Origin of the sequence: Pontibacter sp. SGAir0037, assembly GCF_005491705.1 — a bacterium.
GTDB lineage: Bacteria > Bacteroidota > Bacteroidia > Cytophagales > Hymenobacteraceae > Pontibacter.
This window is the reverse complement of sequence record NZ_CP028092.1, coordinates 1,960,832-2,018,502: the sequence shown is the minus strand read 5'-3', so window position 1 is coordinate 2,018,502 and position 57,671 is coordinate 1,960,832. Positions and strand designations below refer to the sequence as shown.

At 45.8% G+C, this 57,671-nt stretch carries 55 protein-coding genes and 5 pseudogenes (2 of these 60 running past the window's edge); 50 read left to right on the top strand and 10 right to left on the bottom strand.

Annotation, left to right across the window (positions count from 1 at the left end; genetic code table 11):
• The 3 genes in view from C1N53_RS08240 to C1N53_RS08230 are tightly spaced (each overlapping or abutting the next) and all read left to right on the top strand, a layout consistent with a single transcriptional unit that may run on beyond the window.
• Window positions 1-4,431: the 3' portion of a DEAD/DEAH box helicase gene (locus tag C1N53_RS08240; RefSeq protein WP_137758846.1), read on the top strand. It extends 1,617 nt beyond the left edge of the window; the window shows 4,431 of its 6,048 coding nt (coding positions 1,618-6,048); its start codon lies off the left edge, out of view; its stop codon occupies window positions 4,429-4,431.
• Entirely contained in the window at window positions 4,428-5,501 is a 1,074-nt protein-coding gene (locus tag C1N53_RS08235) for a PD-(D/E)XK nuclease family protein (protein ID WP_137758845.1), read from the top strand. The genes C1N53_RS08240 and C1N53_RS08235 overlap by 4 nt, the downstream gene beginning before the upstream one ends.
• Window positions 5,494-6,621, top strand: coding sequence for a DNA cytosine methyltransferase (locus C1N53_RS08230; protein ID WP_137758844.1), 1,128 nt, complete (start codon window positions 5,494-5,496; stop codon window positions 6,619-6,621). Before C1N53_RS08235 ends, C1N53_RS08230 begins: the two co-directional genes overlap by 8 nt.
• Here the strand turns inward: C1N53_RS08230 and C1N53_RS22990 are convergent.
• Window positions 6,614-6,790, bottom strand: a complete 177-nt coding sequence (locus C1N53_RS22990; RefSeq protein ID WP_137758843.1) for an HNH endonuclease — start codon at window positions 6,788-6,790, stop codon at window positions 6,614-6,616. The genes C1N53_RS08230 and C1N53_RS22990 overlap by 8 nt on opposite strands.
• 313 nt (window positions 6,791-7,103) lie before the next feature.
• On the opposite strand from C1N53_RS22990, the gene C1N53_RS08220 reads away from it, so the two are divergent.
• Window positions 7,104-8,144 (top strand): Fic family protein, encoded by a 1,041-nt coding sequence (locus C1N53_RS08220; protein WP_240773432.1) that lies wholly within the window; start codon window positions 7,104-7,106, stop codon window positions 8,142-8,144.
• A 43-nt stretch (window positions 8,145-8,187) separates the two neighbouring features.
• Here the strand turns inward: C1N53_RS08220 and C1N53_RS08215 are convergent, their stop codons facing one another.
• Window positions 8,188-9,189 (bottom strand): phospholipase D-like domain-containing protein, encoded by a 1,002-nt coding sequence (locus tag C1N53_RS08215; RefSeq protein WP_137758841.1) that lies wholly within the window; start codon window positions 9,187-9,189, stop codon window positions 8,188-8,190.
• A gap of 131 nt (window positions 9,190-9,320) precedes the next feature.
• Here C1N53_RS08215 and C1N53_RS08210 point away from each other — a divergent pair, with 131 nt between their 5' ends.
• Genes C1N53_RS08210 through C1N53_RS08200 form a run of 3 tightly spaced genes read left to right on the top strand, consistent with a single transcriptional unit; the run spans window position 9,321 to window position 11,463 of the window.
• Window positions 9,321-9,596 carry an IS66 family insertion sequence element accessory protein TnpB gene (locus C1N53_RS08210; RefSeq protein WP_137758840.1) on the top strand — a complete coding sequence of 92 codons (276 nt, stop codon included), beginning with the start codon at window positions 9,321-9,323 and terminating at the stop codon, window positions 9,594-9,596.
• On the top strand, window positions 9,597-9,941 hold the full coding sequence (tnpB, locus tag C1N53_RS08205; protein ID WP_137758839.1) for an IS66 family insertion sequence element accessory protein TnpB: 345 nt from the start codon (window positions 9,597-9,599) through the stop codon (window positions 9,939-9,941). It begins immediately after the preceding gene.
• Window positions 9,942-9,987: 46 nt separating this feature from the next.
• The gene (locus tag C1N53_RS08200; protein ID WP_137758838.1) at window positions 9,988-11,463 is read left to right on the top strand and encodes an IS66 family transposase; all 1,476 of its coding nucleotides are present in this window, start codon (window positions 9,988-9,990) and stop codon (window positions 11,461-11,463) included.
• Here C1N53_RS08200 and C1N53_RS08195 read toward each other — a convergent pair.
• Both C1N53_RS08195 and C1N53_RS08190 read right to left on the bottom strand, forming a co-directional pair.
• On the bottom strand, window positions 11,361-12,425 hold the full coding sequence (locus C1N53_RS08195) for an HNH endonuclease (RefSeq protein ID WP_137758837.1): 1,065 nt from the start codon (window positions 12,423-12,425) through the stop codon (window positions 11,361-11,363). The two genes, C1N53_RS08200 and C1N53_RS08195, sit on opposite strands and share 103 nt — an antisense overlap.
• A 57-nt stretch (window positions 12,426-12,482) precedes the next feature.
• A complete protein-coding gene (locus C1N53_RS08190; RefSeq protein WP_137758836.1) occupies window positions 12,483-12,731 on the bottom strand; it encodes a hypothetical protein in 249 nt (82 codons plus the stop codon).
• A 633-nt stretch (window positions 12,732-13,364) separates the two neighbouring features.
• Between C1N53_RS08190 and C1N53_RS08185 the strand changes: the two genes are divergently transcribed.
• The 4 genes and pseudogenes from C1N53_RS08185 to C1N53_RS08175 all read left to right on the top strand — a co-directional run bounded on the left by C1N53_RS08185 (window position 13,365) and on the right by C1N53_RS08175 (window position 18,948).
• Window positions 13,365-15,005 carry a hypothetical protein gene (locus C1N53_RS08185; protein WP_137758835.1) on the top strand — a complete coding sequence of 547 codons (1,641 nt, stop codon included), beginning with the start codon at window positions 13,365-13,367 and terminating at the stop codon, window positions 15,003-15,005.
• A 179-nt stretch (window positions 15,006-15,184) separates the two neighbouring features.
• Window positions 15,185-15,265, top strand: a pseudogene (locus C1N53_RS08180) (IS3 family transposase); the annotation flags it as partial.
• A gap of 359 nt (window positions 15,266-15,624) precedes the next feature.
• Window positions 15,625-15,771: a hypothetical protein gene (locus C1N53_RS22510; RefSeq protein WP_168193993.1), complete on the top strand. Its 147-nt coding sequence runs from the start codon at window positions 15,625-15,627 to the stop codon at window positions 15,769-15,771.
• A 96-nt stretch (window positions 15,772-15,867) separates the two neighbouring features.
• Window positions 15,868-18,948 carry a lantibiotic dehydratase gene (locus C1N53_RS08175; protein ID WP_137758834.1) on the top strand — a complete coding sequence of 1,027 codons (3,081 nt, stop codon included), beginning with the start codon at window positions 15,868-15,870 and terminating at the stop codon, window positions 18,946-18,948.
• Here C1N53_RS08175 and C1N53_RS08170 read toward each other — a convergent pair.
• Entirely contained in the window at window positions 18,945-19,682 is a 738-nt protein-coding gene (locus C1N53_RS08170; RefSeq protein WP_137758833.1) for a LytTR family DNA-binding domain-containing protein, read from the bottom strand. The two genes, C1N53_RS08175 and C1N53_RS08170, sit on opposite strands and share 4 nt — an antisense overlap.
• Window positions 19,679-20,746: a sensor histidine kinase gene (locus tag C1N53_RS08165; RefSeq protein ID WP_137758832.1), complete on the bottom strand. Its 1,068-nt coding sequence runs from the start codon at window positions 20,744-20,746 to the stop codon at window positions 19,679-19,681. Before C1N53_RS08165 ends, C1N53_RS08170 begins: the two co-directional genes overlap by 4 nt.
• Window positions 20,747-20,871: 125 nt before the next feature.
• On the opposite strand from C1N53_RS08165, the gene C1N53_RS22505 reads away from it, so the two are divergent.
• From C1N53_RS22505 to C1N53_RS08115, 12 genes and pseudogenes are all read left to right on the top strand, one after another.
• Entirely contained in the window at window positions 20,872-21,027 is a 156-nt protein-coding gene (locus tag C1N53_RS22505; protein WP_168193992.1) for a hypothetical protein, read from the top strand.
• A 63-nt stretch (window positions 21,028-21,090) separates the two neighbouring features.
• Window positions 21,091-22,689 carry a vitamin K epoxide reductase family protein gene (locus tag C1N53_RS08160; protein WP_168193991.1) on the top strand — a complete coding sequence of 533 codons (1,599 nt, stop codon included), beginning with the start codon at window positions 21,091-21,093 and terminating at the stop codon, window positions 22,687-22,689.
• A gap of 430 nt (window positions 22,690-23,119) precedes the next feature.
• Window positions 23,120-24,319, top strand: a complete 1,200-nt coding sequence (locus C1N53_RS08155; protein WP_137758830.1) for a TlpA disulfide reductase family protein — start codon at window positions 23,120-23,122, stop codon at window positions 24,317-24,319.
• A gap of 20 nt (window positions 24,320-24,339) precedes the next feature.
• Window positions 24,340-26,526: a peptidase domain-containing ABC transporter gene (locus tag C1N53_RS08150; RefSeq protein ID WP_137758829.1), complete on the top strand. Its 2,187-nt coding sequence runs from the start codon at window positions 24,340-24,342 to the stop codon at window positions 26,524-26,526.
• A gap of 76 nt (window positions 26,527-26,602) precedes the next feature.
• Window positions 26,603-27,895, top strand: a complete 1,293-nt coding sequence (locus C1N53_RS08145; RefSeq protein ID WP_137758828.1) for an HlyD family efflux transporter periplasmic adaptor subunit — start codon at window positions 26,603-26,605, stop codon at window positions 27,893-27,895.
• A gap of 142 nt (window positions 27,896-28,037) precedes the next feature.
• A pseudogene (locus C1N53_RS08140) lies at window positions 28,038-28,115 on the top strand (IS3 family transposase); the annotation flags it as partial.
• A 203-nt stretch (window positions 28,116-28,318) separates the two neighbouring features.
• Window positions 28,319-28,672 (top strand): DUF1016 N-terminal domain-containing protein, encoded by a 354-nt coding sequence (locus C1N53_RS22985; protein ID WP_206077630.1) that lies wholly within the window; start codon window positions 28,319-28,321, stop codon window positions 28,670-28,672.
• 61 nt (window positions 28,673-28,733) lie between these two features.
• A complete protein-coding gene (gene eat / locus C1N53_RS08130; RefSeq protein ID WP_137758827.1) occupies window positions 28,734-30,065 on the top strand; it encodes an ethanolamine permease in 1,332 nt (443 codons plus the stop codon).
• 280 nt (window positions 30,066-30,345) lie between these two features.
• A pseudogene (eutB, locus tag C1N53_RS22695) lies at window positions 30,346-30,510 on the top strand (ethanolamine ammonia-lyase subunit EutB); the annotation flags it as partial.
• 12 nt (window positions 30,511-30,522) lie between these two features.
• A pseudogene (gene eutB, locus C1N53_RS22690) lies at window positions 30,523-30,729 on the top strand (ethanolamine ammonia-lyase subunit EutB); the annotation flags it as partial.
• A 69-nt stretch (window positions 30,730-30,798) separates the two neighbouring features.
• Entirely contained in the window at window positions 30,799-31,548 is a 750-nt protein-coding gene (eutC, locus tag C1N53_RS08120) for an ethanolamine ammonia-lyase subunit EutC (protein WP_137758825.1), read from the top strand.
• Between the two features lie 266 nt (window positions 31,549-31,814).
• The gene (locus C1N53_RS08115; RefSeq protein WP_137758824.1) at window positions 31,815-32,624 is read left to right on the top strand and encodes a DUF5694 domain-containing protein; all 810 of its coding nucleotides are present in this window, start codon (window positions 31,815-31,817) and stop codon (window positions 32,622-32,624) included.
• A gap of 247 nt (window positions 32,625-32,871) precedes the next feature.
• On the opposite strand, the gene C1N53_RS08110 is transcribed toward C1N53_RS08115, so the two are convergent.
• On the bottom strand, window positions 32,872-33,435 hold the full coding sequence (locus C1N53_RS08110; protein ID WP_137758823.1) for a Crp/Fnr family transcriptional regulator: 564 nt from the start codon (window positions 33,433-33,435) through the stop codon (window positions 32,872-32,874).
• Window positions 33,436-33,514: 79 nt separating this feature from the next.
• On the opposite strand from C1N53_RS08110, the gene C1N53_RS08105 reads away from it, so the two are divergent.
• From C1N53_RS08105 to C1N53_RS08020, 17 genes and pseudogenes are all read left to right on the top strand, one after another.
• Window positions 33,515-34,207 carry an HAD family hydrolase gene (locus tag C1N53_RS08105; RefSeq protein WP_137758822.1) on the top strand — a complete coding sequence of 231 codons (693 nt, stop codon included), beginning with the start codon at window positions 33,515-33,517 and terminating at the stop codon, window positions 34,205-34,207.
• A complete protein-coding gene (locus C1N53_RS08100; protein WP_137758821.1) occupies window positions 34,207-34,833 on the top strand; it encodes a chloramphenicol acetyltransferase in 627 nt (208 codons plus the stop codon). Before C1N53_RS08105 ends, C1N53_RS08100 begins: the two co-directional genes overlap by 1 nt.
• A gap of 404 nt (window positions 34,834-35,237) precedes the next feature.
• Window positions 35,238-35,753, top strand: coding sequence for a hypothetical protein (locus C1N53_RS08090; RefSeq protein ID WP_137758820.1), 516 nt, complete (start codon window positions 35,238-35,240; stop codon window positions 35,751-35,753).
• Window positions 35,754-36,033: 280 nt separating this feature from the next.
• On the top strand, window positions 36,034-36,879 hold the full coding sequence (locus C1N53_RS08085) for an SDR family NAD(P)-dependent oxidoreductase (protein WP_137758819.1): 846 nt from the start codon (window positions 36,034-36,036) through the stop codon (window positions 36,877-36,879).
• A gap of 67 nt (window positions 36,880-36,946) precedes the next feature.
• Window positions 36,947-37,867, top strand: coding sequence for an AraC family transcriptional regulator (locus C1N53_RS08080; protein WP_137758818.1), 921 nt, complete (start codon window positions 36,947-36,949; stop codon window positions 37,865-37,867).
• 649 nt (window positions 37,868-38,516) lie between these two features.
• Window positions 38,517-38,726 carry a DUF4269 domain-containing protein gene (locus tag C1N53_RS22980; RefSeq protein ID WP_137758817.1) on the top strand — a complete coding sequence of 70 codons (210 nt, stop codon included), beginning with the start codon at window positions 38,517-38,519 and terminating at the stop codon, window positions 38,724-38,726.
• A 53-nt stretch (window positions 38,727-38,779) separates the two neighbouring features.
• Window positions 38,780-39,049 (top strand): annotated as a pseudogene (locus C1N53_RS22875) (DUF4269 domain-containing protein); the annotation flags it as partial.
• 131 nt (window positions 39,050-39,180) lie between these two features.
• Window positions 39,181-39,813, top strand: a complete 633-nt coding sequence (locus C1N53_RS08065; protein WP_137758815.1) for a hypothetical protein — start codon at window positions 39,181-39,183, stop codon at window positions 39,811-39,813.
• 102 nt (window positions 39,814-39,915) lie between these two features.
• Window positions 39,916-41,637: a hypothetical protein gene (locus C1N53_RS08060; protein ID WP_137758814.1), complete on the top strand. Its 1,722-nt coding sequence runs from the start codon at window positions 39,916-39,918 to the stop codon at window positions 41,635-41,637.
• Between the two features lie 171 nt (window positions 41,638-41,808).
• Window positions 41,809-42,387, top strand: coding sequence for a Crp/Fnr family transcriptional regulator (locus C1N53_RS08055; RefSeq protein WP_137758813.1), 579 nt, complete (start codon window positions 41,809-41,811; stop codon window positions 42,385-42,387).
• Between the two features lie 78 nt (window positions 42,388-42,465).
• Complete coding sequence (locus C1N53_RS08050) at window positions 42,466-43,431, top strand: NAD-dependent epimerase/dehydratase family protein (RefSeq protein WP_137758812.1); 966 nt, start codon at window positions 42,466-42,468, stop codon at window positions 43,429-43,431.
• Between the two features lie 71 nt (window positions 43,432-43,502).
• On the top strand, window positions 43,503-43,859 hold the full coding sequence (locus tag C1N53_RS08045) for a VOC family protein (protein ID WP_137758811.1): 357 nt from the start codon (window positions 43,503-43,505) through the stop codon (window positions 43,857-43,859).
• A 189-nt stretch (window positions 43,860-44,048) separates the two neighbouring features.
• A complete protein-coding gene (locus tag C1N53_RS08040) occupies window positions 44,049-44,486 on the top strand; it encodes a VOC family protein (protein WP_137758810.1) in 438 nt (145 codons plus the stop codon).
• 81 nt (window positions 44,487-44,567) lie between these two features.
• Window positions 44,568-45,260, top strand: coding sequence for a YafY family protein (locus C1N53_RS08035; RefSeq protein ID WP_137758809.1), 693 nt, complete (start codon window positions 44,568-44,570; stop codon window positions 45,258-45,260).
• 76 nt (window positions 45,261-45,336) lie between these two features.
• Window positions 45,337-45,729, top strand: a complete 393-nt coding sequence (locus C1N53_RS08030; protein WP_137758808.1) for a RidA family protein — start codon at window positions 45,337-45,339, stop codon at window positions 45,727-45,729.
• Window positions 45,730-46,311 carry a YdeI family protein gene (locus tag C1N53_RS08025; RefSeq protein WP_137758807.1) on the top strand — a complete coding sequence of 194 codons (582 nt, stop codon included), beginning with the start codon at window positions 45,730-45,732 and terminating at the stop codon, window positions 46,309-46,311.
• Window positions 46,312-46,351: 40 nt separating this feature from the next.
• Window positions 46,352-46,804: an OsmC family protein gene (locus tag C1N53_RS08020; RefSeq protein WP_240773431.1), complete on the top strand. Its 453-nt coding sequence runs from the start codon at window positions 46,352-46,354 to the stop codon at window positions 46,802-46,804.
• A gap of 44 nt (window positions 46,805-46,848) precedes the next feature.
• Here the strand turns inward: C1N53_RS08020 and C1N53_RS08015 are convergent, their stop codons facing one another.
• Entirely contained in the window at window positions 46,849-47,187 is a 339-nt protein-coding gene (locus C1N53_RS08015) for a helix-turn-helix domain-containing protein (protein ID WP_137758806.1), read from the bottom strand.
• A 120-nt stretch (window positions 47,188-47,307) separates the two neighbouring features.
• On the opposite strand from C1N53_RS08015, the gene C1N53_RS08010 reads away from it, so the two are divergent.
• The 3 genes from C1N53_RS08010 to C1N53_RS08000 all read left to right on the top strand — a co-directional run bounded on the left by C1N53_RS08010 (window position 47,308) and on the right by C1N53_RS08000 (window position 48,618).
• Window positions 47,308-47,703, top strand: coding sequence for a DoxX family protein (locus C1N53_RS08010; RefSeq protein ID WP_137758805.1), 396 nt, complete (start codon window positions 47,308-47,310; stop codon window positions 47,701-47,703).
• Window positions 47,704-47,917: 214 nt separating this feature from the next.
• Entirely contained in the window at window positions 47,918-48,256 is a 339-nt protein-coding gene (locus tag C1N53_RS08005) for an iron chaperone (RefSeq protein WP_137758804.1), read from the top strand.
• A complete protein-coding gene (locus tag C1N53_RS08000; protein ID WP_137758803.1) occupies window positions 48,253-48,618 on the top strand; it encodes a DUF2200 domain-containing protein in 366 nt (121 codons plus the stop codon). The genes C1N53_RS08005 and C1N53_RS08000 overlap by 4 nt, the downstream gene beginning before the upstream one ends.
• A gap of 246 nt (window positions 48,619-48,864) precedes the next feature.
• On the opposite strand, the gene C1N53_RS07995 is transcribed toward C1N53_RS08000, so the two are convergent.
• The gene (locus tag C1N53_RS07995; RefSeq protein WP_137758802.1) at window positions 48,865-49,371 is read right to left on the bottom strand and encodes a hypothetical protein; all 507 of its coding nucleotides are present in this window, start codon (window positions 49,369-49,371) and stop codon (window positions 48,865-48,867) included.
• Between the two features lie 593 nt (window positions 49,372-49,964).
• Between C1N53_RS07995 and C1N53_RS07990 the strand changes: the two genes are divergently transcribed.
• The 5 genes from C1N53_RS07990 to C1N53_RS07975 all read left to right on the top strand — a co-directional run bounded on the left by C1N53_RS07990 (window position 49,965) and on the right by C1N53_RS07975 (window position 53,746).
• Entirely contained in the window at window positions 49,965-50,891 is a 927-nt protein-coding gene (locus C1N53_RS07990; RefSeq protein WP_137758801.1) for an AraC family transcriptional regulator, read from the top strand.
• Window positions 50,892-51,183: 292 nt separating this feature from the next.
• A complete protein-coding gene (locus tag C1N53_RS07985) occupies window positions 51,184-52,305 on the top strand; it encodes a T9SS type A sorting domain-containing protein (RefSeq protein ID WP_137758800.1) in 1,122 nt (373 codons plus the stop codon).
• A gap of 14 nt (window positions 52,306-52,319) precedes the next feature.
• The gene (locus C1N53_RS22495) at window positions 52,320-52,460 is read left to right on the top strand and encodes a hypothetical protein (RefSeq protein ID WP_168193990.1); all 141 of its coding nucleotides are present in this window, start codon (window positions 52,320-52,322) and stop codon (window positions 52,458-52,460) included.
• Window positions 52,461-52,486: 26 nt separating this feature from the next.
• On the top strand, window positions 52,487-53,314 hold the full coding sequence (locus C1N53_RS07980) for an alpha/beta hydrolase (protein WP_137758799.1): 828 nt from the start codon (window positions 52,487-52,489) through the stop codon (window positions 53,312-53,314).
• A gap of 153 nt (window positions 53,315-53,467) precedes the next feature.
• Window positions 53,468-53,746: a hypothetical protein gene (locus C1N53_RS07975; protein WP_137758798.1), complete on the top strand. Its 279-nt coding sequence runs from the start codon at window positions 53,468-53,470 to the stop codon at window positions 53,744-53,746.
• On the opposite strand, the gene C1N53_RS07970 is transcribed toward C1N53_RS07975, so the two are convergent.
• Window positions 53,739-54,626: an AraC family transcriptional regulator gene (locus C1N53_RS07970; protein WP_137758797.1), complete on the bottom strand. Its 888-nt coding sequence runs from the start codon at window positions 54,624-54,626 to the stop codon at window positions 53,739-53,741. The genes C1N53_RS07975 and C1N53_RS07970 overlap by 8 nt on opposite strands.
• 218 nt (window positions 54,627-54,844) lie before the next feature.
• Here C1N53_RS07970 and C1N53_RS07965 point away from each other — a divergent pair, with 218 nt between their 5' ends.
• Together C1N53_RS07965 and C1N53_RS07960 are read left to right on the top strand one after the other, a co-directional pair.
• Window positions 54,845-57,250, top strand: coding sequence for a glycoside hydrolase family 127 protein (locus tag C1N53_RS07965; RefSeq protein WP_137758796.1), 2,406 nt, complete (start codon window positions 54,845-54,847; stop codon window positions 57,248-57,250).
• Between the two features lie 81 nt (window positions 57,251-57,331).
• Window positions 57,332-57,671 carry the 5' end (the start) of an aminopeptidase P family protein gene (locus tag C1N53_RS07960; RefSeq protein ID WP_137758795.1) on the top strand. It continues 1,046 nt past the right edge of the window, so only the first 340 of its 1,386 coding nucleotides appear in the window; the start codon lies at window positions 57,332-57,334; its stop codon lies off the right edge, out of view.

Here is a 57,671-nt window from a genome sequence, read left to right as displayed (position 1 = left end):
AGGAAATATTTTGCTGAAACAATTTTTGAAGCTACCGAAAACAAAGAAAATTTAGAAAATGCCTTGCGTGGTTTGTTGATTGCTAGAGCAATCTTAGACGAATCAGAATTTAAAACTATTGCAGATAAAATTCCTGATGATAGAAAATTACCACGTTTTAGATTTCATTATTTCTTTAGAAACATTGAAGGAATTTGGGCTTCTGTTAAACAAGAGGAAATTGATGAAAAATATTCAGATGGAGAAAGAACTGTTGGTACACTTTATTCAACTACGCGAATAAATTCAGGAGAAGGAAACCGGGTTTTAGAATTGCTCTATTGTGATAATTGCGGCACTACATTATTTGGCGGAAGCCGCTTAGTTACAAAGAATGAATCCGGAAACAATTCCTTTGAAATGCTCCCGATTAGTCCTAACATTGAGGGAATCCCGGAGAAAACACCAGCTAAATTAGTAGAAAGAAGAAGTTACCAAGAATATGCTGTATTTTGGCCATGTGGCAATCAGCAATTTACGCCACACGATGCAGCTCAAGGAATTCCTCAAAATTACTGGCGACAACCTACATTGAATGGAGCTAATCAAAATGACTTTGAAGCAAATTGGATCCCGGCATCCCTAAATTCTATTTCAGGTGATATTGATTTTTCACATACTAAATCAAATAATATACCTTCCCAATGGGTAAGAGGCTATTATTTCACAATTACAAATTCTACTAACAGAGATATTGCTTTTGATATTTTCAATTCGGATATTATTGTTGAAACACATAAAGCATTACCAAGTGTTTGTCCAAGCTGTGGTATAAATCATCAAAAAAGGCAACAACGTTTTGATAAAATTAAAACTTCTTCCATTCGTGGTTTTAGAACCGGTTTTGCTAAAACAACACAAATATTTGCCAAAGAATTGATGTATCAACTTCCTAGCAATGACGATGAAAGAAAATTAATAGTGTTTTCTGATAGCCGTGAAGATGCTGCACAAATTGCAAACGGAATTGAACGCAATCACTTTACAGATTTAATGCGTGAAATTCTAGTCAATGAATTACATTCAAATTTGATGTTTCGTTACCAAATTGTAAATGCTCTTGATAATGGAGATTCAACAAGGCAAGAAGAATTAAAAAAGCAGTCTCAAGCAATTTTTGATGAAGTTGAATACTTGGTTGAAAATTCAAATTATGCAGGATCTAACACAAATCGATTAAAAGAAAAAGAAATAGCAATTTCAAAACTGAGTGAAATTCGTTCCCTTACATTAAATGTGAGAAGTTTAGTTCACATTACCAACACATTAGACCTTGCACCACTTATTAAACACTTTATAAGGTTAGGTATAAATCCGGGTGGCAACGATATTTCACTTCAAACAAAATTATTAAATGGAAATTTTGTTCCCTGGTTTGAGCTTATTGATTTTTCAAATTTCCAATGGGCAGATGGGGCAAACCAAGAATATATTGATGAATTGAAAGAAGGTTCATTTAGCGGTCTAGCTTTAATATTTTTTGGATCTCTGTTTTATTCATTTGAATCTTCTGCGTTAGGTTATGTTTGTATAAATCCAGAATTGCAAATTATCTCAGACCAAGCTAGATCGATTGCTTTAGCAAAAGATGTTTTTTTACAAATCTTAAATTCAACAATTCGGATTTTAGGTGACAAGTATAAATACAACAAAGTCGATAATGACAATATTCCTTTTAATCCTCCCATAATTGCATACAGCAATTTTCCTGAACAAGTCAAAAAATATATCCGGGCTGTTGCAAATAGATTTTCAAAACAAGAAAATGAGATTGGAGAAGCAGTTTATAACACGCTTACAACAAGTAGTTTGTTAAGAGGCGATTCAGGTATTCAAATTGAAAATCTTTTCATCAAAGTTGCACGACCAACTGATTCAATTTGGACAAGTCAACGAGGCAGAAGATCACACTTGCATTTTAGCGGTGGAATTTGCACACATTCTGTTACAGCATTACAACAACAAGCGGATAGAATTTGTGATGATGTTTGGAAAAAGAATTATCTTTCTTATAACGCTATCAAGCAACAACGTCCACCAATTCGTTTGCATTGTGAAGAACTCACCGGACAAACAGACGACCAATTTGAAAGACAAAGACATTTTAGAAATATCATTTTACCCGATGAAGGCAACAGACAAGTCAAAACAATTGACTTGTTAAGCGTAACAACAACCCTTGAAGTTGGTGTCGATATTGGTTCTTTGCAAGCTGTAATGTTAGGTAATATGCCTCCACAACGATTCAACTATCAACAAAGGGTTGGTCGTGCCGGACGAAGAGGACAAGCTTATTCAGTTATTTTGACCTTTTGCAGAGGTAGAAGTCATGACGAATTTTACTTTGCTAATCCACAAAGAATAACTGGCGATGCACCACCAACACCTTTCTTGACAATGGGACAAGAAAGAATTTTCAAACGGTTACTTGCAAAAGAGATTTTACGTAGAGCTTACGTTGAAAGAGAAATTGATATTACTTCTGATGAAAAATCAAGCGTACACGGTGAATTTGGTTCTGTTGATAGTTGGACCGTTTACAAACCTGAAATTTCAAATTGGATAACTGAAAACAGAACAGCAATTGAAATGACAGTTGATGCTTTGCTTACACCACAATTAAAGGCAAAAAGAGATGAATATGTAAATTGGGTTGCAGACACAACAACGCCAAACGGATTAGTTGAAAGGACACAAAGCATAATTACTAACGAAGAGATTGCTTCTAATGACATTTCTGAAAAATTTGCTGAAGGCGGAATTTTGCCAATGTTTGGAATGCCGACCACTGTTAGAAATTTATATCATGGCATAAATAAAAGACTTGAACCCCTTTCAATAGACAGGGCACAAGCAATGGCAATTTATGAGTTTGCACCGGGAGCACAGAAAACAAAAGACAAGGCAATTCATCAAGTAATTGGTTTTACAAGTGATTTTATCAATAAACGCAGAAATGGTTCTCAAATTGTAACGAATGTTGAAACCAATAATCAACTTCCATTTTCATTAAATCGTTGGTTTGTACGATGCAGATCTTGTGGATTTTTTGAAACTTATTCAGAAGCAGACAAAACAAATTTAGAAAGTGAAAGTCATTTTGATACTTGCCCTAATTGTGGTGAAGATAATTCTAACAAATATCAGCGTCCTTTTATGCTCAAATCACCAAGAGCATACAGAACAAACCTTTCCGGAGGTAGCGATACAAAAGACGATTCTGAATTTCTACTTTCACGTCCACCAATTTTTGCGGAAAAAGTAGATTTTACAACTCCAAATGTTGTAAACAACGCATCAATAACTATTTCTGATAATGATGTTACTTGGCGTATAAATACAAATTCTGATAGATTTTTTATAGGGAAACTTTACAATACTAACAACAAATTTCCTTTCAATCAAAGCGGGTTTTGGTTTAATACTCAATGGTTATTGAATGATTTTTCAGGTAATACAAATGACAGCAATGGACATTCTATGTTTGTTCAACAAAATGCAACAAGTATAGACGAGCAAATTGCATTAGCAAGCCACAAAAACACAGAGATATTCAGAATTAGTCCGTCAACTGTTCCTTTGGAACTTGACTTAAATATGTTTTTTTGTGAAGCAGATTTACCACACGTCAAAGCACAAAGTAACGGAGTGCGTTCGGGTTATTATTCCGCAGCATTTTTACTTCAAAGAATTTTAGCAGATAAACTTGACGTTGACCCGACTGAAATTGAAATTGCAGACATTTCAATGAAAGTTCTTGATGATGGAACAAACAGAAGAATTGCAGAAATTATTTTGACAGATGAATTGCAAAACGGTTCGGGCTTTGTAAGATATTTATACAACAATCTTGAAAACATTCTTTCAGAATCGATCAATCCAAGTAATGCAAATAGTTATTTAGGAAAAATTCATTCTCAAACTCATCAAGAAAAATGCGATGACGCTTGTTACGATTGTTTGAAAGTGTTTCGAAATATGAACTATCACAGTTTACTTGATTGGCGTTTAGGGTTTTCAATGCTTCGCTTGATGAAAGATTCAACTTTTGTTTGTGGTGCTGACGGAAATTTCAATTTTGTTGAATTACAGAATTGGCTTGCATTTGCAATGCAATTGAGAAATGCTTTTGCTCAAAGTTTTGGTTTTACATATACAGCAGAAATAAATGGTTTGCCCATTATCAAATTCGGAAGAAATCAAAGAAACGTAATTATGATTATTCACCCATTTTGGAATTTGAAAAATTTCAGCGAGGCAAACTGGTTAGCTGAAATCTATAATGAAATAAAAGAACATACTGACAGCAACGGTGGGAAGATCAGTTTATTTGACACTTTTAACTTACATCGCAGACCGGGTTGGTGTTACGAAAGATTGGTAATAAGATGATGAATAAAATTGGAGAAATAAATTTTAAGAAAATCAAACGTATTTCGCCAAGCCAATTTTATTCAATGAAAAATTGTGCTTACAAATCGTTGTTGGCAGAAGCGTTTGATAAGAAACCTTTACTTCCGCTTTCGCCTTATGCTTATTTCGGAACAGTGTTGCATAAAATGCTTGAATTTATTGCAAAAGGAGTTATAAAAAGTGAAGATGATTTTAATGCAGAATTCGACAATCAAGTGAAAACAGTTGAAGATGATTTACAAAAAAATGGGTTTGGTTTTTTTGTTCCGTTAAAAGTTAGAATACGAAACTTTGGGTTGAAAAAAATTCAACTAAAGAAGCATTTGAGAAGCGAATCCGATCAGCCGATAAGTTTCAGCAATACAAAATTCCATTCTGAAAAATGGTTTGAATCGCAAGATAAATTGATTGGCGGGAAAGTAGATTTAGTAATTGAAAACGAAAACAACATTGAAATTATTGATTTTAAAACCGGAGCAATTACACAAGATTGTTTAGATGATGAAGGCGAAAGTTATTCAGAAGTAAAAAATGAATTCAAAGAACAACTTAAAATTTACGCTTATTTGTATTTTGAAAATACAAATAAGTTTCCAACAAGTTTAAGTTTAGTTGATTCAGCAAAGCAAAAATTTTCTGTTGAGTTTTCAGAACAAGAATGTAAATCGATTTTTGAGGAAGCAAAAAGCCTTTTAAAGTCAATAAATCATTGTATAAACACAAAATTATTTTCAGCAAATCCACAAGAAGGAAATTGTAAGCATTGTCTATACAGACCGGCTTGTACTTTCTTTAACAAGACACTCGAAACAAATTTTTCTTTCAATGATGTTTTGGGTGAAATTAAAGAAGTTAAAAAATTCCAAAATGGAAATGTGAGTGTAATCTTACAAAATGGAAATAAAGTTTTAACCATTAAAAATTTTGATTCGAAGGAATTTGATGATCTAAACAATAACAAAAATAAACAAATACGAATTTACAATATAAGAAGAGATGCAACAGAGTTTGTTTATTCTGCGACTGACACGACAATGATTTATGAGTAAGAGTAAAGAACATAAAATACCAATTCTTTCTTTCTTTTCAGGAGGAGGTTTTATGGATATGGGCTTTGAGCAAGCAGGTTTTGAGGTTATTTGGACAAATGAGTTTGATGAAACTTTCGCACGACTTCATGCTGCCGGTATGACTTCGTGGCGAAAATCACAGGGAAATTGCGTTAAAGCAGAAATTTTCAATACTAAATCAATCACGGAAGTAAAATCAAAAGAGATTATTGAAGAAGCGTTCCATAATGGTAAACCCGAACATTTTGGAATGATAGGCGGACCGCCTTGCCAAGATTTTAGTATGAACGGTTCGATGAAAGGTTTTAACGGAGAAAGGGGTAAATTGACAATTGTTTACTTTGATAAGATTTTGGAATTGAAACCCACTTTTTTCGTTATGGAAAATGTAACCGGTTTGACGAAAAGAAAAGAAACAAAGGAATATCTGCAATCACTTTTAAATAGAGTTGAAGAAGAGTATTATGTTGACCACGAAAAACTAAACTCTTTGAATTATGGGGTTCCGCAACACCGAGAACGTGTTTTTTTTATTGGCATTAGAAAAGATTGTCTTAGTAAAAAAGCTATTGAACAAGCACCGTTTGGTAAGTGGTTTCCTTTTCCTTTAAATGAGAAATATCACGATGCTGCAACGAAATATAATTGGGGAAAACAAGTTTCATTCGGAAAAAATTTGGATAAACCAGAAGGCGTTCCATTAGAATTGTGTGTTGAAAGTTGTTTGGTTTCACAACGTGAAATAAACACTAAGCCAAATGCGAATGAGTTTTTTAATTTGTATATAACCGAAAAGGCTTTACAAGCAATTGAAGAAGGGGAAACAAATAGACCTTCTTTTAAACGCCTTCACCGCTTTAAGTACAGTCCAACGGCTTGTTATGGAAACAACGAAGTTCATTTACATCCATATATACACAGGCGACTATCAGTAAGAGAAGCATTAAGAATTCAGGGAGTCCCTGACAAATACATTCTTCCGTCTGAACTTCCCTTATCTAAAAAATTTAAGATGATTGGAAACGGAGTTCCTGTGCCTCTTGCAAAAGCAGTTGCATCCTCATTAAAAGATTTTTTGATAACGAACAAAATTATATAAAGCCCAAAGCATTTTGCAAGCACATTGCCAAAGCTGCACAAAGCCAATCCGCAGTCCAAAGCTTTGTCAAAGAGCTTAGCTTGCAAAGCCAACCCAAGAGAAATATGGAAACCAGCCCCCGGTCGAAGGCCCGGTGCAGGTTGGGGCAGAGGGCCAGTCCGTTGCTCACACTGTTGTCTCGGGGAAGTCAGTGGTCTAAAAGGGCTGTCTTGAGAATATTCCTGCTATCTGTCGAAATCAGCTGATAAACGGAATAAGATTCCGTTTATGCATTAGTTGTGCTTTATGCAATGTATGAAAAGTACTTACAAGAGTAATAGTTACCTCTAAACAGACAACAAGTGTAATAAATTTCTATTTTTACCTTTGTATTTAGGATAAGCGTAATTATTACCCTCGTCATGACCCAATTTCACAGAGAAATACCTTACAATGGTTTACCCTTACTTCCTCCGAAGACAGATCTGGAAACTAAGGAAGTCATGCGAAAGACCGTCAAAGCAAGTAGGGCATTAGCTCAGTTGAATGGAGCCATCATTAATCTGCCTAACCCCAGCCTCTTTCTAGACACAATTCATCTGCAGGAAGCCAAGGCAAGCTCTGAAATAGAGAATATCATCACCACCAATGATGACCTCTATAAATCAGTCGTAGCTGAAAAGAGGTATGAATCTACAGCAGCAAAAGAGGTTATAAGCTATAAGGAGGCGTTGTGGTACGGCTTGGAAAAACTCAAAGAGAGACCCTTCATCACAACAAATCTTTGCGTGGAGATTATGCAATGCATAAAGCAGAACACATCAGGTATCAGAACCACGCCAGGCACAACCTTATCCAACGCACAAGGCGAAGTAATCTACACGCCGCCGTCAGGGGAAACGGTAATACGCGAGAAAATGGCAAACCTGGAGCGCTTCATTAACGAGGAAAGCACCTTGGATCCGCTCATCAAAATGGCTGTAATGCACTACCAGTTCGAGGCAATACACCCGTTCATTGATGGCAACGGACGTACAGGTAGGATCTTGCTTCTGCTCTACCTGAAAATGGAAAAGCTGCTGGATGTGCCCGCGCTCTTCTTAAGTGAGTATATCATACATCACAAGGCGGATTATTATCAGAAGCTAAGAGCCGTTACGGAAGCAGGAGACTGGGAGGGCTGGATTCTCTACATGCTGGACATGATTGAAAAAACAGCTACCAGCGGGCTTAAAAAACTAGAGGAGATTATGGCCGTTATGGAAGCCACCTCGGAAGAAATTAAGGAGAAATTGCCCAAAGTATACTCAAAAGAGCTGATAGAAATTTTGTTCAGACTACCTTATACTAAACGTCAGTTTCTGATAGAGGCAAACATGGGAACACCAAAGACTGTGGGGAATTACCTGATAGCGCTTGAGCAAGAAGGTTTTTTAAGGGCAACTAAGGTAGGAAAAGAAAAACTCTACTTAAACCAGCGGTTAATGGAAGTACTGGAAAGCAAGGAAAAAGCACGAATGCACAACACCAGCTATAGTGCATAAACGCACCATAGCCAAGTCCGTTAATCCAGCAGGCTGTGGTTGCCTACCCAGAGCTGCCCAAAATCGTTGAACCCGGCTCCGAGCACTGCCCTGAAAGAAGCAATGGCCTGCTCCAGGATCTCCTTCCGGCGCGCTGCTTCTCCTGCTGTATGGCTTCTTCGAATTTAGCGATACCGCCAATCGTGAGGTCCTCAAAATCGATGCTGTTCCAGTAATGGTCGAACGTGGCTTTCGCCTTCTCCAGGATGTGCGGGTTCTCCTGGCTGGTCACGCGTAAATTCCACTCTAGTCCTTTTTTTAAAGCCGATTTGGAGAGGTTGGAAGAGCCGATGAAAGCGGTGTTGAAACGGGTGTTCCGCTCAAAGATATAAGCCTTGGCGTGCAGGCGCTCGATCTTGGTCTGGTAAGAGATCCTGATCTGCGTATTGGGTAGCTTCGACAGGAAATCCAGCGCTCGGGCCTCTGTTGCCCCCATGTAGGAGGTTGTGATAATCCGGAGCTCGGCACCTTCGCGGGAGGTAAACTCTCGCAAAGCCCGCTCAAAAATCCGCAGGCCAGACCACCGGATAAAAGAAATGATCCAGTAGATTCTGTCCGCCGATAAGATGTCGCGCTCAATCTCTGTGTCAATCGAGATATCCGAGTTACTCCCTGTAAACAGGTTGCTGACGGAGAGGCCCGTCTGCGGAATTTTCCGGTGCAGCTCGTCGTGCAGTTGCCTGTCTGTTTTACCGATCTTCGAGAGAATAGCGGTTAGAATTTGTTCTTCGTGGTAAATCAGGCTATCGCTTGCCTCCAGGTTGAGCTTTTCATCCACAAACTGAATGACCTCATTGCAGAACTTCACCTGTTGCCGAATGTCTTCCTTTTTCAGCTCTTTTAGAGCCAGCTGCAGCAGGTTGATCAGGTAGTTAGAAAGAACCCTAGCCGCTTCCTCCTTATCGATTAGCGCCTGCGCGATGAAGAACTTCTCAGCAGGTATAGCACTGATTTTTTCTTTGAGTGAGGCCGAGATTAACTGTTCGTAGATTCCTTCTTTCAGCATAGAGTAGCGTTAGGGCAGGCTAAAATAAGAAGAATTTTTGAACTGGCTTACCCCTTAAACGTATCCGGCCGACCAAGTGCATATTTTGTAGTTGAGTTGCAGGGCTTAGTTTTGCTGGTAAAAAGAGAGAGATGACCCACCAGGAAAAGATGCTCCACTTAGTGGAGGTTTATGAGCAAAGCGGGCAGAGCCAGCGGGCCTTCTGTCAGGAGCAGGGCCTAAAAGTTTCTCAGTTTATCTACTGGATCCACAAAGTACGGAAGGAAAAGCAGCCGGCTTCCGGTTTTATGCAGCTAAGCGCTGAGCGAGCAGCTAGCTACCTGGAGGTAATTTATCCCAATGGCGTGCAGGTACGGGTCGATTCCCGGGACCTGGCCCTTGTGAGCCGCCTGCTGCACCTTTACTAAATGCTCAGCCTCACCTCCTCCCTCCGCTACCTGCTCTACCGAGGCCACTGCGACATGCGCAAATCCTTCGACGGCTTGTGCGGTCTGGTAGGATCGGAACTGGGCCGCAGTCCCACAAGCGGTGAAGTGTTCGTGTTTCTCAACCGCAAACGTACCCATCTCAAGCTGCTCCACTGGGAACACGGGGGCTTTGTGCTCTACTACAAAAGGCTCGAGCAGGGCACCTTTCCGCTGCCCAAAGCGACAGGGGGCAGCGCCATGAGCTGGAGCGAACTGGTGCTGATGGTGGAAGGAATCGAAGTGGTGAAGAGCAACCGCAGGAGAAGATTTTCTTTGCCACCATAGACGCATTATCCTTGGTGCCATGGCTGTTTTTGCTTATTTTTAGAGCATGCAAACGGTACTGGAAAACCTCTCCAAACAGGAGCTGCTGGAGCTTATTTCCAGCCGTGACGAGAAGATCGCCTACCTGGAGGCCCAGGTGGCCATGTACCGCCGCATGCAGTTCGGCCAGAGGCGCGAGCGCTTCGAGGGCGACGCCTCCCAGTTCCAGCTTCCCTTTGAAGCTGCGGCCAAAGAGGTAGAAGAGCAGCACCAGGAGGTAAAGCAGAAGATCGACTACGTGCGCCGTCGCCCCCGCCACCACGGTCGCGCCAAGCTCCCTGAGCACCTGCCCGTGGAGGAAGTAGAGATACACCCGGAAGGAGACCTCTCCCAGATGGTGTGCATCGGCCAGGAAGTCACCGAGGAGCTCGAGTGCGAGCCGGCCCGCTTCTTCATCCGCCGCTACATCCGCTATAAGTATGCCGCCAAAGACAAAGAAAGCGTGGTGATCGGCCAGCTGCCGGAACGGGTGATCGACAAAGGCATCGCCGGGGCCGGACTGCTGGCCTCCATCCTGGTGGATAAGTACATGGACCACCTGCCGCTCTACCGCCAGAAGCAGCGCTTCGCCCGGGAGGGCATCCAGATAGCCTCCTCCACCATTGAGGGTTGGACCAAGGAGGCGCTCTTGAAGCTCGAGCCGCTCTACGAGCAGCTGGTATTCGACACCAAGGCAAAAGGCTACCTGCAGGTGGATGAGTCGCCGATCAAAGTGCTGGACTCGGATAAGAAAGGTGCCGCCCATACCGGCTGGTACTGGGTCTACCATGCCCCCCTGGACAGGACGGTGCTCTTCGACTACCAACCCACGCGCGCTGCGGTGGGGGTAAAGCTTATGCTTGATGGTTTCCGGGGCTACCTGCAGACCGACGGCTACGCAGTGTACGAAAAGTACGGCAGGAAAAAGGAGGTCACCCACCTGGCCTGCTGGGCCCATGCCCGAAGAGAGTTCGAGCGGGCCCTGGAAAATGACAAGGCAAGGGCTGGCAAAGCGCTCACCCTCATCCAGCTCTTGTATGCAGTGGAAAGGAAGGCAAAAGAAGAGGGGCTGGAGGCAGCAGCCATTAAAGAACTACGGCTCTCTGAGTCGCTGCCGGTGCTCAACGAGCTGGGCAAATGGATCTTCGAGGAGATCAAGAGCACGCTGCCCAAGAGCCAGATCGGCAAAGCCATGGCCTACGCCTACGCCCGCTGGGACGCCCTCTCGGCCTACCTCTACGACGGCAGCCTGCACATCGACAACAACGGGGTGGAGAACGCCATCCGGCCGCTGGCCCTGGGACGCAAGAACTACCTGTTCGCCGGCTCACATGATGCTGCAAAGCGGGCCGGTATGATCTACTCCTTCCTGGCCATCTGCAAAAAGCATGAGGTAAACCCCTACCAGTGGCTAAAACACACCCTGCAAAACATCATGTCCATCAACCACAAAAACATCAAAGACCTCTTCCCGCAGAACTTCAAAAACAAAGCAAATATGTAGTTCATAGGGCCGATACCCTTAAACACCTGTTCCCTATGCCAAGCCAAGTTCGCAGCGCTCGGGAAATGCTTCTCCCCGAATGGCAGCGTGAGCGTTTTGCCTCTGAGATGCAGCAGGGCGTAAGCATTGGTCAGGTCTTCGGCAATGGCATCCGAAACGAGTATGCGCAGCTTTTCACTCACGGAAACAAGTCCCCGGTCGAAGGCCCGGTGCAGGTTGGGGCAGAGGGCCAGCCCGTTATTAACCTTGTCGTCTTTGCTCAGGCTGAAGGGCACGATATGGCAGGCGTCGATCATGGAGTAGCCGTGACTGGAAACCAGGCGCATGCCCGACATGCAGCAGGTATGGTTGTATACCTGTGGTACCAGCTTTTTGAACAGGCCACCCCGGATAAACAGCTCTTCCTCGTTTGCTGCGCTTTCCGGCAGCGCATAGCTGGCCGTGCTTTCGTTGAGCAGGTAGCGCTGCAGGTTTTGGATGTAGCTGCCTTGCTTGATGGCAAGATAACTGTTTTTTGTATCGGGAAAATACCTGTCCAGAAGTGCTGTTTTCAGCACGTCCCGGTGTTCTTTGCGGTGAAGCAAAGCATACAGCTCCTCGGAAAAGCATCCGTAGTCCACCGCTTCATGAAGCTTGTTAAAGTTGCCGATATAAACCTGCAGCGGTACACCCAGCCGGGTTCTGATGGTCCAGAATCCTTCGCCGGATAAGTGATAGAAGGGGAAGAAGAAGTCTGCCTTATGGGCCGTTTTCACCAGTAGGGCAAAGATCTCTTTAAACAGCGCTACCAGTTCCGGTGAAATATATACTTTGTTAGCTGTGATTTCCCCTTTCTCGAAGAGCTCTATAAAAGTGAGCAGCAGGATAGGCTTGTGCGGTGCTTTCCCGTATTTGGTGACGCCCTGGCGCAGGTGTGTCAGTTTCTTCAGGTACGTAGGCAGGGCAGCAGCAGGAGCCGTCATGGGTTGGTCGGGGTTTTGGGCTAAAGCTACGCAATTTTTTGATTATGTGTAGCAGCGTTACAGGTATGGCTGTAGTGGTGGCCGGAGTAGGTTCAGAGTGTTTCCCTGAACAACATCATTGGGCTCCTTCCATACTAAAATGTGGCTTTGAGTTACCGGAATAGCGCTTCGCCTGTTGCTTATTGTCTTATACAGGTCGTAAGGCAGGAGCATGATCTTGAAGTAGTGCTCCTTGTTGACGCATTTACTCTGGTAGTCCTCCCCATCAAGAAGGTGAGCACGCTGGATGCCGATGTTGTCGTACACGGCCACGGGGAAGGAGTCGTCCTGATGGGCTTCTTCAAACTTTGTCCCAGCGCAGCAAACAGGGCCGGCAGCTGTTCTTTGAGTGCTTGTAGACGACGGTTGAAGCCGGACTTACCAACAGATTGGCTGTTTCTGTTTTTTGCAATTGTAGTTATTGCATGGCTTAATCAAATTTTTATGGTGGTAAAGATTTTTACTAATACAATGTTACTTTAAATAACTATATATTTTGTTTAAAATATTAAGTTTCAATTTAATAAGTAGAGTGTTGCTGAAAAACAAGGGGATTTCCTATGTTACTTTGGTATATAAACCTTCCTGTTAATTTATCTGCTTATTTTCAATATTGTTCTAACAAATTTTAAAAGCAGCGGCTGTTAGAGTTTTCTGGTTTACACAATTATATTATTCGGCTAATACTAATCAAACAACAGCGTGAAGAGGATTATTGATTGAAATAGACTGAGCTTCTTAAGGTAAAACATTTCAGGAACACTGGCCCTGGATTGTTGTGCAGTTGCTTGTAATGTGACGCTATCAATAGAAATAAAAAAAATCAGTTGAGGGGGAAGAAAAGTCATGAATGCTTTTAAGATAAATTCTTATGATTCACAAACTTTATTTATTATACCTATGATGACAAAGAGAAAATATGGAGTGGCTTTGCTCATGTTCTTAATGTTTTCCTGTGAGCAGGAAGAGATGATACCCACTGAGCAAGGTGTTGATTTATTAAAACATGAGTTGACTAAGAAAGAATCGATTTACTTTGACTGGGAGAATGCTCCCCAACTTAGATTCGGAGACGACGGAACCCTGTACACTTTGCCCTGGTACAGCGGTGCCCCCACTCAATTGCCTGATTTCATCTTGCAAGAGTATACAAAGGCCGACGGCTGGGAATTGATGTATAACTTCTGTTCGGAGGATGGCGACCCTGGTAAGAACTACCTGATTTTTTACAATAAGTTTACGGGGGTGGTTAGAAGCTACTACTATGTTAGCCATAACCCTTCCGGTAACTCCAATGATGGCATGTGGGCTCTTAACATGCCAGGCACCCATGCGCTGCTAAATAACGTAGGGTACTTTGCTAAACCGATGGACTATTTAGTTAACAACCCTATAGCAATCTCTACCAATATTTCTATGGAACCTTTAACCAAAGCTTTTGCCTTTGGATGGAACGCTTTTGATACGGAGATTACTTACGACAGCAACCTGAACAAGAGTATTAGAATGGGTGTGGCAACTTATAACAAGAATATTTCTGACTTTACCGTCAGTGGCGGGTTTAACTCAAACTCTGAGGGGGCTATCATAACTACCAACACCACAAATCAGGCACAAAATTTCACTAATAATGCTGCCAAAGCAGCAGGAAAGTCAGCCGGCTCGTGGATAAAAGAAAATGTTGGTACAAAAGACAATGCCAGCAAGATTATTAAACTGGCGGCAAGCGTTTTGCCTGATATTGCTTCAGGAGGTGTATCCACGCTAGTGAAAGAAGGGATAAACCTGGTGTTTGGTTCTTTTATAGGAAAGCAAAGCAACACAACTAATACGAAGCAGAGCCTAGAGTTTAAAACGAATGGCACAATATCCCTGTCAGGCCAGATAACGGGAACGGGCGGATCTAATGTGGTGCCAATCGCAAATTTGTATGTTCCCATGACGCAGATGTCGAGTACCTACAACTTGCCACATTACAATAAAAGATTGGGGGTTTGGAATCTTGCTACCACACCAGTTGTAAAAGAGGCAGCTCAGGCTGTTTTGGTGGGGCAAAATAGTTACCAGTATGTTTACAATAGGGATGTATATGTTGATCAGTCTTCCATTAATATTGTTATTAATCCGGACATTCTTTCAGAAATAGACCGCTATGAGACTAAGGTGGACTTGGTTTACTATGCCAAATTTCAAGGTGAATTAAACTGGAACGGCCCTGAGCAGGGCTATGGTACACCTCCACCAAGTGGTAACTTGATTTACAAGGATGATGCAAACGAGTTTTGGAAAATATTTGGGGAGGAGATTTATGGTGGCGAGCCAGATTACCCATCCACTTGGCCAAGCATGCCAAGCGGACAGATTTTAGGTGTACCCTACATCCGTTACCCCTACGTGAATAATAAATATGTCGTAAAAGTGACTGTGACATTGTATCCCAAGGCAGGGTATAACCAAGAACCAGTCACTATCACGAGGAGCTACATTCCCAATGTTAAACTTTACAACCTTGCCTATGCTTATCCAGAGGACAGGGTATAGCACTACAGGATTATTTTAGTCCACTCTATTGAAAGCTTGGTTACAGGTTATTGACCAGTGACTTGGCTTTCTTTCATAAGCACTGGAGCAGATCCGTAGTGGAATTGCTACCTTTGATTGGAGACCTTTGTTAGGCAGATTTAAGAAGACGATGAAGACAGAGATAGCCTTACCACCACCAATTTGCCACCAGGCAGGAGGCTCGGCAGGCCGTGTTTGAGTACATTGAGGGTTTCTATAACCGGAAAAGGAGGCGTTAAGCGCTTGGCTACCTAACTCCTTGCTGATATGAAAACCTCTTATACGTCCAAGCTGTCGCTGCGCTGCCTGAATAAAGTCTCCAGTAAAGCATCGTAATTTCACGGAGCGGGTGCTCTCGGGCGGGAGGGCTACTAAGTGATCCGGCGCTACAGCCAGCCCCGCACCAAAGAGGTGCCGGAGCAGTGTCGGCTCTTTTATTTGATGATCTGGGTACGGAGCGCAGCCTGCAGTACTATGGCAACCTTATAATTGCAAAAGGCGGTACTTACCACAACCTAGTACGGAGCGCAGCCTGCAGTACTATGGCAACACCTGCAATGTCATGGGAGATATCTTTCTCAGCCGCTAAAATTAATTTGTGCAGGAAAAGCTCCTCAGGCACGCCACCACCAACCTGGGCAGCAGTGAACTGGAAAAAATGTATGGCAGGCGGGTCCGCTCCCGGATGCGGGAGATGTTCAACCTGGTGAGTTTATGGCAGGAGGCAGGTGACAAGTGCTGCTGAACCTGTACACGGAGTGCAGCAATTAAAAACCACGTTACGGTAAATTTCTTTATACTCAGTCCACAGGCCCTATGAAACAACTAAGCATCCGTCACCATGTATCGATTCTACTCGCAGTTACTATTGCGCACACCCGCTTACCCCGTCTCCACCTACCTTGAAACTGAACTCCAGGAGCTGCTGACGGAACCGCATTTCAGGGCGGCCATTTTCCTGGCCAGTCCTTTCCTTTACCAGGAGCTGAAAAAAAGAAGCTTTCAGGTGCCCTTGCTATCCCCGGGCGCCCTGCATGCGCTATCCAAGTACCGCAACAGGATGTGTTTCCGGCCTACGCCTTTCGGGCTGTTCTCCGGTTTTGCTCTTGCACACTGGGCTGCATCCCCCGGTCGGCCGCTTATCATGCACAAGGACAAGTACAAGATAAAAGCCAGCCTGAGCTTCAGCGAGACCTTAAAGAATGCTGCAAAGATTCTGGACGCTGAACTGGCTGACTGCCACACGTACCGGACAAACGGGTCGTTGTACAAGGCTGGAAGCACATATCGGTTCCTTACGTGCCAGCAACCGGGTGTGGGGGAGGTGGCCCTCCGTTTTTCAATCGATACGGTGCCCTACCAGGCTTTCCTGCGCGACATCCTGCATTTCTGTAAAGAGGACAGGCTCAGGGAGGAGGTAGTGGGCCTGATCCGGGAAAGGACGCAGGCTCAGGCTCCGACCGCGGTGTGCGAGGAGTTTTTCGACCAGTTGGTGGCGCAGCAGCTGCTCCTGTCCACGCTCGCACCAAATAGCACCGGGCCGGAGTACCTGCCCCGCTTGCTGGACGTGTGCCACCTGGAAGGCCGGGACAGTGCCGGAACAGAGCGCCTAGCGTCTCTGCTGGCAGAGCTGGAGGCCTTGTCCCGGGAAGGGATCTGCGAAGGGAGCGTGTCCCTGCTCCGGCTTGGTGACAAACTGGTGGGGGCCGACACCGGCAAGCCAGGGCTGTATGTTAACCTGGACCTGGGATCGGTTACGGGGGGAGTGGATGCCGTGCACCAGCAAAACATCCTCGACGGCCTGCAAGGCCTATGGGCATTGCTGCCTTCGCGCCGGCCGCAGGGACTGCAGGACTTTAGCCTGGCGTTCAAGCGAAAGTTCGAAAACAGGACCGTCCCACTCCTCCTGGCGCTTGACCCGGAGGCAGGAATAGGCTACCAGGACCTGACCGATGGCCATGCCGTCTCAAAGCTGCTGGAAGGTATCAGCCTGAGGTGCCTGGGAGGGGAGGCGGCGGCCACGCCTTTTGACTGGTCTCCGGCCCATGCCATGCTGATGGAAAAGTGGCGGACTACCGGCAACGCGGCAGCGCCCCTGGTGCTGACCGAGGAGGAACTGCAGCAGCTACCGAAGCGGAAGGCGACAGACCTCAGGCCGCCCAGCATTTCGGTGCTTTTCCGGGTGCTGGACAACCAGGTCGTGCTGGAACAGGCAGGGGGCGTGAGCGCTACAGCCTTGCTGGGCCGGTTTACCCCGCTTCACGAGGAGGTGGAGGCCATGGCCCGGGAACTGGTGCAAAAGGAGGAAGCAGCGAACCCCGGCGTGGTCTTTGCCGAGATCGCCCACCTCGGGGACATCCATGTGGCGAACATCGAGCACCGGAAGGCTCTCCGTGCGTATGAAATTCCGGTGCTGGTCCATTCCACGCTCGACCGGCAACAGCAGCTGCCCTTGGCGGACCTGTGGGTCAGTATACAGGCGGACCAGGTCGTCCTCTTTTCCAAAAACCTGCAGCAGGTGGTCGTGCCGCGCCTAAGCTCTGCCTACAACTTCTCACGGGAGGACCTAGCTGTTTACCGTTTTCTGTGCGACCTGCAGTACCAGGGCATCGAGGCGGACTTCACTCTGGACCTGCAGCAGTTCTTTCCCGGAATGCGGCAGTATCCACGGGTGGTTTACAAGTCGGCCATCCTGCAGCTGGCCTCCTGGCATTTGGGCACGGAAGAACTGGGGGCGCTGCAGGCGGCTGTACAGGACCCGGAGCGGCTGCGTACGGCCATCGCGCGGCAGGGCTGGCCCCGGCATATTGCCCTGACAGAGCACGACCACCAACTGGTCATCGACCTGGAGCAGGAGGCGGACCTGGGCCTGTTCGCACGGGCGATCAGGCACAAGAAGTTCCTCTTGGTCCGGGAATATCCTTTCGCGGGGCAGGAAACCCCAACGGTCACAGACGAGACGGGAAATCCGTATATACACCAGTTTGTGGCGAGCCTGTACCAGGAGCAGGAGGTATACAAGGCGCTGCCCCTACCCGACATGAGCCAACAGGTAGGGAGAGCGGTGAAGCGGAAGACGCTGCCAGGTCAGGAGTGGCTGTACCTGAAAGTGTACTGCCATCCCGTTAGGTCCAATGAGCTGTTGACGAGGGCGTTCTTGCCGCTCATCAACCGGCTGGTGCGAAGCGGAGCAGTATGGGAGTGGTTCTTTGTGCGTTACCGGGACCCGGGATACCACCTGCGGATCCGGCTGGCCGTTCCCGAAACAGAAACGGGAAAGGTGTTACAGGCGATTCGCCAGAAGTTAAGCCCCTACGTGGAGGATGATACGGTCGCCGATGTACAGGTCGCCACCTATGAGCGGGAACTGGAGCGCTATGGTCCTGCCCTTATGGAGGCAGTGGAAAAGGTGTTCTGCGCCAGCAGTGCCCTGGTTGCCGCTGCCATTGGCAAAGCTGCGCCAGCGGAAGCCGACCATGCTCCCTACAGAACTGCTTTCGCCGGGGCAGAGGAGACCGCGGCTGCCTTCGGGTTTAGCCTGGAGGAGAAAACCACACTTTTCTCCCAGCTGTTTGAAAGCTTCTTTGAGGAATTCAAGGGGGACAAGGGCTTGAAGGAGCAGCTGAGCCGGAAGTACCGGGAGCTCAGCCTGGTGCCCGGGCTGATGCCAGACAACCCTGGCCCAACGGAAAGCCGCAAGGGTACCAGGAAGCAGCGGCAGGGGGGCTTTCACGCAGCCCTTATTGCCCTGGCAGAAAAGGCCAGGCGCACTCGGTCGGCAGATGTTCCCCAGCTGGTCAGTGACCTGGTGCACATGCACCTGAACCGGGTGTTTGTGGACCAGCCCCGGGAGCAGGAACTGGTTCTGTATTATTGCCTGTGGAGGCACTACAGGTCGCAGCTGGCACGCGCCAGGCCTTAGGGCGTCCGTTTGCTTTTGAGCAGGCGGGCCGTGATGGCCTCGAGAAAGTCGGCGCGGTAGCTGGCGCCCAAGCTGAGGACTTTCTTGTTGCTCAGAATGACCTGGTTGCCTTCAAGGGCGCGGACCTTGTCGTTGTGCACGATAAAGGATTTGTGGATCCTGGAGAACCGGTGCATGGGGAGGTGTTCCTCTACCTCTTTCATGGTTAGGTAGGTGGTCAGGGTGCCGCTACCGGTGTGGATTTTGATGTAATTCTGCCATGCCTCCACGAACTCGATCTCGTCAATGTCCACCCGCACAATCTTGCCCTTTACCTCGCTCTTGACAAAGAAGTAGTCGGCCTTGCCTGCCGGCTCGGCGTGAACGGGCTGCCTGCCGGCGAACATGTCCCGCACTTTGCCGACGGCTTTCAGGAATCGCTCATAGGTGATGGGCTTGAGCAGGTAGTCCACGGCATTCTTTTCATAGGCCTGGTACGCGTAGTCGGAATAGGCCGTGGTGAACACGACGGTGGTATAGGAGTTAAGCAGGGCTGCAAGCTCCACCCCGGAGAGCTGGGGCATATCCACATCGATAAAGGTAATGTCCGGTGTTGCAATCCCTTCCGTGATGAGCCGGAGGGCTTCCAGGGGATTTTCCTGCACGCCTGTGAGTTCAAGGCCGGGGGTTTTTTCAATATAGCGTGCCAGTACCTGGAGGGCGTGCGCCTCGTCGTCAACAACAAAACATTTCATTGGGTCATATCTATTTTAAGCGTTAGGGTGTAAAGTTGCTCGTCCTCCTTGATGTGCAGGGTGAATCCCTGTTCGCCGTAAAAGTCCCGGAGTCTTGTCTCCGCGTTCTGGATCCCAATCCCGTATCCTCTCCCGTTCAGGTGCCTTTTTTTCTTGTTCACAGAGCTGAATTCAAGGCGGCAATCGTGGCTGCCGATGTGGATTGCCGCCGGGAGGCTGGCATCGGTCAGGTCCCCATGCTTGAAGGTGTTCTCGACAAAGGTCAGCAGGATGAGGGGCGGGATGCGGTGTTGTCTGAACGGGCCGTTGTAGTGCATGTTCAGGTAGAGCGGGTAACTGAAGCGCAGTTGGTTCAGGGCCACGTACTTTTTGATGTGTTCCACCTCGCTGCTCAGGTCGGTCTTGCCGTCCTCGTGTACCCTGGTCAGCGCATAGTGCATGACCTCAGAGAGGAGCAGGACCCCGTGGGAGGCTTTCTCAGAGACATCCTGTACCGCGTTATAGATGAAGTTGAGGGTATTGAAGAGCAGGTGCGGGCTGATCTGCGCCTGCAGGAAAGCGTTCTGGGACCGGACTAGGTTCCTTTCCAGTTCGGAGCGTGCTTTCTCGGCCTCCAGGCGCTGTACCTGCAGCAGGTTGATCCGCCTGTTGTTGGCGAGGGTGTGCAGGAAGAACCAGTAGGCGGTGCTGAAGCCCAGGAAATAAACCCCGCGCCAGATATACTTCAGGACAAAGAAGCTGTCCACGAAGATCGGTTTGGGAACAGCGCGAAAGACGTTGAGCAGGTGTTCCAGGCCATACTCCACCAGGGTATAGAGCAGCAGTTCAAAGGGGATCAGTACCAGCAGCAGCAGGGGGCGTTGAGATCTTTCCAGGACATAATGAAGCACCACATGCGCATTGAGGTAGAACAGGGAAATGTTCACCAGGTAATAGCTTGCATATTCCCACCACTGGTTGCTTGTCGGGTTGAGGACGAGCGCCATGGACATCTCATAAACGATGAAGGCCGTCCAAGCCAGGGCATGCAGCAGCAGGATGCGGTATGTCGGTCGGGAATGCATGGTTAAACCAACGGATTATTTTTGAAAGCCGCAAGGTTTTTTATCTACAGAAAAGTCATGTTCGTGTAATTTTTTTCCCTTGTCTGCCGGCGTTTAATAGATTTCTTAAAACTATTCTAAATCTGATGAAGACACACCTGAAGAAAATGCACTTGCAGACGACCACGCTTTTCAAGTTTGCACAGAAAAAAATACGCCAGGGCCAGCAGCCTTGGGACCCGACGCTGACGATCACCGTGACGGGGGAAACAATCCTGGCCGTTGTGCCGGCAAAAGGGTAAGGCCACTCCGGTTTCCGGGCATGAGTAGGAAAGTATATGAACCTAGGGCATTTATTATATCGTATGAATCTGTCGACCGCACTTCCCCAACTGAATCCGCTTCATGTGCACCAGCCTGTGAGTTTTGTCATCAGCAGGCTGCTGCGGGGCCACAAAATCAACGTCAAACAGGAGGTACTCGAACAAAAGCTGGCGGAGCATCCCTTTTTTCCAAGTCTTCTGAGTATCAGCGACGTGCTGCATGGCGTGGGAATTACGCACAGTGCCTTCAAAGTGGAGGCCCAGGCCTTCGTTGAAAATTTCTCCCGCCCCGTTTTAGTTTACCTAACCGTTCAGAACGGGCAGTTTGCCGTGGTAGAACAGTTAACCGGCGGTAAAGTAAAAATTATAACTGAGAGCGGCGATACCCGCCACTACACCCTGGACTACTTTGCCAGGGTATGGGACGGGGTGGTGCTGGAACTGGATCCCTCCGTCTTCGGGAAGAAGGTACGCTCCTCGGGGGAGAAGGGCCTGTACCCTGCTTATTTCCAGCCGGTTGTTACAGGGAGCACCCTGCTGCTGAGCTGCTACCTGCTTGGCTGGAACACGGCCTATTTTTCCGCAGCGCAGCTGCTGTGCCTGCTCTTAAGTTTGGCCGGAGTAGGGGTGTCCTGGGTTTTGGTCCTGCAGCACCTAAATAAGGACAATGTGCTGGTGAAACAGTTGTGCCAAAGCAATACGCAGGAAGGGTGCGATACCGTGCTGGGCAGCAGATCCTCCCAGCTTACCCCGTGGCTGAGCATGGCCGAGGGCGGGTTACTCTTTTTCGCAGGGACGGCGTCCCTACTGCTTTTCTTTGAGGGTCCTGCTTTTTACATGCTGCTGGCGGTGGTGGCCCCGGTGTTTTCACTTTACGCGATTTACCTGCAGGCCTTTGTCCTCAGGCAATGGTGTAAGCTGTGCATGCTGGTGCATGGCATCGTGCTGTTGAACCTGCTGGCAGCTACCTGGTTGTACACGAGTTCCCAGCCACAGGCCCTTCTGCCCGGCTTGCACCAGGCCATTGCCTTCGTCCTGCCGGCCATGCTCTGGTTTGCGTTCCGAGAATTTGTCAAGTTCTTCAAGGAGCGCCAGCATTACAGGCAGGAGTACAAAAAGCTCAAGTCCAATCCGGGCTTTTTCCACGCCTTGATCAGAAAGCAGCCGAAGGTCCACATTCCGGAGGACCTAAAGGTATTCACCTTAGGGAACAGTGCGGCGATCCATGAGCTGGTGTTTGTTTCGAACCCCTACTGTGGCCCCTGTGCGGAAGCCCATGCCACGGTAGATGCCTGGTTGGAACAGGGAACGGATTTTAAAGTCACCACCATTTTTGCGCATCAGTCCCAGGAAGGGGACAAGCGTCGGCAGTTTGTGGAGTGGATCTCGGGGATCGGGGACAGGGAAAAGCTCAGAGCCGCGCTGCACGATTGGTATAGCAAAGGCAAATTATCCCCTGAAAACTGGATAAAGGACCATCAACTGCATAAGGCGCCGATCCGGTACCAGGACGAAAAGCTGGCCCAGTGGTTGAATATTGCGGACGTGGAGGCTACGCCGACCTTTTTCATCAACGGTTACAAAGTACCGGAGACCTATGCGATAGAGGACCTGCGCTACCTTATCAGCGAAGTGGAATAAGCTTAGTCTAGAGGACATCATTCACCTTAACCAAGAAGCCTTTCTTATGCCTTGACCTGCAGCAGTCCTGGTACCCCAGGGGTAGCCGGACACGGTGTGCTACCTGCCAAAACGGTAGCAGAACAGAAGTTAATTTAGTTATAAAAGTAAAGTTTTTACTGCTTTTTGATGTATAAAAGCAGGTTATACCATGAAGTCACAGAATTTACTTAGCAGAGCCGAAATGAAGAATATCGTTGGCGGCTTTAACGGATGCAATGTCAGTGTAACGTGTCCGGGTGGCGGCAACAAAAGCTGCAGCTGCTCGGAAGGAAGCTGCTCTTCGAGCGGCGGCACCGTGACCTGTAACTGTGCCTTGACCGAGGAGGTGTCTGTAGAGGCCTCCCTGAGCTGCTAGGGCGAAAGCCCGCCAATAACCCAGGCGCATCCAGTGGGGGTGTGGCTGGGTTACTTTCCTTTTAAATCAAAAACCAATGCTTCTATGACTGCAAAATACCTGCCTTCGCTCAGCTGCCTTGTGCTGGGTCTCCTGTTGTTCCCGCTTTGTGCAGTGGCACAAGCCCTGTACCCATATAAGATAACCGGGAAATTGGCTGCGGGGAGCGGGGAAACGGTGTACCTGGCGAAAGGCACTTACATCCCCAACGACAGCAAGCAACCTATTGATTCTGTCAAGCTCAGGAACAATGGCTTCAGGCTCTCGGGCAAGGTGGCAACCCCTGGCCCTTATTCCCTTTTTATCAAAGGACAGCCTAGCTTTAAAATTATTTACCTCGACGGGAGCCAGCTACGGGTGGACGGCGAGGCTCGTGCCATCCACGAGGCCCGCGTCAGCGGGTCCCGCGACATGGAGGTCCTGGGTGTGTTCAGCCAGGAGGTCGCGGCGATCAAAAAAAGCGAGGAAGCTGTCATCAACGAAATGAAGGAATACGGTAAGCGGCAGGAAATTCAGTTGTTGAAGGCCTCCAAGCTTAAACTGGACTCGATACAGGCGTACCTGCACGGAACAATCAACCGGCTGGTAGGCCAGTACCCTGCCTCCTATGCGGCCCTGTACTACCTGGACATCTACGGGGAAAAGGTAATGCCCACAGACCAAGTGATGGCGCTCCTGGACAACATGCCGCGGGTGTACAAGGCAGTGCCCTTGCACGGTGAGCTGAAGGCAAAACTCTGGGCCAGCCAGAACCTGAAGGAAGGAAGCCCCGTGATTCATTTCTCGCTGCCGGATTCTGCCGGGACTATGTTCCGTACGACTGCCAACAAGGGGTACTGGCTGCTGGACTTCTGGGCAAGTTGGTGCGGCCCCTGCCGGGCGGAGCATCCCAGGTTACGGGCGCTGTACGAGGAATTCGCGGACAATGGGTTTACCATTCTGTCGGTATCCATCGACACAAACCGGGAGGCCTGGCTAAAGGCAGTCCAGAAGGACAAACTGACTTGGCAGCAGGTCATTGCCATCGAGGGTAAAAGCAACCTGGCCATAGCCAGGTACGGCATACATGAAATCCCCATCAACTACCTGATCGGCCCGGACGGGACGATCATCGGGAAAAACCTCAAAGGGCAACAGCTCAGGGACAAGCTACTGGACCTGTACGGGGCACAGGTTAGCAAGGAAAGAAAGTAGTCACCCCTAACGGCATTAACTTGAAATACCCTTTTTATAAACAACCGGACCAGATGGACTGCGGCCCCACCTGCCTGCGGATGGTGGCCCGATACTTTGGCCGGAGCCGCAGCATCGGCCGGTTGCGGGAACTGATGGAGATTACCCGAGAGGGCGTGTCCCTGCTGGGCATAGCGGAGGCCGCCGAGAAGATCGGGCTGCGCGTAAGTGGGGCCCGGCTAAACCTGGAACAGCTCCGGGAAGCTAGGATGCCGCTCATCTTGCACTGGGATCAAAATCATTTCGTGGTGCTCTACAGGATAAAGCGCGGGAAATGCACCGTGGCCGACCCGGGCAAAGGGATCATCCACTATGCCTTCGATGAGTTCTGCGAGCACTTTTACAGCTATAAGAACAACGGCAGTTCGTACGGTGTCGGGTTGCTACTAGAGCCGGCGCCGGCCTTCTACGAGCAGGAAGACGAGGCGGCGGAAAACCTAGCCAGCTTCGGTACCTTTCTCAGCTACCTGGCCCCGTACAAAAAGCTTCTGGTGCAGTTGACGCTGGGCCTGTTGATCGGCATCGTCCTGCAGCTGCTCCTGCCTTTCCTAATGCAGTCGGTGGTGGACGTGGGCATCACTACCCAGAACCTGAGCTTCATTTACCTGGTGCTGATCGCCCAGTTCATGTTGCTGATCGGCCGTACGAGCGTGGATTTTATCCGGTCCTGGCTACTGCTCCACATCAGCACGCGTTTGAACGTTTCCATTCTGTCGGACTTCCTGACCAAGCTCATGCAGTTGCCCATCAGTTTTTTCGACACCAAGCTCACCGGGGATATCATGCAGCGCATGAGCGACCAGAAGCGGATCGAGGCTTTTCTGACGAACCAGTCGCTGACCGTTTTTTTCTCCCTGTTCAACCTAGTGATGTTCTCCTTTGTGCTGGCCTATTACGATGCCACCGTCTTTCTGGTGTTTTTTGGGGCGAGTGTGCTGTACACGCTATGGATCGTGGCCTTTCTGCGAAAGCGAAAAGAGCTCGACTATCGGCGCTTTACGGTGGCGGCGCAGAACCAGAGCGCCCTGATGCAGCTCATCAACGGCATGCAGGAGATCAAGCTGAACGGCTGTGAGCGGCAGAAGCGCTGGGACTGGGAGCGCATCCAGGCCGGGCTCTTCCGGCACAGTGTCAGGAGCCTGTCGCTGGGGCAGTACCAGCAGGCGGGCGCCTTTATCATCAACGAGAGCAAGAATATATTCATTATCTTCCTAGTGGCGAAGGCCGTTGTTTCTGGTGAGATGAGCTTGGGGGCCATGATGGCCGTGCAGTACATCCTGGGGCAACTCAACAGCCCGGTGGAGCAGCTGCTGAGCTTTATCCAAGCTTCGCAGGATGCCAGGATCAGCATGGAGCGTCTCAACGAGCTCCATGCCCTGGAAAACGAGGAACCGGTCCACCGGGCGTACCAGCCTGAGCTCCCCGAAGACAAGACCATCCAGTTGCAAGACGTGAGCTTCAAATACCCGGGTGCCGGGAACGAGGCCGTGCTGCGGAACATCAACCTGACCATCCCGGCTGGGAAAACCACGGCCATCGTCGGGATGAGCGGGAGTGGTAAAACGACCCTGCTGAAGCTGCTGCTGGGCTTCTACCGTCCCCAGAACGGGGAGATCAAGGTAGGTGCGACCTGGCTGGAGCATCTAAAACCAAGCAAATGGCGCAGGAGTTGCGGAACGGTGATGCAGGACGGGTTCATATTTTCGGACACCATTGCCAACAACATCGCGGTGGCCGATGAGCGGCCCGATCTACAGCGGCTCTGGCAGGCCATTAAGGTGGCTAACATACAGGATTTTGTGCTGGGGCTCCCTATGGGTATCCAGACTAAGATCGGTGCGGAGGGCAAGGGCATCAGCCAGGGACAAAAGCAACGCATCCTCATTGCCCGGGCGGTGTACAAGAACCCAACTTATATCTTTTTTGATGAGGCGACCAATGCCCTGGATGCCAATAACGAGCGGGTGATCATGGATCACCTGGACGCCTTTTTCCAGGGACGTACGGTGGTGGTGGTGGCGCACCGGCTGAGTACGGTGAAAAACGCTGACCAGATCGTGGTACTGCACAACGGCGAGATCACCGAGGTGGGGACACATGAGAGCTTGGTGGCCCGTGAGGGAGCCTACTTTGAGCTGGTCCGCAACCAGTTGGAACTGGGGTTTTAGGCGGATCCGGGAAGGGTGTTATGGTCCACCCGCCGCTGTCAGGACAATACAACAAGAACGTTATTAATTCAGACTTATGCCTTTACACCAACCTGCTACGCAGGAACACAGTGAAGAAGTACAGGAGATCATCGGGGCGGTACCCGGGTGGCTAGTACGCTGGGGCATCAGCCTCTTCTTTGGTATTTTGCTGCTGCTGCTGCTGCTTGCCGGCAGTATCAAGTCACCCGACAGCATTCCGGCGAACCTAAAAGTTGATGCAGATTACCGTCCACAGGAAGTATTGGCGCGCAAAGCAGGCAGGCTTGCAAGGCTGCTGGTGAAAGAAGAGCAAGCGGTCAGCAGCGGCCAGGTTTTGGGGTACCTGGAAAGCAACGCGGACCACCGGGAAGTGTTGCAGCTGAGCAGCCGGATCGACTCGCTGCAGAAGGAGGTGCTTGCCGGGAACGACCGCCTTGCCCAGCAGGCCAGGTTCAATGCCAGGAAGCACTATGGTGAACTGCAGCCTGCTTTGCAGGAGTTTTACCTCGCTTACCTGCAGTTCCTGATGTATACACCGGGCGGCATCTATGCAGGAAAGGAGCAGGCGCTCCGGAATGAAATACACTCCCTGAAGCAATTGGAACTGCAACTGGCCGAGCAGCAGCAGATTCACCAGGAAGCATATGCTATCGCCCAGGAGGAGTTTGCCCGGCATCAGGTACTGGCCGAGGCGAAAGTTATTTCCCTACAGGAGTTCCAACTACAGGAGAGTAAGTTTGTCAGCATCAAATTGCCGCTCAATAGCACCCGGTCCTCCCTGATCAACAACAGCATTGTCCAGGCGCAAAAGCAGTGGGAACTCCAGCAGGTAGCGCAGGAGGTGGTAGCGCAACGCGCTGTCTTTTTAGCGAAGCTGCAAAAGTTTAAAAGTGAGCTGGACGAGTGGAAGAAGGAGCATGTGCTGGTAGCAGAGCAGGACGGGAGGGTGGTATTTCACCAGGTACTGCGGCAAAACCAGTGGTTGCCGCTGAACAAGCCTGTCCTTTACATAACCAATGCACGACAGGATGCAGCACCTTTCGGTGAGCTGACGTTAAGTCAGCAGGCCTTTGGCAAGGTCAGGACGGGCCAGGACGTCCTCATCCGGCTCAAGGCCTACCCAACGCAGGAGTTCGGGCTGCTGCGGGGAAAGATCACCTATATTTCGGACGTGGTCTCCGGCGATACCGCCTATACGGCGACCGTGACGCTGCCAACGAAGACAACGTACGGCAAGGAAGTGAAGCTGCAGGTAGGCCTGGTGGCCCAGGCAGAAGTCGTGACCGAGGAGCGGAGCCTACTAGGAAGGATCTTCAACAGCGCTCGGGACTTGCTCACAAACAGGTAAGCGAGATGGGAGCGGCGCTCCGGATTGTCATCCGTACCCCAAACTTAGACAACCAACATTGTAGTTATTACCTTTGACTGGAGACCTTTGTTAAGCAGATTTAAGAAGACGATGAAGACAGAGATGGCCTTACCACCACCAATTTGCCACCTGGCAGGAGGCTCGGCAGGCCGTGTTTGAGTACATTGAGGGTTTCTATAACCGGAAAAGGAGCTGTTAAGCGCTTGGCTACCTGACTCCTTGCCGATATGAAAACCTCTTATACGTCCAAGCTGTCGCTGCGCTGCCTGAATAAAGTCTCCAGTAAAGCATCGTAATTTCACGGAGCGGGTGCTCATGTATTGGCATATTGGGAAGGAGATTTTCGAAGAAGAGCAGCATGGCGAAGACCGGGCAGCTTACGGAGCCTTCCTGATACAATAATTGGCCGAAGCGTTGCAGCCACAGTTTGGCAGTGGCTTTTCGAAGCGGCATCTGCACTGGTATGGACATTTTTACCGTACTATCTCAATTGTGTTCGCACTGTGTACACAATTCAGCTGGACACATTATAAAATTCTTGAAGGCATTGAAAATGAAGATAATCACGAATTTTATATAGCCGAAGCAGCTAAAAATAACTGGTCCGCCCGCCAATTGGAAAGGCAGGTAAACAGCCAGCTGTTTGAGAGGCTGCTGTTGAGCAACGATGTGGCACGGAGGCATAGGAGGAGGCGCTTTCGTGGAGCAGGAGGTTTTGCAGGTTGTGGAAGTAAGTGTCCTGCCGGGTACGTTTGACAACATGCTGAAGATGTTACGATTAATAAGTATATTGATAGCATGATCAATACCATGTTGTATGCAAAAGGCAGATACACCCGGCTTAAAAAAGGTTTTAAAACCAGTACACCTGTGGGCAATTGCGGTGGGGCTGGTTATTTCCGGTGAGTACTTTGGCTGGAATTACGGCTGGGCCGTTTCCGGCACTATAGGTTTCCTGGTGGCCACACTGCTTATCACGGTTTTGTACATCACCTTTATTTTTAGTTTTACAGAGCTTTCTGCTGCTATTCCGCATGCCGGAGGCCCTTTTGCCTATGCCTACAGAGCTTTGGGTCCTGTTGGAGGTTTTGTTTCAGGGTATGCCACCCTGATAGAGTTCCTTTTTGCACCGCCTGCCATTGCTTTCGCGCTAGGCAGTTATGTGCATTTTCTTTACCCGGCTGTTCCTGTACTGTACACAGCCCTTGCCTCTTATGTTCTGTTTATAGGCATTAACCTGCTCGGAATAAAAGAATCTGCTACTTTTTCGTTGGTGGTTACCTTGCTGGCCGTAGGCGAACTGCTGCTGTACATGGGGCTGGTGGCACCACATTTTGAGGCGGCTAATTTTCTGGCTGATCCTTTGCCCTTCGAATTGCCGGGTATTTTTGCTGCTTTGCCTTTTGCCATATGGTTTTACCTGGCCATAGAGGGCGTAGCGATGGTGGCCGAAGAAGTGAAAGACCCAAAACGGAACATCCCCAAAGGCTATATTTACGGGTTGGGCACGCTGGTGCTATTGGCAATGGGCGTTATGGTGTTAACAGGCGGTGTTGCCAACTGGCAAAGGCTGAGCAGCATAGATTATCCTTTGCCTGAAGCACTCGGAATCGTAATGGGCAGAGACAGTAACTGGACCCAGCTCTTCGCCAGTATTGGTTTGTTTGGTTTGATAGCTTCTTTTCATGGTTGTATTATAGGGTACTCGAGGCAGCTATTTGCCCTGGCACGAAGCGGCTATTTACCGGGTTTTTTAGCCGGTGTAAATGCTCGCTTTCGAACACCGCACCGGGCCCTGGTAGCAGGAGGTATGGTTGGTTGCCTGGCGCTGCTCACAGGAACCACCGATCAGGTGATTATTCTTTCGGTATTAGGGGCCGTGGTCATGTACATCATCAGTATGATCAGCCTGTTTTCGCTTCGCAAAAAAGAACCTTACCTGGAAAGGCCTTTTGCTGCTCCTTTTTATCCTTGGTTTCCTGCCATTGCTTTAGCCTTGTCTGCTGTTAGCCTGGGAGCTATTGTATATTATAACCCGCTGCTAAGCATCATTTTCTTTTCCGGCCTGTTCCTGATGCTGGGCGTGTACCTGCTGCTCGGAAAGCATCGCCGTAAAATTACAGGTGATGCACTGCTGGAGGTAAAGTAAGTGCCGTACCCGGATCGGATGACCAGGATACACGCATTACGATACAGAATATTTGATTTTGTTTTGATGGTATTGATTATCAGTCTATTATTGATAGCGACAGAACTTCCTGAAAATAGTTTTACAAAAAATACAAAAGAGAAAAAGTCTTATGTCTTATGTCTTGATACTTGTGTCCTGTTTCCAGGAGCGATACAATCCCAAATTCCGATAAGTCAGGACGCTGTATATATATGATGTGCCTCAAAAAGAATGTTTCATTGATTTTGGCTACTTACGCATGAACTATAGTTATACTGTTCGTCATCATACTTATCGGTTCCGGAGCTTAAAGGAACTGCTGGCAAAGGCCTCGCCGTTCCGCTCCGGAGACGCACTGGCCGGAGTGGCAGCTGCCAGTTATGAAGAACGCGTAGCTGCTCAGATAGTGCTGGCGGATGTACCTCTTAAGACCTTCTACATGATGGGAGTGCCGGGAGCTGACGACATCATGCTGAATTACCAGTCCACTTCTTTTCATGATGCCTTGTATGTGCGAAAGGTGTTGGGGCTTCGGCCGGCCCCGGAATTTGAGCAGTGGCTTATAGGGCAGGGGATAGTAGATGAACATGGTAAGCTCCAGCCAGCGCAGCGCAGGCACCAGCTCCTGAAGATAATGGGGTAAGCTGGAAGAAGCAGAAGCTTAATGAGATAGCTGTAATTCTTTTGTTGTGGTACAAGTATTCTTTAACTGATGCTCCGGAAAACAGAAACAGATCCCTGGGATAGTTTAAATGCCTTTACGGCTGCACGCATTGCGCTGGGCAGAACAGGTACGAGTGTCCCGTTGCGGGCATCGTTGGCTTTTAAAATGGCCCATGCCCATGCCCGTGATGCCGTTTACTCTAGCCTGGATATAGGGAAGCTTTTGCCCGACCTGCAGCGCCTGCATATACCGGTGCAGCTGCTGCACAGCCAGGCCACCGACCGGCAGGAGTACCTGCAGCGGCCCGACCTGGGGCGAAGGTTGGACAGGCCATCGTATGAGCTGCTGCAAGGGGCAGGAACCGCCGGGACAGATGTAGCCCTTGTGCTGGCGGATGGTTTGTCGGCAACGGCCGTGAATGCGCATGCTATACCTTTGCTGCAACTGTTGTTGCCGGAAATGCAAAAGGCTGATTTTTCCTTGGCACCTGTTACGGTGGTGGAGCAGGCACGGGTAGCCATTGCCGACGAAATCGGGGCATTACTTCATGCAAAGCTTTCTATCATCCTGATCGGTGAGCGCCCAGGCTTAAGCTCTCCTGACAGCTTAGGAGCTTATTTTACCTTTGACCCCAAACCGGGATTAACAGACGAGGCCCGCAATTGCGTTTCCAATATTCGGCCGGAGGGATTGCCTTATGCTGCTGCTGCCTCCAAAATCTTTTACCTGGCACAAGAGGCGCTTCGCAGGAAGCTTACGGGGGTAGCGCTTAAAGATGAGAAGGATTTGCTGCTTTAGTTTGGAGGTTCAGCCGGAAAGCCCACAGGTTGTGAGTAACCTAGTGCTGCGCCAAGCAAAAATTTAACTACCTTCATTTACGAGAGTAACATCTTTATTCCCAGATGGCGCCCGGAAAGGAAGAGCAGCCGATGAAAAAGGCAGAGATTAGTATGGTGCTGGAATTGATGAGTTCTGAAAAATCAGTTATTTTTAACGTGCCGAAGGATAAATTCGGGCGCCCACTCACTGGCCCAGTAACAACACGTTACCTATAGACAAAAGAAATGAAATTTTTTCTTACAGTTACCATCCTTTTATTGTATTCATACGCTGCCTTAGCGCAGGCAGGAGGAAAGGCGAAAGTTAAAATTGCTTTATTGGGAACTATGCACTTTACCCCCTCCACACAGGATGCCTACAGCAACGAAGAGCTAAAGCTGACGGCACAAAAGAAAAAGGAGCTCGAGCACGTGATCGTGAGGCTGGCAGCCTTTAAGCCGGACCAGATCTGCATTGAGGTACCAGTGGAAAAGCAGGAAAACACTGACAAGCAGTACCGGCAATACCTGGCCGGCAAGTATAAGCTGGAACTAAATGAAATAGATTTGCTAGGTTTCCAAACAGCCAAAAGACTACAGTTGCCAAAGCTTACCTGTGTTAATTACCTGGGAAAGTTTGACACGCAGCCAAGTCAGGCAGCGGCCCTGCAGCACGGGCAGCAGGCTGTGCTGGAAAGCACGGACACCTATGCCAAAGCTTTTGTGCAGGAAATGAACGAGAAGGAAAAGAGCCTATCCATGGCAGATAACCTGATTTACCTGAATAACCAAAGCACGCTGAACAAAAACCTGGCAATGTATACCAATTACTTTATCCGCATCGGGAAGGGCAGCCAGTACGAAGGAACAGAACTCGTGGCGGAGTGGTACAAAACGAACCTCCACATCTATACCAACATCCTGCGGCAGGTGAAGCCGACTGATAAAGCTATCCTGGTTATATACGGGCAGGGGCACATTCCCATTCTCAAGCATCTTTTCGAATCGAACCCGGATTTTGAGGTAGTGGAGGTGAGTACTCTTTTAGGCAAATGAGATAGCCGCCATCGGCCAGATTATTAAAAGAATAATGACCTTCCAAAGCCACCTGCGCCAATATGCATATAGCGGCGCTATACCGTGACGCCGCTACTATAACAGTATTCCACTGCAGCTGATACATGCTGCTGCATCTCTGGCTCTTCCTTCTCTGTGTAGCCTCCGCCTCTCTCGACATCTACCAGTGTTTGTTTACGAAAGGGAGCAGGGGCGGTTTACCTTGCAGGTGCTGCAGGGCCCGAGCCTACACCACATTTTTTAAAGCCCTGTTCAGGCTTCTCAGCGTAATACCTAAGTAAGCGGCCATATCTTCTTTCGGAATATGGATGTTTAGTTTGGATTGCAGTTGCAGCAGTTTCTTAAGCCCATGCTCCACCGTGTAGAGCTGTTGAAAGGATGCTCTGCTACTCGTATTAATAATTCGCTCTGCCAACTCATCCAGCAGGAGTTTATTCAGTTCAAGATTCGTTTCTAAGAGGGATTTGAAAAAAGGTAAAGAGATGGCATATGCCTCAACCTCTGTTACAGCTTCTACATGGCATAAGCATGGGATCTGCTTCAGAAACTCAATTTCCCCTACAATTTCACCTTCGCCTAAAAATTCGAGGATATAATCCTTGCCGTTTTCCTCGCTGAAAAAGCATTTCGTGATACCTGATTTTACAATGAATACTTTGGAGGCACTTCCCCCTTGTTGCAAAAGCAGGCTACCAGCCGGAAAAGTCTTTAGCGAAATACTTTCCTCCTGCTCCTGCTTTGCGTAGAGCTGCCCGGTAAATGACAGGAAAGAAACATTCGTACGAAGCATATTTTCTTGTTTGGACAAATGTCCTTTCAGCTCATAAAAGCTTACCTGAACTTTGTGACTGAAAAGTACAGAAGCAAGAATGAAAAACAAAATTAAAACGATTGCCTTCGACGCAGACGATACACTTTGGGTAAATGAACCTTATTTCCAGGAGACAGAGCGCCGGTTCTGTGCCTTGCTGGAAGACTTCCTGCCACATCATTCAGTCTCCCAGGAATTGTTTAAAACCGAAATGAAAAACCTGCACCTGTACGGGTATGGCATTAAAGGTTTCATGCTTTGCATGATAGAAACTGCTTACAGCGTTTCTGGTGGTATGGCTAGTTTCAGGCTGATAGATGAAGTAATTCAGTTGGGGCAGGAGTTGCTGCTAAAGCCTATCGAGTTGCTGGAAGGAGTAAAAGAGGTGCTGGATGCGCTTTATGAGGAGTATCGGTTGGTACTGGCGACAAAAGGTGATTTGCTGGACCAGGAGAGAAAGCTGAAGCTGTCGGGCCTGGAAAGCTACTTTCACCATATAGAAGTTATGAGCGACAAAAAAGTTGCCGATTACCGGAAGCTGTTAAAGCACCTGGACTGCGTGCCTGAAAACTTTTTGATGATTGGCAATTCCATAAAGTCGGATGTGCTTCCGGTTCTGGAGTTGCAGGGCCATGCGGCCCATGTGCCTTACCACACCACCTGGGCGCACGAGCAACACCCACATGCGTTGCAGCATCCGAACCTGCTAGAACTTAATACTATAAGCGACATAATACCATACTTAACCTGATGAAAAAAGAAGTAAACATATCGGAGTGGAACAGAAAAGAACATTATCATTTCTTCTCCCGGTTCGAAGAGCCGTTCTTCGGGATAACAGTTCAGATCGACTGCACAAAGGCTTATGCACAAGCAAAGAAAAACAAGCAGTCCTTTTTCCTGTACTACCTGTACCGCGCGCTGCAGGCAGCAAATGCAGTGGAGGCATTTCGGTATAGAATTATCAACGGGAAAGTGTATGTCTTTGAGCAAGTGAATGCTTCTTCTACCATCAGCAGACCAAACCATACATTCGGCTTTGCTTACATGGACTATGAGGAAGATGAAAGCAGCTTTTATGAGCAGGCAAGGCAGGTTATTCAGGACGTGCAGCAATCTGAAGGATTGATACCTGCTGTTTCGGGCGAGAATGTGATTCATTTTTCCGCCATTCCCTGGATAGACTTTTCATCCATCTCCCATGCAAGGAGTTTCACCTTTCCGGATAGTTGCCCGAAAATATCTTTCGGAAAAGTAACTGAGAAAAACGGTGTCAAGACAATGCCTGTTTCCGTACATGTGCACCACGGTTTAGCGGATGGTTACCATGTAAGTCTCTTTGTAGCGGAGTTTCAGAAACTGATGAACGACAACTAATGGGTGAATTACAAGAGATTTACATAGGTAAGAGCTTTACTTCCAATACAGTGCAGCAGCCTTACCACACGACACCCATTTCTATCTGAACACGCTTCGGAACTCCTTTGCCACCTATTTGCTCAATCAGGGTATCGAGCTGCGCTACATCCAGTCGCTGCCAGGGTACAGAAGCAGCAAGACAGCGAAGTTTATACTTACCTCTCCAGCCACTGATGGGAAAGTTTCACCAGTCCTCTTGCTAATTTATAGGTATTTGCTATATTTAACTTGTAGTGTAAAAGAAGGAAGCCACAACACAAATGGCATCTAATGATCGCAAAAAGCAGGTTCAGAATACTCCAACTAAAGGGCTGATAACCGGAATAACTCCTTGTACACTGTAGTTGAGTAGTATTTCAAGCATGAAAGAAGTAGACTTTAAAGAGAACTTAAACTGTATCAAGGAAATCTCAAAAGGTAGATATAGGATTATTCTTGACTTTGCTACTACAGGAATTCTCAAGTACTTGATTCGGGATAACTATAAATACGTTTGGGTACATAACCATACTACAAGCAATGGATTTCATTGGCAGAAATATAGCCTGCCAATTATGGAAGAAATGCAAAATTTAAATGTACTTGCCAAAGGACTGAAGTTTGACTTCATCCTGACAACCGAAGAATTTAAACCTTTGATGTCTGATTGGAAACGAGGAATTGAAATGATACAGTTAAACCAGTTGCCACCTGATTACTTGGACTTGGATAAAATTAAAGGAAACAGAAGGTATGAATTGTTGGAAAGTGAGTGTGATTATCTTTTTGAAGCTGTAATTCCATCGGCTACTGATTACGGAATGTTGGTAAGTCCAGACAGGACATATCTTCAGTCGTTACTTGATAATCCTGAAATAGACTGGGAGAAGCTTCCATAGAAGAAAGAAAAACACTATATACCCCAGCACATAAATAAGTTAGGTATAGAGTATCTGGAAAATGGAAAACATCTACACCTAACAAGAATATAAATCTCAACCACTGCCGACGGACTCGCCCGTCGTTTAGCAGAGCAGTTAGCTGTAATGTTATAATCAGCCCTGCTGACAATGGAATATTTCATCCTTTCTCATTTTGACTACAAACACACTCAATTAGGCTACAACTAACAAGTAGTAACCGTTGAACTTTGTGGAACAAAAATCAAGATGAAAAAATATGGAAAATGAAAAGTCAACCGGTAAGATTTGGTTTATAACCGGAGCTTCCCGTGGGTTTGGAAGAATTTGGGCAGATGCTGCCCTCATGCGTGGAGATAAGGTGGCGGCTACTGCCAGAAAACTATCAAGCTTGGCAGATCTAAAAGAAAAACACGGGGCAAATGTGTTAACGCTTGAACTGGATGTCACCAACAGTGAACAGGTAAGAACAGCCGTTGCACAAGCCCACGCGCATTTCGGCAGGCTTGACATCGTGCTGAACAATGCTGGCTACTCCTTGGTGGGCACCATTGAAGAAGCGAGTGCTGATGACGTGAAGGCGATGTATGATACGAATATTTTTGGCGCACTGGCGGTCATTCAGGCGGTTTTGCCATTGCTACGTCAGCAGGGTGGCGGGCATATAGTGGGGGTATCCAGTAACCTTGGTCATGTTACGTTACCCGTGATCGGTTATTACTGTTCCTCTAAATGGGCATTTGAAGCCATTCATGAAAGTCTTGCGTTGGAGGTGAAAGCTTTTGGTATTAAAGTAAGCATCATTGAGCCGGGTGCTTATGCCACCGATTTTGGCAGCCAGGAGTCTTTAAAATTTGCAGCCGGTCTTGACGTATACACTGACTTTAAACAAGATTTTCTTAATACGCTGAAAGACACAGAAAGAGGCGATCCCGAAGCAACCCCGGAAGCGCTCTTCCAGGTGGTTGATGCTGAAAATCCGCCGCTGCGGCTCTTCCTCGGCAGTCATAATTTGGCGTGGGTGAAAAAGGCCTATGAAGAGCGTTTAGCCACCTGGGAAGCATGGCAAGCTGTTTCCAGCGCTGCCCAAAGCCTTGTGAAGTAACATTTTACTTAGCCAATATACCCGGTTGTCCATCATACAACCGGTATATTGGTGCTACATTTTCAATATGAAAAAGGGAGAAAACATACCGCACATTTTTGCTTCGCTCTCGGAAGCGGCCAGAGCCTTTGGCTTGCGCGAGCCGCAGCACCCACTCATCTGGATGTTGGGTGCTGAAAGTACCCGGGTTATTGAGACCAACTTCCCGCAACCGCATGTACTTAGTTTTTATAAAATATCATACAAGCCGCGGCTTAGCGGCCGGGTAAAGTATGGCCAGCATTATTATGATTTTGATGAAGGCGGCTTGTTGTTTGCCGCCCCCAACCAGGTGATAGGCCATAATGAAGAGCATGGGGGCGTATGTTCTACCTATACGCTGCTGATACACCCGGATTTTTTATTGACTTATCCTTTAGCAAAAAAGATAAAACAGTATGGCTTCTTTTCATATTCGGCTAATGAGGCCCTGCATTTATCCGATAAGGAAAAAGCAACCATTATTACCATTTTTACTATCCTTGAAGAAGAGCTGAACAGCAGGATCGATGATTTTAGCCATGATGTAATTATCTCACAAATCGAGTTGTTGTTGAATTACGCCAACCGGTTTTACAAGCGGCAATTTATTACCCGCAAAACTTTAAGTAACGACCTGCTACAAAAACTGGAAGAAATATTAGAAGATTATTTCAACAGCGAACGTTCCCTTAATCAGGGTATACCAACGGTACAATTTATATCGGAGCAGCTGAATATGTCCCCTAGCTATTTGAGCGATATGCTACGTTCGTTAACTGGCCAAAATGCGCAGCAGCACATACACCACAAGTTAATAGAAAAAGCAAAAGAAAAACTATCTACTACCAGTCTCTCTGTAAGTGAAGTTGCTTACGAGCTGGGCTTTGAACACCCGCAGTCTTTTAGTAAGTTATTTAAAATCAAAACCAGTCAATCACCTTTAGAATTCAGGCAGTCGTTTAATTGACATTTTTGCCAGGTTAAACCTCCTTGTCGGATCTCAGGCAAATAACGTTTAGTTCTTCAGTAGCTTGTGAGATCTCCTAGGGTTTCCAGTTCATTTCTTCTGCCTACTATGGCCGCTGCAGACTCCTTGGCCCATAGAAACCGAATCTATTCCAAGACCTCCCCAGGTAAAACGCATCCCGTATACCTGGCTCTTCACACTCACGTGTTCAGTCCTATTCCTACCAACCCTGCTGCATCTACACCGAGCCTTTTGTTGGCCTGGGCTTTGCAAATATGTACTTGCTTACCAACGATTTCATGACTCTTATGCAGCCCTGCGGCCCTCTCTTTACACTTTCATGCTCAAGAGCATTCGTCAGTTCAGGTGTTTGCAGTCCCGCTTCCTTCACTGCGCGCCTCTCAGCCAGCCAGTTTGAGGCTTGCTAATGGGCTTCACCATAGGCCGATAAGCGATTTGCACCCTCTGGACAATTTAATTATATTTATTTCGGAAATAATTGTGCCGAACTGGACGCACACCATGTATAAACGTCACGCTACGGCCGACGGCCTAGCGCGTTATTTATAAGAGAGTTAGTGGTTGGTCAGGCCAAATCGATAACTAAACCATTACACATTTTATAAGAACGACAGAATATATAATTGGAATGAACTGTGAAAATATTGAATATTTGAAGAATGGCAACAGCCGACAAAAACAAGCCTATTGCATATTGTCGGAAAAGGGAATTTTATCAAAACTCAAAATATTTGACCCTATTCTTGTTGAGACAATTCCAATTGATATAGATATTGAAAACAGCGACCTGGATATTATTTGTTGTTTTGCAGACAAACAGTGCTTTATAAAACAATAACTGACCATTTCGGTGGCGAATAGAACTTTTTACTCAGAGAAAAACGAAATTCAAGTACGTTGGCTAATTTTGCTGTGGAGGGCTTTGAAATTGAAATATTTGGACAAAATATTCATACAAAACAACAATTTGCCTATATACATATGATAGTTGAATACATCTTGATTGATGAATATGGTAAAAAGTTCAGACAACAAATTATTGAACTCAAACGACAAGGACATAAGACAGAACCAGCATTTGGGTTAGCGCTTAACTTGACAGGTGATCCATACATGGAATTACTAAGATTTGAAACGAATGATAAAAGCTCGGACAGCTAGCAGCATCTGGCAACAAGCTATTTTATATTTAAACTACTATTAGTACATTGGGTAATCCAATTCCGTTTATTCAAAGCTCGTTAGGTGGCTAATCGGAATAACTCCTGCTATACTATAGTTACCTATAATAAATGAAGTTAAGAATCAGTTTCTTTTTCCTGCTCATCGTTTCTCTTCCACTCTTTGGACAGAACAAGGAAGTGTCGTTCTGGAAGAAGTACATTGACGATGATGTAACAGAACTGAAACTGCAGAATCTTGAAAATGCTGACTATCATACAGCTATTAGATTATGGAACCCATACCAAGTAGTTGAATTAATCAGTATTAATGATTCCATTTACCACGGTCAATTGGTGAACTTTGTAACTAAAGTAAACCGCAAAGAAGAAAGAAAAGGAATTGTAAGCCAGAGGTTAACTATACCAGCAACTGTAACAAAGACTCTGATAGAGCAGCTTCTTAAAGAGGGTGTTGAAGAACTCCCAGACAGTTATGATGTAGAGGGATATGTAAATGGATTGGACGGAACAACATATGTATTTGAAGTAAGCTCCCATGATAAATATAGAGTATACTCATACTGGGAACCAGAAAACGACCACTACCAGAACCCAGAGTTAAAAGAAGTGAAAAGTGTGAGAAACATTATCTCTGCAATAAATAAGCAGTTTGATTCATGGAAACTCTTTACAGCGTTCAGAGATAACTTACCTGCTGGGAGGTACCAATACGGAGGTATAATAATGGTCGTATCAAAATAACTTTAGGTAACCACACCCATAAGCCAGCTACGCCGCCTTATGGCCAAGTCCGTTACCTGCCATTTTGGGCGACTTGTCAATTAACGAAGAAACTGTTTAAGAATGAAACAGATAATTTGTTACTCAATCCTGTTCTGTATTCTGATTTCATGCAAGCAGAACGAGACGCAACAAACGGAATCTGCAGGCAGCAATGGAAAGGGGATTGTTCATTGCAGACCTCAAACAACCGACAAAGACTGGTATTCTGCTGGAACAAAAGCACCAAAACTTGAAGGGCTGGAAGGTATCAATTTTTCTATCACCACAAAAAGCAAGGAAGCACAAGATTATTTCAATCAAGGTCTCATGCTGTCATATGGCTTTAATCACGCGGAGGCGGCTCGTTCATTTTATGAAGCGATGAGAATTGATTCCACCTGCGCCATGTGCCACTGGGGTTATGCTTATGTGCTGGGACCAAACTACAACGGTGGAATGGAAAAAGACAATTTTGAAAGAGCATACAATGCGACACAAAAAGCTATGGGGCTTTCTGACAACAGCACAAAGCTTGAAAAAGACCTTATACAGGCATTGAGCTATCGTTATGAAAAAACGCCCCCAGAAGATAGAAGTGATTTGGACATTGCTTATTCACAAGCAATGAAAAAAGTATTTCACAAATATCCCGCTAACCCTGATGTAGGTGCGCTGTATGCCGAATCACTGATGGATTTACACCCATGGGATTTGTACGAAAAAAACAAAGAACCAAAATCGTGGACTCCTGAAATAGTTGCCACACTGGAACATTTGATTGAATCAAACCCCAAACATCCTGGTGTTCATCATTTTTACATACATGCCGTTGAGGCATCTGCCCATCCGCAAAAAGGGTTAGAAAGCGCCAAGGTTCTCCAAACGCTTGTTCCCGGAGCAGGTCATTTGGTTCATATGCCATCTCATATCTACATCCGGACAGGCGACTATCATTTAGGTTCTCTTGCCAATATGGAGGCGGCAAAAGCAGATAGCACTTACATCACATCATGCCATGCACAAGGGGTGTATCCGTTGGCATATTACCCACATAATTATCATTTTTTAGCAGCTACGGCAACACTGGAAGGCAACTCCCAACTTGCATGGACAGCAGCTAAAAAAGTTCAGGTAAATACTGCCAAAGATATTATGCGTCAACCTGAATGGGGAACGCTCCAACACTACTACACAATCCCGTATTACGTAGCTGTAAAATTCGGAATGTGGGAGACTATACTTGAACAACCTATGCCAGAGGTGGATTTGATTTATCCAAAAGCCGTGCTTCATTATGCGCGTGGAATGGCTTTTCTCGGCAAGAACCATCTATCTGAGGCAGAAAAAGAGTTAGATAAACTTAACGGCATTGCCAAAGACACTTCGCTGAAATCACTCACTATTTGGGAAATCAACACTGCATATGATTTGATACAAATAGCAAGCAATTTGTTATCTGCCGAAATTGCCACGCATAAAAAACAATACAAACAGGCAATTTCAATGATGAATGAAGGAGTAGCCATTGAAGACCAGCTAAATTATAACGAGCCGCCCGACTGGTTCTTTTCCATAAGACATCATCTGGGAGCAGTTTACATAAAAGCTGGCATGTATTCAGAAGCAGAAAAGGTCTACAGGGATGATTTACAAACTTGGCGAAAAAATGGTTGGGCTTTAATCGGATTGCATAGGGCATTGGAAGCACAGAAAAAAACTATAGATGCAGCTGGAGTAAAAGAAGAGTTTGACCGGGCGTGGCAATATGCCGACAAAATGATTACTTCTTCATCGCCTCTTTGACAAATAAAACGGCAGGTAACAGCACCTACCCAAAAGCGGCGGTTCAGTGGTTAAATCGAGTTTAGTGTCCCGCTGGATTCAGTGCTTGGTTGACAGTCAAGTGCTTCAGAATCGCCACCTTCGGATAGCTGCAAAACGTTGTAGGCAATTTTGAAAAACACATACTTAACAATGACAGAACAGTTTTTTACATATACTGACAAGTTTACAAACTTCTCTCAGGCTGACAAAGACCTGTTAAATGTGGCATTGACTTTTAAAGCGGTTGTTGCAAAAACAGAGTTAGTTTCCTACGACAAGCGGACCGATGAACTGTTTTTTCTGCTCAAAGGCTGTATCAGAAAGTATTACATTAAAGACGGTGAGCAAATCACCATTTACATAATGACTGAAAATAACTTCATAGGAGCATTTGACAGTTTTGTTACTGGTACAAAAAGTAAAGAAACCATTGAATGCCTTGAACCGTGCGAAATGTTGATTTTAAAGCGGGCAGACTTAGATAGACTTTACAAAGAAGTTCCTTTGATGAATGAATTCGTGAGAAAGATTTTAGAGCAAACACTCATCCAGTTTCAACAGGCATTAACTTCATTTATTTTAGATAACCCAGAAGAACGATATACCAAACTACTTGCCCAAAACCCAGAAATTCTGCAACGTGTTCCCCAACATATGCTTGCTACTTATTTGGGTATTACAGCCACTTCACTTAGTCGCATCCGAAAACGAATTCTCGAGAAGGCTTAGCGTTTCTTGTCTTTTGTAAACGATTTTCACCTGCCTTCCTTACCAACTTTACGGTGTAAATTTTAAACATCGTAAGGTATGAAACAAGTATTTGTAACAGGGGGTTCGGGTTTTGTGGGACAAAACCTTATCCCGATGCTCGTAGAGCAAGGCTATCAAGTAAAAGCCTTAGCACGTTCGGCACAAGCCATTCAAAAAGTAGAGAGTTTGGGAGCAATAGCCGTTAAAGGAGATTTGACTGATGCCAGCGCATTGGCAACAGACGTTAAAGATTGCGCAACAGTTTTCCATTTAGCCGCTTCGGTTGATTTCTTTGCTTCTGAAAATGAACTCAAAAAATTGCATGTAGATGCTACTGAACTGCTCTTAACGACTGCACAAAAAGCTAATGTTAAGAAGTTTATCTATCTTGGAGCAGCTTCGGTAATTATGAACGGTAAACCAATAGCAAACGCAGACGAAACATTTGTTTCTGACAACCTGGTTGACGGTTATTCAAGAACTAAACTGCAAGCGGAGAAAATGGTTCTGAGTTCAAATGATAAGTATTTTCAAACGGTTTCCCTTAGACCACCTTTAATTTGGGGCAAAGGTGACCCAAATACTTTACCAGCCATTATTGACGCAGTAAAGAAAGGACGAATGCAGTTTATAAATGGTGGTAAACATCGTTTAGTAACCTGCCACGTTACAAACGTTTGCCACGCTTTAATTTTGGCAGACCAATCAGAACAAAGCGGAAAAGCCTATTTCTTGACAGACGGAGAGACACCTATTTTTAAAGACTTCATCAAAAAGTATGTTGCCACGCAAGGCGTAACTGTTCCTGACAAACACGTTTCATTAGGAATGGCAAAAATGGTGGCAAGCATCATGGAATTTGTTTGGAAAACTTTTAAGTTAAAAGGTCACCCACCGCTCTATAAAGGACTTGTAAATACATTAGGTTTAGAGTTCATTACCATTGACACAAAAGCAAGACAAGAACTTGGCTATAAGCCATTCGTAAGTATTGAGCAGGGACTGAACCAAATGAGAAAATAAAGAAAAACTGCCTACAACATCGGTTTGGCGTAATGTTGGAAAAGAGTAAGTTCAAAACAACTATATGAAATATGTTAACAGGTATATGCCCAAAATTACCAATGCGCCACAAAGGAATTACAAGAGAATTCTATATAAACAAGTTGGGATTTAAGGAATTTGGAAGTGTTGACTACGACGGCTATTTAATGGTGGAAAAGAACAATATACAAATTCACTTTTTTGAGTTTAAGGACCTTGACCCAAAAGATAACTATGGACAAGTTTACATCAGAACAAACGACATTGATAATATATATCAGTCAATGTTAGATAATAAGGTAAGTATTCATCCAAACGGTACATTACAGACAAAGCCCTGGGGACAAAAAGAATTTGCATTGCTTGATCCTGATAATAATTTACTCACTTTTGGACAGACCATATAGAGTCTTTACGAACAATAAACATACGAAAAGCTAACAACAGCTAAACGTTGGGTACTATAAAATTTATAATGAAGACAAATCTAATTCATATAACCCTTGGCGCAATCAGCCTCTTTTTTTGACGCGATTACACCTTATGTATTTAGTAGTTAAGCAGTAGGTTTGAATCTTAAAATTAAATTAATCACTATGGCACTTATCAATCCTCACATTAACTTCAATGGAAATGCCGAAGAAGCATTCCTCTTTTACAAATCAGTATTTGGCGGAGAATTCGCAAAAATTATGCGTTTCAAAGACTTAGCAAGTGCTGAATTTCCTGTGACTGAAAACGAAGCAGACAAAATAATGCACATTGCTTTGCCAATCGGTAAAAACATATTAATGGCAAATGATGTCCCGGAATTCTTAGGGAAGGTAAATGAGAGGGAGCACAGAAGTAAAATTGCAATAAGTGCAGAAAGTAAAGAAGAAGCTGACAAATTATTTAATGGACTTTCAGCAGGCGGAAAAATTGAAATGCCTATTGCCGACAGCCCTTGGGGTTCATACTTTGGAATGTTTAGAGATAAATTTGGAATTGAATGGATGGTAGATTTTGACCCAAATTATAAAGGGCAAATTTAACTGAAGAAACATAAAGTATGCCAAACAAGGGTTAGTCCTGATACCACAAAGACCTGCAACCACCAGTAGGCAGAGAGAAATATGCACGATAATGATACCAAACGACTTTCACGGCTGACTGCAATTCTAACCCAACTGCAAACAAAACGGCTTTTGACGGCAACAAACCTTGCTGAGAAATTCAACGTGAGTGTGAGGACAATCTATCGGGACATGAAAGCTTTGGAGCAGGCAGGAGTTCCCATTATAACAGAAGAGGGAAAAGGATATACCTTAATGGAAGGCTACAAAATTCCGCCGGTAATGTTTTCTGAAGCTCAGGCAAATGCACTCATACTTGCGGAACAATTGGTCCTTAAAAACAAAGAAACTTCGTTTATCAAAGACTACACAGAGGCTATTGATAAAATTAAAGCAGTGTTAAGACAGTCAGACAAAGACAAAGCCAATTTACTGGCTGACCGTACCCGTTTTGAGCAAAACTTAAACAGACAAAGAAGCAGCAATAATATTTCGCAATTACAATTTGCGTTGACCAACTTCTTCTTGACAAGAATTGATTACATAAACGAACAGAATAAAACATCCTGCCGGACTATTGAACCATTCGCAATCATCAGCACAACAGAAAATTGGCTCCTCATTGCCTGGTGCCGATTACGTACAGAGTTTAGGTTTTTTCGATTAGATAGGATTACTAATTTGGAAATTCTTTCGGAAAAGTTTGAACAACATAAAATGACCTTGCAGGAATATTTCGATAAATATCATTAGTGCATTCTGACCCCTGACATAAGGCTGTCACAGCCGTGCTCCATCTTTGCAATGTTAATTTTAAAACAATAATAAAATGGAAAAACAAACATTTGACCCTTGGGTCTGGGGGAAAAACACCAATTCGGTGCAAGCAGTTGAAGTAAAAAACGTAACTGGCACACTTTACTGTTCAGGGCAGGTAGCATTGGACGCTAACGGAATCCCGAGTAATGACAATATGCGCTCGCAACTCATTCAGACGATCCAAAACCTGGAACACCTGATAAGCGAATCCGGCTACGAATGTAAAAATATTATAAGGCTAAATGTGTACACCACATCCACACAAGAATCTTTTACCACCTGTATGGATGTGTATGTGCCTTTCATTCAAAAGCACGGAATCCAACAGGCTACAACCTTACTTGAAGTAAAAGGACTTTTTGCCATGTTAACGGTAGAGTTGGAAGCCACCGTTGTAAAATAAATGCAGAAAAAAGAAGTGGAAATATTTTATCCGGCAAGCCCAGCAGACTGGCGAAAATGGTTAGAGAGCAATCATCTATCCAGCCAGGCTGTATGGCTTGTTTTCTATCATAAAAGTTCAGGAAAAAAATCTATCACCTGGAGCGAAGCGGTAGATGTTGCACTCTGCTTTGGTTGGATTGACAGTAAGAAAATAAAGATAGATAAAGAGACATCCCATCAGTTCTTTAGCCGGCGAAAACCCAAGAGCACCTGGTCAAGAATCAACAAAGTCAAAGTTCAACAACTCATCAAAAATGGATTTATGACAGAGGCAGGTTACAAAAGTATTGAAATAGCCAAACAAAACGGTTCCTGGTCCATTTTAGACGAAGTAGAAGAATTACTAATTCCGAAAGACCTTGATGAAGAATTCAATGCCAAACCCAATGCGAAAGATTTTTTCCTAAGCCTGAGTAAATCAGCCAGAAAATCAATTTTGCAGTGGCTTAAACTTGCCAAACGACCCGAAACCAGGCAAAAACGAGTGATAGAAATTGCAGAACTAGCCGCTCAAAAACTAAAGCCGAAACATTTACAATAAGAAAGCACCTATACCTAAAAGTATATAGCAAGCACTGAGATTGGGTAAAGTCAGCAGTTTCAGAGAAAATGAATTAACATTAAATGCTACAAAGATGAAAGTTACAGCTACAGTTGAAAACAGTCTCCATAAGAACATAGTTTCTGTTGAGACGAACGAGAATAGTCAGCAAATATCGATTCCCAGTAAATTCACCGGCTATGGTTCATCAGTTAATGGAGGTGAATTGTTGTGTGTGGCTTTGGCTACTTGTTTTTGTAATGATATATACAGAGAAGCAAATAAAAGAAATATAAAGGTAACGAAAGTTGTTGTGGAGGCATCTGCAGAATTTCTAGCGGAAGGAGCAGCTGGCTCAAATATAGTATATCATGCTAAGATAGAGGGGGATGCTTCAAATGAAGAATTACTAGCATTGGTAAAACATACGGATACAGTAGCAGAAGTTCATAATACCTTGAGGTCAGGTGTAAAGATTTCTCTGCTTTTGTAGAAACTATGCTTCCTCTTACTTCGACTCTTTACATAGAGAATAAATTACTTGCCGATGATCTTTTTCCTGTGCTGCAGGCCCCAGACATGTAACTCGTCCAGCAGCTTTTCAAGCGACATGCCCTGCCCGGTAATCGAGTACTGAACCGTTGGAGGGAAAGTGTCAAACACTTCCCTTTTAATTAGCTGGTTTGTCTCCAGGCTTTTCAACTCTTTAGACAGGGTTTTGCCTGTTATTCCTGCTACTTCCCTGCTGATCTCTTTAAATCGTTTTGACCCGCCCGACAGGGAGAACAGAATCAATAGCTTCCATTTCCCTTCCAGCACTTCAAGCGCGTCTTTGATGGAGAGCATTGTTTTCGGGCAACCGCCTTTTGTCAACATATCTTCTGTTTTTTAACCATTACTTTCTTTTAAGATAGCGCTTTCCAAAAGGAAAGTAATATACCATGTATAGCAAATATAGGCAATTTTAGGTCACTCAAACTTAAAGGATGAAAGACAATGGCAAAACAAATAAACAAAGAAGTATTAAACGTAATCCTATGGATTGTTCAGGTTCTGCTCACATGTATATTTACTTGGGCAGGCGTAATGAAATTGCTTCAGCCCGACGAGTTACCTTGGCTGTGGGTAAAAGAAGATCCTGGACTGGTAACGGTTTCAGGAATCGCAGATTTAATAGCAGGTATCGGTTTAACAGTGCCTTCTTTGCTTAGAATTAAACCGCAATTGACTATTTACGCAGCTTACGGAACCATAGCATTGATGATTTCCGCCAGTGTGTTTCACATGATGAGAGGCGAAGGAAATCAAATCGGTTTCAATATGTTTATGTTGGTTGCAGCGATTTTTATCATTTGGGGCAGGCGCAGAAAAGCTCGCATAGGGCCAAAATAATAAAAGGCAGTCGCTGGTACTTTGCCTAATCTTTCAGGCTTTTTAAGTCTGATAGTGGGGTGGTCTGCAGAGGAAATGATTTTTTCATTTGTATATTTTTGGGTTTTGTTCAGTATATTCGGTAATTCTATTCCATTTCTCCGGTGGTGGTTTAACAGGAGAGCGGCATGCTGGCTTTGCTGAAGTGATAGTCTATGCTAAAAGACAACAGACGATGAATGATGTTGAAAAATATATATCGCAGTTTAACCCTGTAATTCAAGTCAGGCTGACAGAACTAAGGCAGCTTTTGTTTGAAGTGTTTCCCGACGCTGAAGAAAGTATCCGCTATAAAATGCCGGCTTATAAAGTTGGAAAGCAATATGTATATTTTGCAGCTTATGAGAAGCACATTGGTTTTTACCCGGTTTATGGATTAGCAGGAATAGAAGGCGAACTTAACCCTTACAGAGCCAAGGGGACAAAAGACACATTACATTTTTTGCATAGCCAGCCTTTGCCAAACGAACTTATCAGAAAAATTATACAATTGAAAGCAACATCCTCTGAATGAAAGCAAGTGCCGAACATAATTTGCGAGTAGCAAAATTGACTTTTGCTTCAGTTTACCCGCACTATATTACTAAAGTTGTGAACAAGGGTAGAACAAAAGAAGAATTGCATCAGGTAATAGAGTGGCTGACTGGCTTTGACGACAATAAATTGCAAGAATTGATTGATGATAAAGTGACTTTTGAGACCTTCTTCACGAGAGCAACATTAAACCCAAACGCTCACCTGATTACAGGAGTAATTTGCGGGTATCGCATAGAAGAAATTGAAAATCCTGTTACCAAACAAGTGAGGTATTTAGATAAGTTGGTGGATGAACTGGCAAAAGGTAAAAAAATGGAAAAGATTTTAAGGGTTGCTTAAAACGAATGATTCCGTTTGTACAGGCCTGAGGCGCGTGCTCTGCTAACCTACTGTTAAGTTTAAGAAGATTGCCAAGTTCAACAATACCCGTGGCAGAAATATTTAACAGATGAAGATGCTTTAAACTAACACATATGTAAGCGCAACAGAGGTAATCGCGGCTGCTACTATCGTGCAAGTTTAAACAATGAAATTCCGAAACAGAAACCTTTGTGTGTACAGGAGTAGCTACGCCAGCGGAATACCTTATACTGCATGTAAATGCTGATACAGAATTTCGGCTGCAGCCTGCAATAGTGGAAAGTCGGTGGACCGTGGCTGGCAGCGCTTCATATCGAAATGGCAGAGGCTTCCAAAAGGAAATCCGTTTGTGTCGCGTACTAATACGCCGCAGTAAGACGTGACGGGGGTTAGAACTATACCTTTCACGCGTACGTCTTCGGTCGCATCAAAAATTTCCAAGGCCTGTTGCTTTTGCAAGAGCGAACAATAGGTAGCCGCCATTGGTGCATCTTCCCCTTTTTGTACGTTAGGGTCGTATTTGTCGTAGATCGCCAGGTTGCGCAGCGTATCTCCATCGTACTTGTAAAATCCGGTATAGCGATGGGGAGTTCTTTTGTTTAAATACCGCAGGGCTCCGTGTACTCCCGAAGTTTCAAGTGCTGCCTTAAAATCACGAAGCTCATTTGAAAAATCATCAGATGTGCTTACCTCATTTCGCATCATTTTCAGGTTATCTGTTTTAGGGCCCATTGTCTCAATCGTACTCTCCTTTTCTTTTCTCTCTTGCGGTATACCAATTTAATCAGCAAAAGTTTTAAAACAAGGTAGTGTCCTGGTTTTAGTAAATTTAGACATAGGTTCATGTTTGCAATAAGCTAAACAGCCATAGCAGGGTTGATGAAGGAGTCAAACATCGGTACATCTTCCGATCGAATTCAGGAAGGGGAGGAGCTTAGTGTGGATATTAGCCAAGAATAAGTTTAATAAATACAAGTTACTTCTAATATATAACTTTCCTTTTGATAAAGCCGGCTACTTTGTTGTTTGCGTCGTGCTCTATGTTGGCACCTCCATATCAGAAGAAGTAATAATATTTACAAAGGCTACAATAATCAAGACCATTGGCCCGCACCAGAGCTGTTTCCTTAATGCCGGAAAAGAGAACAACACGTTTTACCTATAAGACTTGAGGTAACCTTTCGCAGGTAAAATCCTCTTATTCCTCATTATAGCAAGGATTCTTCGGAACGGTTCAGGAAAAGCAGGAAATTATTAATCCCGGATAAGAACATTGCGTAAATTTTATAATATTGAATTAAATTACTTTTTTATTACATTAAACAATGAAAGCTTATAAGGGGATAAAAATCATAAATAACCTGCATGATTTTTACAGGGAGGCAGGCATTCCTGAACCTTACTCAGAACACTTTGACTGCCACTCCTACGAAGACACTGCCCAGATGGTGAGGCGAACCATGCCCGCCTACAGGGGAATGTTCAACCAGATTTGTTTGATTACAAAGGGCAAAATCCATGTGAAGGCAAACAACAAATGCCTGGATGTAGAGCCCATTTCCCTGATGCTTTCCGGGGCCGGACATGTGCACTCATGGGATCTGGCGCAAGACCTGCAGGGGTACGTGCTGCATTTTTCAATAGGCTTCTTCTCCATCAATTCCCAGAAAAGCGACCTGTTTGAAACCTTCTCTTTCTTAAGGGAGGGGAAGGTGAGCGTTCTGACGCTGAAGGAATGCCAGGCAAAGCTAATCTCTTTCCTGTTCAGGCGAATGCAGGAGGAACAGGCAGAGCAAAGCCGTGGGAGGGACGAGCTGATCAGGTCTTACCTGCTCACCCTGCTGCTGGAGGCAAGGAAAGCGGTCAGCCATACGCATACAATGTCTACGGAGGCTAGTTTGGCCAACAGCCAAACAATCAATAAATTCCAGCAGCTTATTAACCAGCACCTCAGGCACCTGACAGACGAGAAGCCCTCTCACCTGAAGTCGGTAAAAGACTACGCGCACGAGCTGTGTATACACCCCAACTACCTCAACGAGATGGTGCAGAAGGTGCTGGGGAAGTCTGCCAGCCAGCTTTTGCAGGAAAGGACAGCCCAGGAGGCGCTCACCCTGCTCCGGCAGACAGACCTGACTGTTTCACAGGTTGCCTACAGGCTTGGCTTTGAGTCGGTGTCGTACTTCAGCCGGTTCTTTAAAAGAGTGACGGGCTATACCCCTTCAGAATACCGGGTACTGCTGAAACTTTGAAGAGTGACAACAATACTTTGTTATAGATAAAACCCTTTCCAAGCATACCGGCTTTATTTGCACTTAAATAATATAGAGCTGCCGGATATGAAACAGTAGTACAAAGCGCCTTTTACATTACCTTATTTCTGCCCAACATCTTGTGTTAAAACAGGAAAGCAAGCCACTGTTTGCTTTGGCTTACCGTAGCCAGGCATGATTACCTGCCGCTTGCGGAGATGACGGCAGTGCTGTGGCAGAAGGGGGATACACAACCAAGCAACCAAAACATACTTAATACCTTTTACGATTTATGGCATTGACAACCCACCGGCTGTTGCTGCTTTTGCTATTGGCCCTGCTGGCGCTCACAACGCAGGGACAGTCGCTCATGCACTACGCCACCACTGTTGAGGCAACCAGCAACAGCATCACCTCAAGCCGCGTTAAGAACTCCTCCCGGGCTGTTGACGCAGACCTCACGAACTTTGCTACCGTTGAGTCGCCTGTGCTCTCGGTGGGGAATACTGAGTACCTCCGGCTGGGGTTCAACTCTACGATTCCCGCAGGCCATCATACAGGGTTTATGGTTAGCATGAGTGCTCCGGTGCTGAGCCTAAGCCTCTTGCCAGCCATTACCATCAGGACCTACGACAGCAATAACCGGCAGGTAGAAGAGGTTACCATGGGGCAGCATTTCCTGAACCTTTCTCTTTTTTCGGGCACGACAGCTCCAGCCAGACTGGAGTTCATCAACACCAAGCCCTATGCGCGCCTGGAGTTCCGCATCACCTACCCGGTGGGTCTGAGCCTGGGCGGTGATCTGCGAATTTACTACGGCTATAGCCATGCCCCGTATACTCCGCTGCCGGTCGAGTTGGGGGCTTTTAATGGGCGTATGGCGGCCAGGGCCATTGACCTGAGTTGGGAAACCTTGTCTGAAAAGAACAGCAGCCACTTTGTAGTGGAGCGGAGCAATGGCAGGGGCACGTCGTTTGACAGCATCGGTACAGTTGCCGGAGCAGGCAACAGCTATGCCAGGCGGAAGTATAGCTTCTGCGACCAAAGCCTTGTCAACTCCCGGCCCGACACCTACTACTATCGCCTGAGACAGGTGGATGAGGACGGTTCGACATCCTTTTCAAAAGTCATTGCTTTGGATTGGCGTGGCTTCATAACACAGGGTGTTGTAAAGCTTTATCCTAACCCATCCAGGGGGAACAGCGCGATAAGCCTGGAACTGACGTTGGAGCCACTGCAGGGGCAGTCGGTATATGTGTATACCCTGGAAGGCAGGTTGGTGAAACAGGTGCAGGTAAGCAACAGGCATACTTTCCTGCAGGTAAGCGACCTTATGCCGGGCCTGTACGTGTTGGTGCTGCCAGCGGAAGAGGGGAACAGGCAGGTAAAAGAAAAGCTGCTTATAACCAAGTAGAGAAACAACCGCAAGTGTTAGAAATACGCTATGGCATTAAACAGAAGGAAGAAGCTATGCCAACCGCCGCACTGCCAAGCGATAGAAATAAATATAAACCTGAATATTTATTTCTTTTAGCTGATATCTATGGTAATTTTAAGGAGGTTTATTAGCCTGATTAAAACTAAAGATAAGCAGTATGAAAAGATTTCTCCTTCTTGTATTCCTGACAGGATGCAGTTTAGTAGCAGGTGCACAGGATGTGCCTTATGAAACGAAGCAAAATGTTCGGTACTACAGTAATGCCATCAACCAATCAGATACCTATATTAATGAACGTTGCGCGTTGGATTTTTACTTTCCAAAAAATAGAAAGGGGTTTGCCACCATTGTATGGTTCCACGGGGGAGGGCTGACCGGTGGCAGCAAAGAGATACCAGCATCGCTGAAAGGGCAGGGGGTTGCGGTTGTTGCTGTTAACTACCGCCTGTATCCGAAAGCGAAGTCACCTGCCTATATACAGGATGCAGCAGCAGCGGTAAGCTGGGTATTTAAGAATATTGAAAGCTTTGGAGGCGATCCTTCCCTTGTTTTTGTTTCCGGTCATTCAGCGGGAGGGTACTTAGCTTCCATGATCGGCTTAGACAAATCGTGGCTGAAGCAGCATAACATTGATGCAGATCGCATTGCCGGGCTCATTCCTTTTAGCGGGCATACGATCACGCACATGACGGTGCGTGAAGAGCAGGGTATCCCGGACACCCAACCAACCGTTGATAAGCTTGCTCCCCTGTACCACGTACGTTCCGATGCGCCCCCCTTGCTGCTTATCACAGGAGACAGGGAACTGGAGATGCTGGGCCGCTACGAGGAAAACGCCTACATGATGCGTATGATGAAAATAGCCGGCCATAAAGAAACAGTGCTGCTGGAACTGGATGGATACGACCATGGAGGCATGGCCTATCCTGCCTTTCCCTTGCTGTTAAAAGAAGTGCGCCGGATAACGGAGAAGAAAAAGAAGTAAATAATTAGGGGGAAGTTTGTAAAAACCGCCTTCTTGCTGAAATTCCGTCCACTACTAGAGACGAAAACTGGTGGAGGGTATAATGGTTCATTGCTTTCCTGTTGAAGTAAGTCAGAAGCCACTCCGGTCTGGAGTGGCTTTGTTTTTTAACAAATGTTCAGCGGGGGAGGCATACGTTCTCTTAGCTGTGCATCTTATCCGCAGGCATGGGATTATCTGGGAATTGATGAGGAACTTTCTAACAATACCATTTACAAAGACCACTTTGGTTTTATGTGGTTTGGTACCGACGATGGGTTGAACCAGTACAATGGCTATGATTTCAAGAAGTTCAGAAATACTATTCGCCATTCCACCTCTTTAATTCATAACCAAGTAAATGTAGTAGCAAGAAAACCCTTTCAGGTCCATCACCAGAGATGCGTTAACTGAGCTGTAAAGGAAATTTCTCTTTATGCAGCTTTATGTATTCAGAAGGAGTAAAACCAGTAATATCTTTAAACTGGCGGTTAAAATAGGAAATATTATCATAACCACACTCAAAAGCCGTTTCACGTACGTTCCACCTGTCTTCTATTAACAGCCTGCAGGCGTGCCCAATTCGAATTTCGTTAAGAAATTCAGAAAAGGTCTTGCGGGTATGCTGCTTAAAATAGCGGCAAAAGGCATTAACGCTCATATTGGCAATGTCGGCAGCTTTTTGCAGTTTTATCTCTTCAGAGAAGTTGTTCATGATATAGGTAAATACATCATTTATTTTTTTACTGTCAGCGTCTTTCTGTGGTCCGTCAAAACCAACCGAAGAGAGAAGCTCAACTTCTCTGGATAAAGCAAGTAAATTTAAGATTGAGAAGAGGCTGATAAACAACTCAAAACCATCTAATTCTACCATCTGATGTACGAGCCTGCTGACTTTTTCTTTGGTATGGCCTTTAATCACGATGCCCCGTTTGCTGTTGAGTAGGAGCCGCTGTATAGGATAAACTTCGGGCAGGGAAAGAAAAGCTTCCCCAAAAGATTCTATCTGAAAGAAAACAGAGATATTGCTGGCTTTGAGTAATGGGTCATGTTCATAGTATTTTTTGTCGTTCCGGAACACGTGGGGCAGGTTGGGTCCCAGTAACAGGATATCACCTTTCCCAAAGCTGCCAATACTATCTCCTATAAACCTGGTACCCGACCCTTCGGTAATTAACATGATCTGTACCTCTGGGTGAAAATGAAGGTTATCATAGAAATGCTCTTGCTTATCATATTGCACACGAACAGTTTCACCAGTTGATTTAGGAATCTGAAAGTAGATGGGTTTCATGGCTTGATATAGGTGAGTTAAACAATGTTATTCTTAAGTTAAGCATAAATTAAATAAGATGGTAGTATAGTGTCAGGATTTGGTTAAATACTGAAACTATAGCAGGTCAGAAAAGAATAGATTTGCCTAAGTGCCATCGCTGTTCTACTGCAAGGAATTAGTTCGTTCCTGTGTGTCGCGCTTAATATAAGGTGGCAGTTCCATTTAACCAATCATACATGAAAACGAATCCTATAAGAAGCAAGGCCTTTTTATCGCTTCTGTTCAGCGGTACACTGTTGGGCAGTCCATCATTAGCACAATCATATGTGCCAAAGAAACAGGATGATAAAATGCAGGTAAAGCCCCACGTGCCTGTCAGAGCATATGCGTTTGGTCTGGAGGATGTAAAGCTGTTGCAGAGCTCTTTTACAGATGCAATGCAGGCAGATGTTAACTACCTATTAAAACTAGAGCCGGATCGCTTTTTATCAGATTTTAGAGTACATGCAGGTTTAAAGCCCAAGGCTGAAAAGTATGGGGGCTGGGAGTCGTCGGGGCTGGCAGGGCATAGCCTGGGGCACTATTTATCGGCCTGTGCCATGCAATATGCTGCCTCTGGAGATGCAGAATTTCTAAAGAGGGTAAACTACATTGTTGATGAGCTGGCACTGTGTCAGGAAGCCCGGAAAACAGGTTATGTGGGTGCTATACCTAACGAAGACAAGATGTGGGCTGAAGTTGCCAGTGGAGACATCCGTTCGAAAGGCTTTGACCTGAACGGTGCTTGGGCCCCTTGGTATACAGTACATAAGATTATGGCTGGTTTGCTCGATGCGTACCAGTACTGCAACAATCAGAAAGCGCTGCAGGTGAATATCGGCATAGCCGACTGGGCAGGGGAAACGGTAAAAGGCCTGAGCGAAGAAAAGATGCAGGAAATGATGATTTGCGAGTATGGTGGCATGAGCGAAGCACTAGTAAATACATACGCTATTACAGGCCATAAAAAGTACCTCGACCTTTCTTATCGCTTTTATGATAAACGCATTCTCGATCCCTTAGCAAAAGGGGAGGATATACTACCAGGTAAACATTCTAATACCCAAATACCTAAAATTATAGCGAGCGCCCGCAGGTACGAGCTTACTGGCGATCAGAGAGATCTAAATATTGCTGATTTCTTCTGGAAAACAGTTACAGAAAAGCATGCCTACGCCACAGGTGGCAATAGTAACTACGAGTACCTGAGCGAGCCGGGTAAGCTAAACGATAAACTGACAGAGAATACCACCGAAACCTGCAACACCTATAATATGCTTAAGCTAACAAGGCATCTTTTTGCTTTGCAGCCTTCGGCCCACCTGATGGATTACTACGAAAAAGGCCTATATAACCACATATTGGCTTCACAGAACCGTGAGGATGGTATGATGACTTATTTTGTGCCGCTCCGGATGGGAGGCCAGAAGCATTATAGCTCTCCTTTTCACGACTTTACCTGTTGTGTAGGCTCTGGTATGGAAAATCATGTGAAGTATGGCGAAAGTATTTACTTTCAGGGCGAAGACGGAAGCCTGTATGTAAATTTGTTTATTCCCTCCGAACTTAACTGGCAGGAGAAGGGTGTAAAGATTAAACAAGAAACAGAACTACCTGCAAGTAACTTGATTTATTTTACCGTTTCCACAGCTAAAACTGTTTCCTTCCCGATGTACATCCGGAAGCCGCACTGGGCGAGAAGTACCGAAATAAAAGTGAATGGTAAAGTGCAAAAGGTACAGTTGAGCCAGGAAGGTTATATTGTGCTACACAGAAAGTGGAAGCAGAATGATAAAGTAGAGTTCATGGCTACTTCGGATGTGTATACGGAGGCCATGCCAGATAATCCGGATAGAAGAGCGGTGTTTTATGGGCCTGTTTTACTGGCTGGTATTTTAGGAGATAAGGAGCCCGAGCCTGTTAAAGGTATTCCTGTGCTGGTTACAACAGACAATAACCCGAATAACTGGCTTACCAAGGTAAATCAGCAGCAGATAAGCTTCCAAACAGCCGGTTTAGGAGTGCCCAATGATGTGCAATTGATTCCTTTCAACCAGACATCGAAAGAATTTTATACAGTATACTGGGATGTGTTTTCGCCGGACGGTTGGGAGAAACAGCAAAAAATTTATCAAGAAGAGAAACTAAAACAACAGGAGATCGAGGCCAGAACGATAGATATTTTACGTGTTGGGGAAATGCAACCTGAAAGAGATCATGACCTGACAGGTGAGCATACAACAGCAGGTGATAACCACGCCAGAAAGTGGCGTTCTGCTGACAATGGCGGGTATATGAGCTTTACATTGAAAGTTGCTCCTGAAGCTGTAAATACACTGATGGCGAGCTACTGGGGCATGGATAACAGGGGCAGAATATTTGACATCCTGATTGATGATGTGGTAATTGCAACAGAAGATTTGAATAAGTACAAAGACAGCCGCTTTTATGATGTTTCTTATGTTATACCACAGGAGCTGGTTAAAGGTAAAAAAAGTGTTACTGTTAAATTACAGGCGAAAAAAGGAAATAGTGCCGGACCTGTTTATGGTATACGTATAGTAAAAGATGCGGCTTCACCGGCCAGTTCATCCGCTAAGTAATCGTTTGGGTTCATTAATAAATATGATTTAAAATTATAAGTGCTGTACTTTGTCTAGAGGTACATATGGCCTTTCACTCTTATGTTTGATAAAGAAGTTTATATAAAGCGGAGGGAGCAACTCCGGAAACAGGTTGGCAATGGAATTATTCTGCTCCTTGGCAACGAAGAAAGCAGCATGAACTATAAAGACAACTGGTACCCATTCCGCCAGGATAGTTCTTTTCTGTATTTCTTTGGACTTGACAGACCTGGTCTTGCGGCAGTAATTGATAGTGATAGTGGAAATGAATTAGTATTCGGAGACGAAGCAACAGTAGATGACATTGTCTGGAACGGAACACAGGTTTCTTTAAAAGAAGAAGCCTTTAAAACAGGTGTTTCAACTGTGCAGCCATATAGTTCTTTGCCTGTATTTTTAG

Bases quoted from the DNA above. Each gene is read 5' to 3' on its own strand.
- C1N53_RS08170 (WP_137758833.1), bottom strand. From the start codon at position 19,682: ATGAAATGTTTTGTTGTTGACGACGAGGCGCACGCCCTCCAGGTACTG.
- C1N53_RS08215 (WP_137758841.1), bottom strand. From the start codon at position 9,189: ATGCTGAAAGAAGGAATCTACGAACAGTTAATCTCGGCCTCACTCAAA.
- C1N53_RS08000 (WP_137758803.1), top strand. From the start codon at position 48,253: ATGAAAGCAAGTGCCGAACATAATTTGCGAGTAGCAAAATTGACTTTT.
- C1N53_RS08085 (WP_137758819.1), top strand. From the start codon at position 36,034: ATGGAAAATGAAAAGTCAACCGGTAAGATTTGGTTTATAACCGGAGCT.
- C1N53_RS07995 (WP_137758802.1), bottom strand. From the start codon at position 49,371: ATGGGCCCTAAAACAGATAACCTGAAAATGATGCGAAATGAGGTAAGC.
- C1N53_RS08235 (WP_137758845.1), top strand. From the start codon at position 4,428: ATGATGAATAAAATTGGAGAAATAAATTTTAAGAAAATCAAACGTATT.
- C1N53_RS08115 (WP_137758824.1), top strand. From the start codon at position 31,815: ATGAAATTTTTTCTTACAGTTACCATCCTTTTATTGTATTCATACGCT.
- C1N53_RS07970 (WP_137758797.1), bottom strand. From the start codon at position 54,626: ATGAAACCCATCTACTTTCAGATTCCTAAATCAACTGGTGAAACTGTT.
- C1N53_RS08010 (WP_137758805.1), top strand. From the start codon at position 47,308: ATGGCAAAACAAATAAACAAAGAAGTATTAAACGTAATCCTATGGATT.
- C1N53_RS08030 (WP_137758808.1), top strand. From the start codon at position 45,337: ATGGAAAAACAAACATTTGACCCTTGGGTCTGGGGGAAAAACACCAAT.
- C1N53_RS08040 (WP_137758810.1), top strand. From the start codon at position 44,049: ATGGCACTTATCAATCCTCACATTAACTTCAATGGAAATGCCGAAGAA.
- C1N53_RS22980 (WP_137758817.1), top strand. From the start codon at position 38,517: ATGAACTGTGAAAATATTGAATATTTGAAGAATGGCAACAGCCGACAA.
- C1N53_RS08175 (WP_137758834.1), top strand. From the start codon at position 15,868: ATGTATCGATTCTACTCGCAGTTACTATTGCGCACACCCGCTTACCCC.
- eat (WP_137758827.1), top strand. From the start codon at position 28,734: ATGCAAAAGGCAGATACACCCGGCTTAAAAAAGGTTTTAAAACCAGTA.
- C1N53_RS07990 (WP_137758801.1), top strand. From the start codon at position 49,965: ATGAAAGCTTATAAGGGGATAAAAATCATAAATAACCTGCATGATTTT.
- C1N53_RS08230 (WP_137758844.1), top strand. From the start codon at position 5,494: ATGAGTAAGAGTAAAGAACATAAAATACCAATTCTTTCTTTCTTTTCA.
- C1N53_RS08025 (WP_137758807.1), top strand. From the start codon at position 45,730: ATGCAGAAAAAAGAAGTGGAAATATTTTATCCGGCAAGCCCAGCAGAC.
- C1N53_RS08055 (WP_137758813.1), top strand. From the start codon at position 41,809: ATGACAGAACAGTTTTTTACATATACTGACAAGTTTACAAACTTCTCT.
- C1N53_RS08050 (WP_137758812.1), top strand. From the start codon at position 42,466: ATGAAACAAGTATTTGTAACAGGGGGTTCGGGTTTTGTGGGACAAAAC.
- C1N53_RS08195 (WP_137758837.1), bottom strand. From the start codon at position 12,425: ATGACGGCTCCTGCTGCTGCCCTGCCTACGTACCTGAAGAAACTGACA.
- C1N53_RS08210 (WP_137758840.1), top strand. From the start codon at position 9,321: ATGACCCACCAGGAAAAGATGCTCCACTTAGTGGAGGTTTATGAGCAA.
- C1N53_RS08035 (WP_137758809.1), top strand. From the start codon at position 44,568: ATGCACGATAATGATACCAAACGACTTTCACGGCTGACTGCAATTCTA.
- C1N53_RS08045 (WP_137758811.1), top strand. From the start codon at position 43,503: ATGTTAACAGGTATATGCCCAAAATTACCAATGCGCCACAAAGGAATT.
- C1N53_RS08105 (WP_137758822.1), top strand. From the start codon at position 33,515: ATGAAAAACAAAATTAAAACGATTGCCTTCGACGCAGACGATACACTT.
- C1N53_RS08005 (WP_137758804.1), top strand. From the start codon at position 47,918: ATGAATGATGTTGAAAAATATATATCGCAGTTTAACCCTGTAATTCAA.
- C1N53_RS08100 (WP_137758821.1), top strand. From the start codon at position 34,207: ATGAAAAAAGAAGTAAACATATCGGAGTGGAACAGAAAAGAACATTAT.
- C1N53_RS08060 (WP_137758814.1), top strand. From the start codon at position 39,916: ATGAAACAGATAATTTGTTACTCAATCCTGTTCTGTATTCTGATTTCA.
- C1N53_RS08090 (WP_137758820.1), top strand. From the start codon at position 35,238: ATGAAAGAAGTAGACTTTAAAGAGAACTTAAACTGTATCAAGGAAATC.
- tnpB (WP_137758839.1), top strand. From the start codon at position 9,597: ATGCTCAGCCTCACCTCCTCCCTCCGCTACCTGCTCTACCGAGGCCAC.
- eutC (WP_137758825.1), top strand. From the start codon at position 30,799: ATGCTCCGGAAAACAGAAACAGATCCCTGGGATAGTTTAAATGCCTTT.
- C1N53_RS07975 (WP_137758798.1), top strand. From the start codon at position 53,468: ATGTTCAGCGGGGGAGGCATACGTTCTCTTAGCTGTGCATCTTATCCG.
- C1N53_RS08200 (WP_137758838.1), top strand. From the start codon at position 9,988: ATGCAAACGGTACTGGAAAACCTCTCCAAACAGGAGCTGCTGGAGCTT.
- C1N53_RS22505 (WP_168193992.1), top strand. From the start codon at position 20,872: ATGAAGACACACCTGAAGAAAATGCACTTGCAGACGACCACGCTTTTC.
- C1N53_RS08165 (WP_137758832.1), bottom strand. From the start codon at position 20,746: ATGCATTCCCGACCGACATACCGCATCCTGCTGCTGCATGCCCTGGCT.
- C1N53_RS08145 (WP_137758828.1), top strand. From the start codon at position 26,603: ATGCCTTTACACCAACCTGCTACGCAGGAACACAGTGAAGAAGTACAG.
- C1N53_RS08015 (WP_137758806.1), bottom strand. From the start codon at position 47,187: ATGTTGACAAAAGGCGGTTGCCCGAAAACAATGCTCTCCATCAAAGAC.
- C1N53_RS07980 (WP_137758799.1), top strand. From the start codon at position 52,487: ATGAAAAGATTTCTCCTTCTTGTATTCCTGACAGGATGCAGTTTAGTA.
- C1N53_RS07965 (WP_137758796.1), top strand. From the start codon at position 54,845: ATGAAAACGAATCCTATAAGAAGCAAGGCCTTTTTATCGCTTCTGTTC.
- C1N53_RS08110 (WP_137758823.1), bottom strand. From the start codon at position 33,435: ATGCTTCGTACGAATGTTTCTTTCCTGTCATTTACCGGGCAGCTCTAC.
- C1N53_RS08080 (WP_137758818.1), top strand. From the start codon at position 36,947: ATGAAAAAGGGAGAAAACATACCGCACATTTTTGCTTCGCTCTCGGAA.
- C1N53_RS08160 (WP_168193991.1), top strand. From the start codon at position 21,091: ATGAATCTGTCGACCGCACTTCCCCAACTGAATCCGCTTCATGTGCAC.
- C1N53_RS07985 (WP_137758800.1), top strand. From the start codon at position 51,184: ATGGCATTGACAACCCACCGGCTGTTGCTGCTTTTGCTATTGGCCCTG.
- C1N53_RS08185 (WP_137758835.1), top strand. From the start codon at position 13,365: ATGATGACAAAGAGAAAATATGGAGTGGCTTTGCTCATGTTCTTAATG.
- C1N53_RS08220 (WP_240773432.1), top strand. From the start codon at position 7,104: ATGCGAAAGACCGTCAAAGCAAGTAGGGCATTAGCTCAGTTGAATGGA.
- C1N53_RS08065 (WP_137758815.1), top strand. From the start codon at position 39,181: ATGAAGTTAAGAATCAGTTTCTTTTTCCTGCTCATCGTTTCTCTTCCA.